The sequence below is a fragment of the Ruegeria sp. CF8 genome, from assembly GCF_056537285.1.
Genome location: NZ_JBQFRG010000007.1, coordinates 54,747 through 110,666, shown reverse-complemented (window position 1 = coordinate 110,666; position 55,920 = coordinate 54,747). Strand labels below are relative to the sequence as shown.

Genomic DNA, 55,920 nt, shown 5'->3' with positions numbered 1-55,920 from the left:
TAATTGCCGCAGCCCACAAACCCGCCCGTACGCGAGGTTTTGAGATGCAGTTGGCCGGTGCCGCATTTCGGGCAGATCCGCGGGTCCGATCCGTCCTCGCGCGGCGGGTACAGCTGCGGCGCGAGCGCTTCGTCCAACTTGTCCAGAACTTCGGAAATCCGCAGCTCGGAGGTCTCTCCAATAGCGGCCGAGAAATCGCGCCAGAACTTGCCAAGCAGGTCTTTGTAATCCCGGTCCCCGGCGCTGACGTCATCCAGCTCTTCTTCCAGATTAGCTGTGAATTCATAGCCCACATATTGCCGGAAGAAATTCAGCAAGAAGATCGTAACGATCCGGCCCTTTTCTTCGGGGATCAGTCGGTTTTTGTCTTTGCGCACATATTCCCGGTCCTGAATCGTCGTCACGATCGAGGCATAGGTCGAGGGCCGACCAATACCAAGTTCTTCCATCCGCTTGACCAAGGTCGCTTCGGTATAGCGAGGCGGAGGCTGTGTGTGGTGTTGCAGGGCCAGAACGGCTTCATTCTCGGACAGGATTGCGGCCTTTTCTTCGGCCTTCGCGAACTGATCTTTCAGTGAGGTTTTGGCAAAGCGCGCCGGATCGCCTTGCATGATCTGTGGCAGGCGCTTTTCGTCGTCATCGGCCACATCGTCGCGACCTTCTTCATAAACGCGCATGAAGCCATCAAACAGAACCACTTGACCGGTGGCACGCAGGCCGACTTGCCCGTCATCGCTGCCAATCTCGACAGTGGTTCGTTCCAGCCGGGCGGCGGCCATTTGGCAGGCAATGGTGCGTTTCCAGATCAGGTCATAAAGCTTGCGCTGATCCTCATCGGTGACCTTCAGAGCCTTGGCGTCGCGTGACATATCCGTTGGGCGGATACATTCGTGCGCTTCCTGTGCGTTCTTGGCCTTGTTCTTATACATGCGCGGGCTGTCCGGCACATATTCGGCACCATACCGGTCCGCAATCGCATCGCGGGTGGCGGCCACGGCCTCGGGGGCCATGTCGATGCCGTCCGTACGCATATAGGTAATGTATCCGGCCTCATAGAGGCGCTGTGCCACCTGCATCGCGTGGCGCGCGCCCATGCCGAATTTGCGGCTGGCTTCCTGCTGCAAGGTTGATGTCATGAACGGCGCGCTGGGGTTGCGGGCTGCCGGTTTCGCTTCAACCGAGGTGACGCTCAGCGCACGGCTGGTGATCGCCTGCACCGCCAGTTCCGCCTGGGTCGCGTTGGACAGATCGTGCTTGTCGAGTTTCTTACCAGCCAGCGTGACCAACCGTGCCTCATAAGTCTGGCCGCGCGGAGTTTCGAAAAGCGCCTTAACCGACCAGTATTCCACTGGCTTGAACGCCTCGATCTCCATCTCGCGTTCGACGATTAGGCGCAGACAGACGGATTGCACGCGCCCGGCGGACTTTGCACCGGGCAGCTTGCGCCACAAAACGGGCGACAGGTTGAAGCCCACCAGATAGTCCAGCGCACGGCGTGCCAGATAGGCCTCGACCAAAGGCATGTCGACCTCACGCGGGTTCTGCATTGCCTGTGTGACAGCTTCTTTGGTGATCGCGTTGAAGGTAACGCGGCTGACCGGCGTATCTTTCTTGATCGAGCGGCGCTTGGTCAGCGCCTCCTGCAAGTGCCAACTGATCGCCTCGCCTTCACGGTCAGGGTCGGTGGCGAGGATCAGCGCGTTGTCTTCTTTCAGCGCATCAGCGATTGCTTTGACATGCTTGCGGCTGTCGTTGCCAACTTCCCATTTCATGGAGAACTCATGCTCGGGATCAACCGATCCATCCTTCGGTGGAAGGTCCCGCACATGGCCGTAAGAGGCCAAAACGGTGTAGTCGGGGCCGAGATATTTATTGATTGTTTTTGCTTTGGCCGGAGATTCTACAACAACTACAGGCATTTAAGGGGAAACCTCGCTCGACGAATTTGGCGCCTTCTATGGTGGAGCAAAATGTGTGGGGCAAGCGGGAATTGTCAATGCGTTCCTTTGGCAAGCTGAAAAGCAACGTGATTTCAGGCAACTACCAAAGGTCCCGAAACACTGAGCTGTGCAATGTCATGGGTCTTCAGAGCGTTGTGATCACCCTGCAAGCGACAACAGACCCCCAGGCTGACGCTGGATTCGCCCTTCCAGTTCCAAATCGACAAGCGCGGGACCAAGCTCACCAGCCGAAGCCGCGATGTCGCGCAGCAATTGGTCTTCTGCGATGGGTGAAGGGCCGAGCCGTTCGAGGATTTGAATGTGTAAGCCTTGGGCCTTGGGTGCGGCGGGGGTAGGGGGCTGATCAGGCTTGCGTGAAAACAGACTGTCTTTTTGCGGCAAGGCTTCAATCACGTCCTCCGCCGACCGCACCAAAGTAGCCCCATCCCGAATCAACAGATTGCACCCGGCGGCCCGCGCGTCAATAGGGTGGCCGGGAACGGCCAGAACCTCGCGCCCTTGATCCAGGGCATCGCGTGCTGTGATCAGACTGCCGGATTTGGCTGCGGCCTCGACCACGACTACGGCCTGCGCAAGGCCTGAGATGATCCGATTGCGCCGGGGGAAGTGTCGGGCCTGTGGTGTCACGCCCATCGGCCGTTCCGACAGACGCAACCCCTTGCAGGCGATGTCATGGGCCAGTTCGGTATTTTCCGCCGGATAGATCGCGTCGACCCCGCCTGCCATGACAGCGATGGTGCCGGATGTCAGGGCTGCAATATGCGCTGCCGTATCTATGCCGCGGGCCAGGCCAGAGACGATCACATGTCCCTTGCCACCTAAGTCGGTCGCCAACCCTCGGGCCATTCGTGCGCCAAGCGAGGAACAATTCCTTGCACCGACCATGGCGATAGCTGGTTTTTGCAACAGCGACACGTTCCCGATCGCCCACAGCATCGGGGGTGCGTCGTTCAAGTCGTTCAGAGCTTTCGGGAAATCAGCGGACCCAAGGCACAAAAGCCGCGCTTTGGCGGCTTTTGCGGCCTTGAGTTCCGCCTCGATCACGCCGGGGGGGCAGACTTCATACCCTTCTATTCCGGCGGCGCGTGCCATTTCGGGCAGCGCGGCCAGCGCATTCTGCGCCGAGCCATGTTCTCGCAAAAGTCGGCGAAACGTCGCCGGACCAACCTTGCGAGAGCGCAAAAGGCGAAGCCACGAAAACCTGTCCTCTTCCGTGGTGGGTGGGAGTGGGGGGTGATTGGAAGAAAGCTGCTCTTCGGTCATCCGTTGCTCCGCCTTGTTGCAAAACTGGTTTACAAGAGGGCGGGTTAACAGCCTGTAAATCGTAGAAAATTAGAGGCGTATTTTTTCGAATGTGCTATCGAAGACTTCCTAAAACATTGGAAAATATGCATTAAAGTAAATTCGGATTCTCCTGCACAGAACGAGGCTTGCGGTCAGAGGGTAAGGCGCACAGGTGCAAGGTTAACCCTGCACCTGTGGTTTTCGTACTTATGCGACTCAGGCCGCCGAGCCGCCTACGGTCAAACCGTCCATCAGGACAGTTGGCTGTCCGACCCCCACCGGTACCCATTGTCCATCCTTGCCGCAGGTGCCCATACCGGGATCCAACGCCATGTCGTTGCCAAGCCCCCGGATCCGTTTCAAAGCGGACGGCCCATCGCCAATCAGAGTTGCCCCTTTCACAGGGGCGCCGATCTTGCCGTTTTCCACCCGATACGCTTCGGTGCAGGAGAAAACGAACTTGCCGTTGGTGATGTCCACCTGTCCACCGCCGAAACCTACGGCCCAGATGCCGTCCTTGATATCCGCGACCAACGCCGCAGGATCAGCCTCACCCCCCAGCATGATCGTATTGGTCATACGCGGCATGGGTTTGTGCGCATAGCTCTGCCGCCGCCCGTTACCAGTAGGTGCAACGCCCATCAGACGCGCGTTCTGACGGTCCTGCATGTAGCCAGTCAAAATGCCATCCTCGATCAGCACTGTGCGCGAGCTGGGTGTGCCCTCATCATCCACGGTGATCGAGCCTCGGCGGTCAGCAATCGTGCCGTCATCGACTACGGTTACACCTTTTGAGGCGATCTGCTGTCCCATGAGACCGGCAAAGGCCGAGCTGCCCTTGCGGTTGAAATCCCCCTCCAGCCCGTGGCCGATGGCCTCGTGCAGCAGAATACCCGGCCAGCCTGGGCCAAGCGCGACTTCCATCACCCCCGCAGGGGCTGGTACCGCATCAAGGTTGACCAGCGCAATGCGCAACGCTTCACGGGCTTTGGCCTGCCAGTCCTTCGGATCGATCAAGCCGCTCAGGCCGATGCGACCACCGCCACCTGCTGAACCACTTTCGCGGCGTCCGTTCTGTTCAACGATCACCGAAACATTCACGCGAGTCATCGGACGCACATCCCGCACCATCACGCCGTCAGGGCGCAGAATCTCGACCTCTTGAACAGCGGCTGAGATCATAGCGCTGACCTGAACAACACGCGGGTCCATGTCGCGTGCAAAGGCATCGATTTCGCGCAGGGTTTCGATTTTGACCGGAAACGCGGCAGAAACGATGGGGTCTTCGTCGGTGTAGAGCCGCGTGTTGGTGGACCGGGGTGCTTCGGCCAGCGTCCCACCGCCATCCCCAACGGCCAGCCGCGCGGTCTCGGCCGCACGTTTCAGAGCGGGAATAGACACATCTGTGGAATGTGCGTAACCGGCCACTTCGCCTTGAACTGCGCGCAGGCCGAATCCCTCGGAGGCATCGTAAGACGCGGTGCGCAGACGTCCGTCGTCAAATACCAAAGACTCGGATTTGCGGCGCTCGACAAACAGTTCTCCGTCTTCGGCCCCGGCGGTCGCCGATTGCAGAATAGACAACGCCTCATCGTGCGGAAGAGCGCTTTCAAACGGGCGAAAAGGGGCGTCGGACATGGGTTGTGACCTTTCGGGTTTGATCCAGATCAAAAATAGCGTCTGTTTGACGCAAGCATTTTGCTTTATCTACCCGACGGAATATGGTTTTTAACGCGGCCAAAGACAACGGGAGAGGTGCGACCGATTCACACCTTTTCGCCAGGGACGCAAAGATCAAACGATCAGGACAGAACATGAAGAATGCTTTGATGCTTTCAGGGTTTATGACAGCCCTCTCCAGCCTTCCCGCCATGGCTCAGGAGCTTGAGATTATTGGCAAGCCGGTCGATGGCGGTATGGGCTTCCAGCCTGCGGCCACAAGCTTGGCCGATGGTATCCACCGGCTGGACACAATGATTCTGGTGATCATCACCGTGATCTGTCTGTTTGTTGCGGGTCTGCTGCTTTACTGCATCGTGCGTTACAACCAGCGCGCAAACCCGACCCCAGCGCGCTTTTCGCACTACACTCCGGTTGAAATCGCCTGGACCCTGGGGCCGATCCTGATTCTGGTCTTCATTGGTGCGTTCTCGCTGCCGGTTCTGTTCAAGCAACAGGAAATCCCTGAAGGCGACATCACCATCAAAGTTGTGGGCAACCAGTGGTACTGGACTTACGAATATGTCGATCACGATTTTGCGTTCGACAGCTACTTGCTGGGCCACCCGGCCACATTGGACGAAGGTGCGCGCCCGGCCGATGCGGACGTGACCCCGTTTGTTCTGGATGATGCCATGCGCGCGAAACTGGCGGATGCGGGCTACAGCGACGACGAATGGCTGCTGGCCACCGACACCGCCGTGGTCGTGCCGGTTGGCAAGGTCATCGTAATGCAGGTGACCGCATCCGACGTGATCCATTCGTGGACCATCCCGTCCTTTGGCGTGAAACAGGACGGTGTGCCCGGACGTTTGGCTGAACTGTGGTTCGAAGCCGAGAAAGAAGGCGTCTACTTCGGTCAGTGTTCCGAACTCTGCGGCAAGGACCACGCCTATATGCCGATCACCGTCAAAGTGGTCAGCGAGGAAGCGTACGAAGCATGGCTTCAGGGCGCGATCGACGAATATGCGGGTCTGCCGCAAAGCTATCAGGTCGCCTCGAACTAATTGAGCGACAGGGGCGGGGATAACCCCTCCTTGGACATGACGCTGGCTGCGCGGGTGATCGCGCAGCTTTCGCCCCAGAAGGACCGGAAATGACCGACGCAAGCATCAATGCCAGCACTGCGACCGCCCAGGCGGACGAGGCCAGCTTTGGCGATTACTTCGCTCTGCTGAAGCCGCGTGTGATGTCTCTGGTTGTCTTCACGGCGCTGGTCGGACTGCTGGCGGCACCCGTTTCTGTGCATCCTTTTGTTGGCTTTTGCGCCATTTTATTCATCGCGATTGGCGGTGGCGCGTCTGGTGCTTTGAACATGTGGTGGGACGCGGATATTGACCGCGTGATGAAACGCACCAAGGGTCGTCCGATCCCTTCCGGCAAGGTGGAAGAGGGCGAGGCGCTGGCGCTTGGGCTGGCTCTTTCGGGCCTGTCCGTGATCATGCTGGGTCTTGCAACAAACTGGTTTGCAGGCGCGTTTCTGGGCTTCACGATCTTTTTCTACGTTGTTGTCTACACGATGTGGCTCAAGCGTTCGACGCCGCAGAACATCGTCATCGGCGGTGCCGCTGGTGCGTTCCCGCCCGTGATCGGCTGGGTTGCTGCCACCGGCTCGATGTCGGTTGAACCTTGGCTGATGTTCGCCCTGACCTTCATGTGGACTCCACCACATTTCTGGGCGTTGGCTCTGTTCATGCGCTCGGATTATGATGACGCGGGTGTTCCGATGCTGACCGTTACACATGGCCGCCGCGCCACACGGTTTCATATTCTGGTCTACACGGCGCTGCTTGCAGTGCTGGCTGTCGGCACGGCGTTCTCGAATATCGGTGGCCCGGTTTATCTGGCGGTTGCGTTGGTGCTGAACGCCTTGTTCCTGCGCGGAGCTTGGCAAATCTCGCGACGGACCGAAGAGGATTCCGAAGCCGACAATTTCAAGGTTGAGCGCAGCTTTTTCAAACTTTCGCTGCTCTACCTCTTCCTGCATTTCGGTGCCATTCTGGTTGAGGCTTTGCTGAAACCCTATGGTCTGGGAGGCTGGTGATGAGCCTACGCAAGAACCATGAGCTGCATCAGCGACGCTTCAGCCGTAATCTGGGTGTTGGTCTGACACTGGCCGCATTTATCGTAATCATTTTTGGGCTGACGGTCGTAAAGGTCTCGGGCACGGATTTCGGTATGGCAACACAGGAGGTTCAGAACTGATGGCTTTGACAGGTCCGCAGAAAACGGTTGTACAGACTGTTGGCGTGGTCATCCTTATGGGCAGTCTGGCTTGGGCAGCTGTGCCATTTTATGACTGGTTCTGCCGGGTAACTGGGTTTGGCGGCACCACGGGCGTAGCTGAATCAGCGCCCGAAGACATTTTGGACCGCACCATCACCGTCCGGTTTGACGCCTCCAAGGCCAAGGGTATGGCTTGGGAGTTCAAACCGATTGAACGTGAGATGGAAGTGCGCATCGGCGAAACCGGGCTTGCCTTCTACGAAGCTTACAACCCAACCGACCGGCCCATTGCGGGTCAAGCCTCTTACAACGTGGCCCCTTATTCGGCGGGTGGCTACTTCCAGAAAATTGCCTGTTTCTGCTTTGAAGAGCAGGTGCTGCAACCCGGCGAACGTGTAGAGATGCCGGTGACCTTCTTCGTCGACCCGGAACTGGTCGAAGATCTTGAAGCAAAGTATGTTCATACGATCACGCTGTCGTATACATTCTACGAAATTGACCTGCCCGAGGGCTATGCTGCCCTTGAAACGCAGGCAGATACAAACACGAACTAACGCCTGTAGGTGAGGGACGCTGATGGCACACGCTAAAAACCACGATTATCACATTCTGGCCCCATCGGTCTGGCCGCTCCTCAGCGCGCTCGCGGCATTTTTCATGCTGTTTGGCGCCGTGCTTTGGATGCATGGCGTCACATCGTTCATGTTCTGGGGCGGATTTGTCGCCGTCCTGTACTGCATGTTTGCATGGTGGTCGGACGTTGTTGTCGAAAGCCGTCAGGGCGATCATACACCGGTCGTCCGCATCGGTCTGCGTTATGGCTTTATCCTGTTCGTGATGTCCGAGGTGATGTTCTTCTTCGCCTGGTTCTGGTCGTTCTTCAAACATCGCATGTATCCGATGTACGACTATGCCGGCACCGAATACATCCAACCGGACATCCATGCGGTTGATCCGTTCCACCTGCCGCTGATCAACACCCTGGTGTTGCTGCTGTCGGGCTGTGCGATCACCTGGGCGCACCACGCGCTTGTGCATGACAATGATCGCAAGGCACTGATCAACGGTCTGGCCATCGGTATCGTGTTGGGTTTGCTGTTCACGCTGCTGCAGGCTTACGAATACTACGAGCTGCTGGCGCATGAAGGCTGGGTGTTTGGTGGCGACCAGTTCTATTCGAACTTCTTCATGGCGACCGGCTTCCATGGCGCACATGTGATCATCGGGACAATCTTCCTAACGGTTTGTCTGATCCGGGCGCTGCGCGGTGATTTTACTCCCGAGAAACACGTCGGGTTTGAGGCGGCAGCCTGGTACTGGCACTTCGTTGACGTTGTTTGGCTGTTCCTGTTCTTCGCCGTCTACATCTGGGGTCAGGCACCGTTCCTGTAAGACCTGCGGGTGAATCCAATTGCAAAAGCCGCCCTTTTGGGGGCGGCTTTTTCTTTGTTCCGGGCACAAGATTGCGCCCGATACAATTGCGTGGTTGCATTTTTGTCTGCTCCGCCCTTAACAAGACGCCGGTTCCTGCAACGAGGTCTGATCCCGCCATGCACCGCATTTTGTTCCTGCTGATCTTCGGTCTCGCCGGTCTGGGCGTGTTGCTGTCGCTCGGCATTTGGCAAGTGCAGCGTCTGGGATGGAAACAAGAGGTTCTCGCCGAGATTGAGGATCGAATATCAGCGGCTCCTGTGGACCTGCCAGCGCAGGTATCAGAGGATGCGGACAAGTATCTGCCGGTGATCGTGTCAGGTGAGATGATCCCCGGGGAAATCCACGTGCTGGTCTCTGTGAAACAGGTAGGGGCGGGTTATCGCATCATCCAGTCTTTCAGCACAGGCGATCGTACGATCCTTGTGGATCGGGGTTTTGTTCCAACGACGGCCAAAGACACCAAGCGATTGACCGGCCCGATGGAAATTTCCGGGAACCTACACTGGCCGGACGAGATCGACAGTTACACGCCAGAGGCGGATATCGACGCCAATATCTGGTTCGCCCGTGACGTACAGAACTTGGCCGCTGCTTTGGGGGCCGAACCAGTTCTGTTGATCGCCCGGTCACAAACCGACCCGAATGTGACGCCCTTACCGGTCGATACGGCGGGCATCCCGAATGATCACCTGCAATATGCAATCACCTGGTTTGGTCTGGCTCTGGTCTGGGCCGCGATGACCGGATACTTCCTGTGGCGCAGCCGCGCCAATTCTGAGAGTGACGCGACATGAAATACATCTCGACCCGTGGCCAAGCGCCCGAACTGACATTTGAAGAGGCGATGCTGACCGGTCTGGCCCGCGACGGCGGCCTTTACCTGCCCGCTGAGATCCCGGTGATGACGCAAAGCGAAATCGCTGCCTTGGCCGGACTGTCTTATGAAGAAATCGCATTCCGCGTGATGTGGCCTTACGTCAGCGGCTCGTTTGCTGAGGATGAATTCAAAGCGATCATCGCCCGCGCGTACGAAGGCTTTGGTCATGACGCACGTGCACCTCTCAAGCAGTTGAATGAGAACCACTTCCTGTTGGAGCTGTTTCACGGCCCCACGCTGGCCTTCAAAGATTTTGCAATGCAGCTGATTGGTCAGTTATTTCAGGTGGCGCTAAAGCGCCGTAGCGACCGTGTGACCATCGTGGGGGCGACCAGTGGCGACACAGGATCGGCCGCGATTGAGGCGTTCCGGGGCCTAGACGCGGTGGACGTGTTCATCCTGTTCCCACATGGCCGGGTGTCCGAGGTGCAACGGCGACAGATGACCACACCTGCGGACAGAAATGTGCACGCTCTGGCAGTCGACGGAGACTTCGACGATTGCCAGGCCGCTCTGAAGGACATGTTCAACGACTTCGATTTCCGTGACAGCGTGAAACTGGCCGGTGTGAACTCGATCAACTTTGCCCGCGTGCTGGCGCAGATCGTGTATTATTTTTCCGCTGCCGTCAGCCTTGGCGCGCCACATCGCAAGGTCAGCTTCACCGTGCCGACCGGCAATTTCGGGGATATTTTTGCAGGCTATCTGGCCAAACGGATGGGCCTGCCCATTGATCGGTTGGTGGTTGCGACAAACCAGAACGATATCCTGCACCGCTGCCTGAGCGGCGAGGGGTATTTCAAAGGAGACACCATCCCCTCGATCAGCCCCTCGATGGACATTCAGGTTAGTTCGAACTTTGAACGGGCGCTGTATTACGCGTATGGCGAGGATGGCAGCGCGGTCGCTCAGTTGATGGACGAGCTAAAGAATGGCGGCTTCAACGTCAGCCAAGGCGCGATGGAAGCGCTGCGCGAAAGTTTCGACTCGGGCCGCGTATCCGAAGACCAGACGCTGGAGACGATCAAGCACACGCTGGAACATAGCGCGGAACTGGTTTGCCCGCACACCGCCATTGGTATCAAGGTTGCGGAAGAGCACCGAGCGCCTGAAGTGCCGATGATCACGCTGGCCACTGCGCACCCTGCAAAATTCCCAGCTGCGGTCGAGAAGGCGAGCGACGTACATCCGCCCCTTCCATCCCGCATGTCTGATCTGTATGAACGTCCGGAACGGGTAACCCGCATTGCAAACGATCTGGGTTCCCTCGAGGATCATATCAAAGGGCATATCGCCGAGTGACTGTCAGACAAGACCAACTGAAGAACGGCTTTCGTATCGTCAGTGAACATATGCCGGGGCTGCAATCGGCGGCCATCGGCATCTGGGTGACCGCCGGTGGGCGGCATGAGCGGATCGAGCAAAACGGCATCGCGCATTTCCTTGAACACATGGCGTTCAAGGGAACCGAGCGTCGTTCTGCGCTGCAAATCGCCGAAGCGATCGAGGATGTGGGAGGCTATATCAACGCCTATACCTCGCGCGAGGTGACAGCCTACTACGCGCGTGTTCTGAAGGACGACGTCGCGCTTGCGATGGATGTGATCGGTGACATTGTTCTGAACCCGGTCTTCGACCCGCGTGAGATCGAGGTCGAGCGTGGGGTGATCCTGCAAGAAATCGGTCAGGCCTATGACACGCCGGACGATGTGATCTTTGACTGGCTGCAAGAGCAGAGCTATCATGACCAACCCTTGGGTCGCACTATTCTGGGGCCAACCGAAAAGGTCAGTGCATTCTCGCGCGAGGATTTGTCTGGCTTTGTAGCCGAGCATTACGGCCCCGAGCAGATGATCCTGTCGGCTGCCGGTGCTGTGGATCACGATGCGCTGATGAAAATGGCCGAAGAGATGTTTGGCCATCTGCAACCGCGCAAGGGCCTGATCCCGGACGCTGCACGGTTCACCGGGGGTGAGGCACGGCAAGAGAAAGAGTTGGAGCAGGCGCATTTTGCGCTGGCGCTGGAAAGCCCCGGGTATCGCGATGATGCGATTTATACCGCGCAGATTTACTCGACGGCTTTGGGCGGAGGTATGTCCTCGCGTTTGTTCCAGGAAGTACGGGAAACGCGCGGGCTGTGCTACACAATCTTTGCTCAGACCGGTGCCTATGCTGATACGGGTACAACCACGATCTATGCAGGAACCTCTGCGGATCAGGTTGGTGAGTTGGCGGCAATCACCATTGATGAGATGAAGCGCGCGGCCGAGGACATGAGCGCAGAAGAGGTCGCTCGTGCCCGTGCCCAGATGAAGGCCGGGATGTTAATGGGATTGGAAAGCCCGTCAAACCGGGCCGAACGTTTGGCGCGGTTGGTGCAGATTTGGGGCAGGGTGCCCTCGCTTGAAGATACCGTTGCCAAGATCGATGCGGTCGGCACAGAAGATGTGAGAGCATTTGCAGAAACCATGGCTGTACAGGCTCCGGCAGCTCTGGCGCTTTATGGGCCCGTGTCTGGTGCGCCAAGCTTGGCCGAACTGCAGGAGAGGCGGGCGGCGTGATGCTGTTGGGCAGACGCAAGCTGAAACTCGAAACCGCGCGGCTCAGCATGCGCCCGCCTGTACATTCCGATTTCAATAACTGGTCCGCGTTGCGGCGGTCCTCAAAAGACTATCTGACGCCGTGGGAGCCTGTCTGGGCCAGCGATCATCTAAGTCGCAAGTCTTTTACCAATCGGGTGTATTGGGCACAGCGCTCGGTCGCCAGTGGCACTGCGATACCGCTGTTCCTGTTTCGTCGCGAGGATGACGTTCTGGTGGGGGCTATCACGCTGGACAATGTAAGGCGCGGTCCGGCCCAAGCGGGTACTCTGGGATATTGGACCGGTCAGGCATTTGCCCGGCAGGGATACATGCGTGAAGCAATTGGCGCCATGGTTCATCACGCATTTACCCGACTGGACCTGAGCCGGATCGAAGCCGCCTGCTTGCCGGAAAACCGGGCGTCGCGCGGGTTGCTGGAAAGCTCGGGCTTCAAATACGAAGGTGTGGCGCAGTCTTACCTGCAAATCAACGGGCGGTGGCGGACGCATGTTCTGTATGCCAGCCTGCGATCCGACCGGCGCGGGAAGACCGACGCGGGATAGGGGGCGCTGCCCCCGTCGCGGCATGCCGCGACTCCCCCGAGGTATTTTGGGCCAGATGAACAAGTTGGGCATGACTCGGGCGGGTTCTGCGCTACACTTGAGTTATGCGCTGGTTGGTTGCGGCATTGATGGTAATTTCGGGCGGGGCTGCGGCGCAGGAGCGGCGGCCGAGCCATTGCATTGCCATCGCCGATGCCGCGCCGGGAATTGAGTATCTTCATAAAGCGGCTTGGCAGGATCCCGTGCCGGAATTCTCGGTGCGGATCAGCTATATCGCGCACGCGTCGTTTCTGATCCAGACGCGGGGCGGGTTGAATGCCGTGACCGATTTTACAGGGTTCATCGGCAGTGCAGATTTGATCCCCGATGTTGTGACGATGAACCATGCCCACAGCACACATTGGACCGCCCATCCCGACCCGGCGATCCCGCATGTTCTGCCGGGATGGGGAGAGTTCGGGCAGGGCATTGAGCATCATCTTGATCTTGGTGAGATGCTTGTGCGCAACGTATCGACCGATATCCGGTCAGCCTATGGCGGGGTCGAGGAGCGCGGGAACTCGATCTTTGTGTTCGAGGTCGAGGGTCTGTGTATTGGTCATCTGGGTCATCTGCATCATGTGCCATCAGACGAACAGTTTGCCGCTTTGGGGCGGTTGGATGTGGTCATGGCTGCGGTTGATGGGGGGACCACGATGCCCTTGCCGGACATGATCTCGGTTTTGAAGCGGCTGAAGAGTTCGGTGATTATTCCAATGCACTGGTTTTCAGGGTTCTCGCTGGATCGGTTTCTGGTCGATATTCGTGATACATTTCCAGTCGAGCGCGACGGGGTGTCAGAACTCACCGTGTCTCTGCGAGATCTTCCGGACCGCCCAACAGTGATCGTGCTGGAACCGCAGTATCTGATTGATCTGGAATAGGACTTGCCGCAGCCGCGTTGCTTGGGCATTGAAAACGTATGAGTTTGAACCCCGCCGATGCCCGTTTTGCTGCACTGATCCATTCGACATTAGGCGATGATATCCTGCGCCCCGTTGAAGACCGGTATCTGGAAGAACCGCGCGGGCGGTTCGCTGGCCAGATCGGTGTGCTGGCTGTTCCCCGAAGCACCGAAGAGGTTGCCACACTGGTGCGGTTGGCAGCAGACGAGCGGGTTCCAGTTGTGCCTTATGGCGGTGGCACGGGGCTGGTCGGTGGGCAGGTGATGTCGGAAGGTCCAGCGCCTTTGATGATCTCTTTGGAGCGCATGACATCCATTCGGTCTGTATTCCCGACTGAAAACATCTTGATCGCTGAAGCCGGAGCCATATTGCATGACGTTCAGGCTGCGGCAGGCGAGGCTGATCGGTTGTTTCCACTGTCATTGGCGGCGCAGGGGTCCTGTCGGATCGGGGGCAACCTGTCGACCAATGCCGGGGGCGTCAATGTACTCCGCTATGGCAACGCGCGCGATCTTTGTCTGGGGCTTGAGGCTGTGCTGCCCAACGGTGAGATCTGGCATGGACTCAGCCGCTTGCGAAAGGACAACACCGGCTACGACCTGCGTGATCTTCTGATCGGGGCCGAGGGCACATTGGGCATCATTACGGCCGCGTCCCTCAAACTGTTTCCAAAGCCTGCTGTTCAGGGCACGGCCATGTTTCAGGTGGCTTCACCCGAGGCGGCCATTGACCTGCTGGCGCTGGCACGGGATCAGGTGGGCGAAACTGTCAGCACTTTTGAACTGATCCACCGGCAAGGGTTTGATTTTCTGTCAGAGGTTCTTCCAGACGTCCGCCAACCGTTTAGCACTCGGCCAGAGTGGAGCGTATTGATCGAACTGGGTCTGGCTTCTGGTCAATCGTCTTCAGATGCGTTGGAGAGTCTTTTTGTTACCGCCGAAGATCGCGGGCAGGTTCAGGACGGCGTGATTGCACAAAGTGAAACCCAGCGTTCTGAACTTTGGGCGGTACGCGAACGCATCCCCGAGGCCAATCGTTTGGTCGGTTCGGTTTCGAGCCATGATATATCGATTCCAATTTCCAGAATTCCCGATTTCATTCGCGAAGGTGGAAAGATGATCGCTGAACTTGGCCCGTACCGGATCAATTGCTTTGGGCACCTTGGGGATGGCAATCTGCATTACAATGTGTTTCCACCTAAAGGTCACAGCCGATCAGAATTTGATGATCAACGCGGTGCGATCAAACAAGCCGTGCATGATCTGGTTGACGCCTATGACGGCTCGGTCAGTGCTGAACATGGGGTGGGGCGTTTGAAGACCGACGATCTGGAGCGTTACGGCGATCCGGTCAAGCTGAGCGCGATGCGGGCCATCAAGGTAGCTTTGGACCCGCAGGGCATCATGAACCCCGGAGCGGTCCTGAAAGTGTGAACACGGCCCACGTCGCGGGCCGTGTCCGGTAGTTCCCTTACGACGCAGGCAGGATCACCTTGTCGATCACATGGATCACGCCGTTCTTTGTCTCGATGTCGGCCTGAACCACGTTGGCATCGTTGACCATCACACCAGAATCCAGATCGATTGTAATGTCGCCGCCCTGAACAGTTGCGGCGGTCATGTCGTCGCTCAGATCACCTGACATGACCTTACCTGGCACAACATGGTAGGTCAGAATGGCAACCAGCTGATCCTTGTTTTCTGGCTTCAGCAGGTCTTCAACAGTACCTTCAGGCAAAGCCGCAAACGCATCATCGGTTGGGGCAAACACTGTGAACGGACCTTCGCCTTTCAGCGTGTCCACCAGTTCTGCGGCCTGCACTGCAGCAACAAGTGTTTCAAAGCTTCCTGCGGCAACAGCTGTGTCGACAATGTCTTTGCCGTGACCATCGGCCAAAGCGGTTGTGCTGAGCAGGATAGAGGCGACACCAGCGGCGGCGAATTTGCGGAACATATGCTAAACTCCCTAGGTTAGAATGCTTCAAGCAGCATCACCCGGGGTACGCGGTGACCTCACGGCAAGATCACTTGTTTTGTACCGATTTGCGACTTGATGAACAGAAAAGCCGCGCTAAGCCAGCGCGGCTTTGAGTTTCCAGTCACGTTTTTGTGAAGTTTTTTGGTCAGAGCCCTTCAAACTCGCACAGCACGTGCACATCCATGCCCATCTCTTCCAGAACTTTCCGGCCCCCCAGCTCGGGCAGATCGATGATGAACGCGCATGAGATGATTTCGCCCCCCAGCCGTTCGATCAGCTTAATTCCTGCCGCCGCCGTGCCGCCTGTGGCCAGCAGATCATCGACCACCAGTATCTTTTCGCCGGGTTGGATGGCGTCGTCGTGGATTTCGACAATCGCCTCACCGTATTCAAGCTTGTAGTCTTGGCTGATTGTGGTTCCGGGCAGTTTGCCCTTTTTGCGGATCGGCACAAAACCAACACTCAGCTGATGCGCAATCGCACCGCCCAGAATAAAGCCACGCGCTTCAAGCCCAACCACCTTGTCGATCCTTTCACCGGCGTAAGGGTGTAGCATCTGGTCGATCGCCATCCGAAACCCTCGCGGGTCGGCAAACAGGGTTGTCACATCGCGAAACATGATCCCTTCGTGGGGAAAATCGACGATGGTTCGGATGTAATCTTTGACAGATTTATTTCTGGACATGGGCCAACCCTTTTAGCGTCAAAACACGCAAGGGTGTTTGGCCCATCATACGGCACCATGCAAGGTGCCATTCCGGCGCACTGTCAGGAGCGGCGGCTCATGATAGCCTTGGGCAGGCTTTTGTAGCGGTACAGCGTGGCGGGCAACCAAGAGAGGTGCGGTTTGCGCCAATTGCGTTGATCTCGCAATAGAAATGCCTGAGCAGCATGAAGGTTCATTGCCATATTCCTTTTATTGTTGTTAAGTGCCCGATAACGACAATCACTATGCTATGTATATACAATGCATCGACTAAAATTGCAAGATGATGTTGGGGACAGCGCGCGTGGCTAAGAAAGACGGCAAGGGATCGACCAAGAAAAACAGTCAGCTGGTCCTGCGCTTGGACAAGGATGAGCGCGACGCTTTTGTCGAGCTGTGCAAAGAGCTGGATACGTCAGCCGCGCGCGAAATCCGCCGGTTTATCCGGGGTTTCATGAAGGAACACGTTGAGGACTAAACGCGCCTCAGGCTGGGCGGCGCAGAACAGCCGTCGCGACGCCCATTCCGATCAAAGTCAGCCCACCAAACCGCGTCAATGAAGTGATAACGCTGGCACGGCCAATCACGCGCCGCAGCCGGTCAGCCAGCAGCGCATAGGCCAATGCGTTCAACCAGGCCAGACCAACAAATGTCGCGATCAGGATGACGAATTGCGGACCCAGCGGATCGGCTGGACGCAGGAATTGCGGAACAAAGGCGATGAAAAAGGCGATGGATTTCGGGTTCAGTGCGGTCACGGCAGCGGCGTGCCCAAACACATTGCGCGCCGTTACATCGCGGCCTGTATCGACCGCGTTCAGCCCAGCGGACGGTGCGCTTCGCAGTAGTTTGATCCCAAGCCAGACCAGATAGGCTGCTCCGATCCATTTGAGCACTGAAAACAAGGTGGCTGAGGCCAGCACCAGCGCGCCCAACCCCAACAGAGAGGCGGTCATCGCAATAAGATCCCCCAACGCGACCCCGGTTGCCGAGGCCACAGCGACGCTGCGGCCTTTGGACAGCGCATAGCTAAGCACCAGCAACACAGTCGGGCCGGGGATCAGCAGCAAAGCGGTGGAAGCGGCGACAAAAGCCAGCCAGAGTTCAAGCGACATGGGGTCTCCTGTAAAGGTGTCGTCACACCAAGCCCTTGTATACTGCCAACGTCAAGCCTCTGCCTTGATCGTTTGGCTGTTTTTGAAGCGACAAGATCTAGCACCTGTGCGTTTCCTGCCTCTGAATCGCAAAGCTCATGGCTTTAGGCAGTGTGACAACGGCTTGAAGTTTGGATGAAGCTTTGCTCATTCATCTTGAAACGGTTCAGAACCTGCCCAGACTAAGGGGCGTAACTTCGCAGGAGGCAAAGGTGCAGATCCAAAGTACAGATGCCAATACGTTGAGGCGGATAGATCGTATCAAACGGTTGCTGCTTGGCCTCTTGCTGGCCGGGGTCGTCGTATATTGCCTCATCGTTGGATATATGTACTTCAACCAACAGTCGTTGCTTTACAAGCCAGACGGTGAATTGCCGGATCCAGCCTCGGTTTCTTTGGCGGATATCGATGTGCTTTCGCTGCCTATGTCCGACGGAACTGTTCTGACAGCTTGGGCCGCGCCGGCAGCCGCCGAAGGTGCCCCGACCGTATTGTTCTTTCATGGCCAGAGCGGCAATCTGAGCGACCGCGCGGACCGGTTCCGAGAGATACTGAACAGTGGCTACGGGCTGCTGGCACCCAGCTATCGCGGGTTTCCGGGCAGCGCAGGCACGCCATCCCAAGCGGATTTGATCTCGGACGGATTAGAGTTGTTTGACCAATTGCACAGCACCGGAGAGCCAGTTGTTCTACATGGCCAAAGCCTTGGTACAGCAGTGGCTGCGGCGGTGGCAGCGCAACGGCCCGAGGCCGAGATGCTGGTGCTGGAAGCGCCGTTTACAGCGACCGTGGATGTGGCAGCTGAACGCTACCCTTGGTTGCCCGTAGCAGCCCTGATGCGTGACCAGTTCGCCACCCGAGACATTATCGACACAATCGGGGTGCCGACGTTGATCTTCCACGGTACCGACGATCAGACCGTTCCCGTGCATCACGGAGAACGCCTTGCCGACATGGGCGGCGAAGGGGTGGAGTTCTTCTCGATTCCCGACGGAACCCACAACGACTTGTGGTCACATGGTCTGTGGCAAACCGTTCAGGACCGCTTGCCACAAAGGTAACGTCAGAGAATGCGTCCTGCCACTGCGTCCAGCTTGGCCAAAAGCGCAGGGTCGCGTTTGTCAGGGGCAGTCAGGATCGCGTATTCCAAGGCCCTGTCACAGCCATGCGGGCAAGGTTCACGTTCAGCCCCCAGCAACGCAGGCAGACCTTTGACCAATGCACGGCCCTTGTCAGCGTTGCCGGTCAGCGTGGCGATGATGGCGGTCACGTCAACCTCACCATGGTCCGGGTGCCAGCTGTCATAATCCGTGACCATCGCGACCGAGGCGTAACAAAGCTCGGCTTCTCGGGCGAGCTTGGCTTCGGGCATGTTGGTCATGCCAATCACATCACAGCCCCATTGCTCGCGGTACATCTTGGATTCTGCGAGGGATGAGAATTGAGGCCCCTCCATAGCCAGATATGTGCCGCCACGATGGATGTTGATGCCTGCGGCTTTCCCCGCTGTTTCGCAGGCGTCCGACAGGCGCGGACAAGTCGGATGTGCAACGCTGACATGAGCCACACACCCACTTCCGAAAAAGCTCTTATCCCGCGCAAAAGTCCGGTCAATGAACTGATCGACAATCACGAAGTCGCCGGGTGCCATATGCTCGCGAAACGATCCGCAGGCTGAAACCGAGATCACGTCCGTCACGCCCAGCCGCTTCAACGCGTCGATATTGGCGCGGTAAGGCACATCGGTTGGCGAATGCACGTGGCCGCGCCCGTGTCGCGGCAAAAAGGCCATTTCAACCCCGCCCAATGATCCGGTCAGGATTTGGTCCGATGGCGTTCCCCATGGAGTCTCAACCTCGACCCATTCCGCGTTTTCCAGCCCGTCGATCTCATAGATGCCTGATCCGCCAATAACGGCAATCTTGGTTTGGGTCACAGTCCAGCTCCACGTATTGAATTGCTGTCGGATTTGTGCGGGTTGGGGGTGCATTTTACAAGGGGTCTAATCCTGGTTCGGCAGCAGGTTACGCAGGCGAGACTGTGCCCTGAAATCAGCCCAGGCTGAGCCGAATGCATCCAGTGACCAGGTTAGGTCCTGCGATTGCCCATGCCTGTCACGAAATTCAAAGCGATACGCGTCCCCGGCCAGCATGGCATCTAACAGGTCTTCGGCACGCTGATCTTCGAAGGTGCAGCCAAGCCCGGTCAGGCAACCGGGACGCCGCGTGCGCCAGATGGTTTCATTACCCTTGTCGATGCGAAACCCGGACGGATTGAAAAGGGTGCCGGGTTCCATTCCGAATTCCACCTTGAAATCTTGGGCCTCTGGAGTAATGAAAACGAACTGTGCCGCAAATTTCGGTCTGGGCGAAAACACCTCTGCCCGTCGGATGTAGCACCGCTGCTTCAACGCGCCGTGTTCTTCGCGCTCGTCGCAGAGCGAACTCCATATCCCGAAAATCTCATGGTGGGTGACCCGCCAGTTCCCGGCCGTGTCGTTACCTTCCAGATCCTGGGCCAGACCGGGAAGGGCTGAGACGAGTAGAAGGATGATCCAACGCATGATCACACAGTTGGTTGCTGAACCGTAGACCCGCAAGTCACGTTGCCGCGAGGCCAAGGTATGCACGGGACGCATAGCCGCTTCCCGCCTGCTGCGGTGGCTCAAAAGGTGTGCGGCCGCTACAAGGTCGCCTTCGCGCGAACATAAAACCCTATAGGACTAACCAATGCCCCGAGCCTTGCTGGCAAGTTTTGCCAACCGCGTCGCCATACCTGATCTGCGCTGGGTGCCAGATGAGGGGCTGACCTTCTCTCGCTTGCGGATCGAGCTTTTGTCCGGCCTGACCGTAGCTCTTGCGCTAGTGCCCGAGGCTGTGGCCTTTGCCTTTGTGGCTGGCGTGCACCCGCTGGTTGGTCTGTATGCGGCGTTCCTGGTTGGCCTGATCACGGCACTGATCGGTGGGCGGCCCGGCATGATCTCGGGCGCAACCGGCGCTTTGGCCGTGGTTATGGTGGCGCTGGTGGCCGAGCATGGGGTCGAATACCTGTTCGCGACTGTTGTTCTTATGGGAATTCTGCAGGTTATCGCCGGAGCTATGCATTGGGGGCGTTTCATCCGCTTGGTGCCCCACCCGGTGATGCTGGGCTTTGTGAACGGTCTGGCCATTGTGATCTTTCTGGCCCAGATGGGGCAGTTCAAAGTACCCGGAACCATGGAAAACACCGGCCATGGCATGAGTGGTGGTGAATGGCTGTCGGGGATGCAGCTATTTACCATGCTGGGTCTTGTGGCGCTGACCATGGCAGTGATCTGGGTCATGCCGCGCATCACGCGCATCATTCCTGCACCTCTGGCCGGTATTTTGGTGGTCGCGGCACTGGTGATCGGCCTGGGACTGGACGTGCCGCGCGTTGGTGATCTGGCGTCAATTGAGGGCGGTCTTCCCACCTTCCACATCCCGATGGTGCCGCTGAACTGGGAAACTTTTGAGATCATACTGCCTTATGCGGTCATTCTGGCGGCCATTGGTCTGATCGAATCCCTGCTGACCCTGAACCTTGTGGGTGAGATCACCGGAAAACGCGGCGGGGCCTCGCAAGAGTGTATCGCGCAGGGTGCGTCGAATATCGTAACCGGGTTCTTTGGAGGCATGGGCGGCTGCGCGATGATTGGTCAGTCGATGATCAACGTGAAATCCGGCGGACGTACCCGAATCGCAGGTATCGCTGCGGCGCTGTTCCTGTTGGTCTTTATCCTGTTTGCCTCACCCCTGATCGAACAAATCCCGCTTGCTGCTCTGGTCGGTGTGATGTTCATGGTGGTGATCGGGACCTTTGCCTGGAACTCGTTCAAGATCATGCGCAAGGTTCCCATGACGGATGCGTTCGTGATCGTGCTTGTGACTGTCGTGACCGTTATGGAGGACCTTGCGGTTGCCGTTGTGGTCGGCGTCATCGTCTCGGCCCTAGCCTATGCCTGGAACAACGCCAAACGCATTCACGCCGTTACCCGCGACTCTGAGACCGAAAAGGGCGCGAAGGTCTACGAAATTCAAGGACCGCTGTTCTTTGGGTCTTCTGATGGTTTCATCGAACTGTTCGACGTCCCGAACGACCCTGCAACCGTGATTGTTGATTTTGCTGAAAGCCGCGTTGTGGATCAATCAGCCTTACAGGCCATCGAAAACATCGCTGCGAAATACGAGACCGCAGGCAAACGCGTTATGCTACGTCACCTGAGCCGCGATTGTCATAAGCTGTTGAACAAGGCAGGACACCTGATGGTCGACAGTGACGACGACCCGGATTACGAACTGGCGGTCGATTATTCCGTCCGTACCGGAATTCTGGGCGGGCACTGACTTCAAAAGGCGGCTTTAAAGGCCGCCTTTTTTTCACGAAGCCAATTGTTCCAGCACCTCGATATCGCCCGACAATAGTGCGTCCTCGGCCTCAGATATCCTTTCGGCAGGCCAAACCCACCATTTCAAGGCGAGCAATCGATCAATGGTGTCTTGCTCAAACCTGAATCGACGCACCTCGGCTGGATTACCGGTAACGACCGCATAAGGTGGGATCGTTCCGCGCACGACAGAGCCTGCTCCGATTATTGCGCCGTCGCCAATTTTCGCCCCCGGCATGATCAAAGCACCATAGGCGATCCAAACGTCGTTTCCGATCACGGTGTCACGCGTGTCTGGCTGATATTCCAACAGCTTTGCAGGATCGAAAACCGGGAACGGGTAGCACGTCGCTCCATCCATTGCGTGGTTGGCCGATGACGTGATGAACCGAACGCCGTGGGCGATTTGACAGAACTTTCCAATCACAAGACGTTCGCGCGAAGATGGAAAAAGAAATGGGGCAAGGCGAGAGGCCCAATCCGTTGGCGCTTCGAAATCAGACGCATAGCTGTATTCACCCACCTGAAAGCGAGGGTGATCGATGGCTTGATTGAGGAACACCGTCCCCAAGTGTTCGGTTCCGTCAGGCAGGGTCACCGGGTAGCGATGAGAGGCGTTGGGTAGGGGCATTAATCATCTGGCCTTGATAGGCTGAACAACTCGGTCACAACGGCATAGTCCCGGTATCCAAGCCGTGCCAGCGGTTGAAACGATGTCACATCGAATTTTCCGTCTTGAATGTGATCGTCATGCAGGTGAATTCCTGTCACTTCACCAAACACCACCCGATTCGCTTCGCCGGGCAAGGTGACGATCTGGATGAGCTTGCATTCCAGTGCAGCGGGCGCTCCCTCAATCCGGGCGCAGGGGATGGTATTGCACTCAACAGGGGACAGCCCTGCGTGGGCAAACTCATCAATTTCTTTTGGCAGGCCTGCTGAACTTGCGTTCATCGCGTCCCGATGCGCATGAGCCACCACGTTGACGCAAAAAACGCCCGTTGCTTCGATATTGGCGATGCTGTCTTTGCCGCCATTTTGGTCGTGTTTGGTGCCGGTTGTGGCAAACATAACCTGCGGTGGCGTGTAGGCGACGCCATTGAAAAAGGAATAAGGCGCCAGATTGTTGATCCCATCTGCATCCCGAGTTGAAATCCAGCCGATCGGGCGCGGTGTGATTATGGCGTTGAATGGGTTGTGCGGCAGGCCGTGGCCGTCTTCGGGGCGATAGAACATCTGATCTCCAAGCGTTTGCCCAAGGCGTAGCGAAGTGCTAGGGCGATTTCCAGCAAGGAAAAGAGGGCAGGGTGCAGCAATTCGGGATCAGGCCGGAAGAGCCGGACGATTGGTGGGAGGTCGAAGCTCTCTATGACCTGTGCTTTGCGCCGGGTCGCGAGGCTTTGTCGTCTTATCGATTGCGCGATGACGTGCCTCCGGTTGAAGGGCTGTCTCTGGTCGCGCGGGATGGTCAGGGCATTTTGGCCGGTGCGATCCGGTTCTGGCCCGTTCATGTAGGCGATCACGATGCCTTACTGCTGGGGCCAGTTGCCGTACACCCTACTCATCAGGGCGAGGGGCTGGGCGGGTATCTGATCCACGCAGGTGTTGAGGCAGGGCGCACGCGCGGTTGGCAGCGGGTCATGCTGGTGGGTGATGAACCGTATTACAAACGGTTCGGATTCGCGCGTTTGAGTGGGGTCGAGATGCCGCCGCCCACCAATCCTGACAGGGTTTTGGGATTGGAATTGAAACCCGGCGTCTGGTCCGGGGTAGAGGGTGCAGTGACCCGTTGGAGCCGCTGACCTATTGAATCCACGCTGCGCAACGCCGATGTTGGTAGGCAGGAGGTCGTAGATGCAGAACGTGGTTCTTATCGAAAACGTGGATGCCGAGGCCGAACTGGATCGTCTGGCGGATTACTACCGATCTGCCGCTGGTGCTGGCGTCAAACTTTTGAACAAGCTGGGTGGATCAGCCGAATCCTTGCTTGAACAGTTGCCGGAGCCGGTGCGGCATGGCTTGACCGGAGCAACCGAGCAGGCTTTGTGGCTTGCGATGCACGCCGCGCAAGGTTCACGGCGCGCCGTTCCCGATCAGAAACCCTGGGTGAATACCGCTGTCACGACAGCCATGGGTGCGGCTGGCGGGCTGGGTGGGGTTTCAACAGCTTTGATGGAATTGCCTGCAACAACAGCTATGCTGCTGCGCGCCATTCAAGGGGCTGCGGCGCGCGAAGGATTTGACCCTACAGCAGAGAATGTGAAATTCGACTGTGTGCGGGTTCTGTCCGCTTCGGGGCCGCTTTCTCATGATGATGGCGCAGATCTTGGCTTTTTCTCGGTTCGCTTGACCCTTACAGGGCCCGCTATGCAGCGCCTGATAGCAGCGGTTGCACCGCGTTTTTCGATTGTGCTGGGGCAAAAACTGGCGGCCCAGTCTGTACCCGTACTTGGAGCCTTAGCCGGCGGTGGGACGAACTATGTCTACACGCGGTACTATCAGCAGATCGCACGCGTACATTTTGGATTGCGACGGCTGGCAATCGACGCCGATATTCCCCATGACAAACTGGTGCGGCAACTCGCGGCCCGAATGTAAATTTGCGCATCAAACCTGCGTCTGACTTGGCGATAAACACATTATATGGTATTTTGTTGTATGCCTTGTACCAAATGGGTTCGCTTTGATCCTGTGTGCGAAGGGCGGGATTTTGGCCGAAGGGACCGCCAGGCAATGAAACAAAGGCTGCTGCGTCCTGAAGATCTGAACGCTGCGGAACAGCCCGTTTTGCAGCAGGCTGCGGCATTGTGTTACCGGATCAAAGGCAACCGGCCCGAGGTGTTGCTGATCACGACACGCAAAGCGCAACGTTGGATTATTCCCAAAGGCTGGCTCATACCGGGTTTATCCCCAGTTGAAACGGCGTTGCAGGAGGCGTGGGAAGAGGCGGGTGTTTCTGGTCAAAGCAGCGGGGTTCGTCAGGGTCAGTTTCTTCATCACAAGCATCAACTGAATCGTCCACCCGTGTTGATTCTGGTGGATGTGTTCCCGGTTCACGTGCGATCCATTTCACAGGAATTCCCGGAACAGGGAATACGCAAACGCAAGTGGTATCCGCTCAAAAAGGCGGCTCTTAAGGTACATTCACCCGGGCTGTCCAATCTGTTACGAGACTTTAAGCCATACGCACATTAAGATCAGGCCAGAGAGGCTTGATATTGTCATTCTGGTCGGTATCTATTCGCCAATCGATTTTTTGGACTGAACATGATTCAATACGCGTTGAAATGCAGTGAAGGCCACACGTTCGACAGTTGGTTCCAATCCGCCGAAGCCTACGACAAACTGGCCGCGGCCGGGATGGTAACCTGCGCGGTCTGCGGTTGTGAGCAGGTTGAAAAGGCGATCATGACGCCGCGCGTGCGTCCGGCACGAGACGCGCAACCGAAACTTCAACCAGCGCCTGCTGCAGAAGAGAAAATCGATGTTGCCACCCCGTCGCCGGAAATTGAGAAGGTCTTGGCCGAGATGCGGCGGCATGTCGAAGAAAACTCGGATTATGTCGGCAAGGATTTTGCCAGTGAGGCGCGCAAGATCCATCTGGGCGAGGCCCCGGACCGCGCCATTTATGGAGAGGCCAAGCCAGATGAGGCAAAATCGCTGATCGAAGATGGCGTGCCGGTCGCTCCGCTGCCCTTTGTCCCCAGTAGAAAGACGAACTGACATATGCATGTCGTGATCACCGGCGCCAATCGCGGGATCGGACGCGCTCTGTCCCAGCGCTACAGCGACAGGGGCGAAGCTGTTACCGGAACGTCGCGCGATGACAGCGCGCAATTGTGTCTGGACGTAACGGATCCGGCGCAGCAAGCGGCAATGGCTGAACGGTTGAAGGATCAGCCCGTCGATCTTCTGATCTGCAATGCAGGTGTGTACCTGGACAAGGGCCACACGATCAACGACTACCCGGCCGAGATATGGGCGCAGAGCTTTGCGACCAACGTTACCGGCGTGTTCCTGACCATTCAGGCCTTATTGCCCAATCTTCGCGCGTCAGGCGGTAAGGTGGCGATCCTGTCGTCGCAAATGGCGTCGCATACCCGCGCGCCGGGTGGCAGCTATATCTACCGCGCGTCCAAAGCGGCGGTGTTGAACTTGGGTCGCAACCTGGCGACCGACCTCAAGCAAGACGGAATTGCCGTTGGTATCTATCACCCTGGCTGGGTTCAAACCGATATGGGGGGTGTCGCGGCTGACATTCATGTCGACCAGGCCGTGTCCGGCCTGATGGACCGTTTTGATGCGTTGTCGCTGGCCACCACAGGGTGTTTTGAAACCTATGACGGGCAGCCGCACGCTTATTGAGCAGCCAGTGCGGCCTTGGGGATCTCGTAGACCTCGCCGGGATCAATATAGACCACCATCAAATCGCCACGCGTTTCATACGACATCTTCGAGGTCGAGCTGCTGGATTCCGGCACGCCATCCTTGAAATAGATGTTGCGTACTTGTCCGCCGCCCAGCGCAACGGCAAGCGTTGTTGTGCCGTCATCATGGCGGCGCAGCTCTGCATTGCAGCTTTGCAGCGGATCACCTGCATTGGCGGCGCAGGGCACAGTTCCCAATGCGTTTTGGCCATCAGTCCCAGCGACACTTGCGACTTGGGCCAGGGCTGGCGATGACATTAGAGCAACGGCAAGGGCTAGGCGAAACATAAAGAACCTCTTGAATTGGTTGTTGTCCGCAGGCTGACACCGAGCTCTTGCAATGTAAAGCGGCCCTGCGCCGCAGGCAGACGCCTTTTGCGCCCTTGCTCTTGGGATGCCCCTCGCATATGAGGCACGGAACCTCTAATCCACGGCGCGGAGACTTTTGCCCCCATGCCCTTACTCGTAATGAAATTCGGCGGTACGTCTGTCGCCAATCTGGACCGCATCCGCCGTGCTGCCAAGCGCATTGGAGTTGAAGTTGCCAAAGGTTATGACGTAATCGTCATCGTCTCGGCCATGTCCGGCAAAACCAACGAGCTGGTGGGCTGGGTGAATGAGACGTCGCCGCTGTTTGATGCGCGTGAATACGATGCTGTTGTGTCCTCGGGTGAAAACGTGACCGCTGGTCTGATGGCCCTGACCTTGCAGGAAATGGATATTCCCGCCCGCAGTTGGCAGGGCTGGCAGGTGCCGCTGCTGACCACCAGCGCTCACAGCCAGGCCCGGATTGAGGAGATTCCGACCGAGAATCTGAACCAGAAATTCGGTGAAGGCATGAAAGTGGCTGTTGTTGCAGGTTTTCAGGGCCTTAGCCCTGAGGGCCGGATCACAACGCTGGGTCGCGGCGGATCGGACACCACGGCTGTGGCCTTTGCCGCAGCGTTCGGTGCCGAGCGGTGTGACATCTACACAGATGTGGATGGCGTCTATACCACTGACCCACGCATTTGCGAAAAGGCACGCAAACTAGACCGTATTTCGTTCGAAGAAATGCTGGAACTGGCATCGCTGGGTGCGAAAGTGCTGCAAACCCGCTCGGTCGAGCTGGCGATGCGCTATAAAGTGAAACTGCGCGTTCTCTCAAGTTTCGAAGAACAATCCGACGAGGCCGGTACTTTGGTCTGCGACGAGGAGGATATCATGGAATCCAATGTTGTGGCCGGTGTGGCCTATTCCCGTGACGAAGCCAAGATGACCGTCGTATCGGTGGCCGACCGCCCTGGTATCGCCTCGATCATCTTCACCGCACTCAGCGATGAGGGTGTGAATGTGGACATGATCGTTCAGAACATCTCGGACGAGGGTCGCACGGATATGACATTCTCCTGCCCGACCGATCAGGTGGCCCGCGCTGAAAAAGCGCTGACGGCGATCAAAGAGGCCGGCGAGTTGAACTATGCTGAGCTGGTTGCCGACAATGACGTCTGCAAGGTCTCGGTTGTGGGAATCGGTATGCGCTCGCAGTCGGGTGTTGCGGCTAAAATGTTCAAGGTGCTCTCGGATGAGGGGATCAACATCAAGGTCATTACAACCTCCGAGATCAAAATTTCCGTTCTGGTCGACAGGAAATACATGGAACTTGCTGTTCAGGCACTGCATGATGCCTTTGAACTGGACAAGGCGGCCTGAGCTTTTCAGCCAAGGGTCTCGCCTGACACACTAAACTGGGTGGGCCATGGCGGACGGCACCGAAACAGAATCTCGCAAGCTGCTGCGGCGGTTGCGCGAAGAAATGGCGAGCGAAGCCGCCGGTCAGGAGCGACTTGACCGGATTACCCACCTGATTGCCGACAGCATCCGGGCCGAGGTGTGCTCGATCTACCTGTTCCGCGATGAAGAGACGCTGGAGCTGTGCGCGACCGAAGGTCTCTCTCCTGAATCGGTCCATAAGACACGGATGCGTATGGGCGAAGGTCTTGTGGGGCGCGTCGCCAAGTTCGGCAAGGTCGTAAATACCGCGGACGCGCCGGCCGAAAAAGGGTTCCGCTACATGCCGGAAACCGGTGAGGAACGGTATTCGTCCTTTCTGGGTGTTCCGGTTCAGCGCCTTGGGGAAAAGCTGGGCGTTTTGGTTGTCCAGTCGCGTGAGGCGCGCGAATTTTCTGCGGATGAGGTTTATGCGCTGGAAGTGGTCGCGATGGTTCTGGCCGAGATGGCCGAACTTGGCGCTTTTGTTGGTGAAGGCGCTGCGTTGTCGCCCTTGCACCAGCAATCTGTTCAGCTAACCGGTGGTCAAGCGCAGGAAGGGTCTGCCGAAGGCCATGTCTGGCTGCACGAACCCCGCGTGGTCGTTACCAACCCGATCGCCGAAGACCCGCACCGAGAGCGTGAGCGACTGGTCGAAGCGGTCGACGAACTGCGCGTCGGTGTCGATAAGATGCTGGAAATCTCGCAGGACGGCGACACGGAACAGCTCAAGGTGCTGGAAGCGTACCGGATGTTTGCCAATTCCAAAGGCTGGATGCGGCGGATGGAAGAAGACATTGCCCTTGGCCTCAGCGCTGAAGCCGCAGTTGAGAAGGAACAATCTCAGGCCCGCGCGCGGATGGGGCAGGTCACAGACCCCTATCTGCGCGAGCGCCTTGCGGATCTGGATGATCTCAGCAACCGCTTGCTGCGCATTCTGACCGGTCAGGGCAAAACCGACAGTGCCGATTTGCCACCTGATCCAATACTGGTCGCGCGCAACATCGGTCCCGGAGATCTGCTGGAATATGGGCGGGCGCTGAAAGGGATCATACTCGAAGAGGGCTCGGTAGGCAGCCATGCCACTATCGTCGCACGTGCATTGGCAATCCCGCTTGTGGTGCATGTGGGACGGATCACGACCGAAGCGTTGAACGGCGATCATGTACTGGTCGATGGCGATCAGGGCGTCGTGCACTTGCGCCCCGAAGATACCGTGGTCAGCGCATTTCGCGACAAAATCGCAATGCAGGCCAAGGCGCAGGAGCGCTATGCGTCGATCCGTGAAACGCCCTGCGTCACGCGGGACGGGTCGCGCATCAATCTGGTTATGAACGCGGGCCTGATGGCTGATTTGCCGTCGTTGGGGACCTCAGGCGCCGAAGGTGTGGGGCTATTCCGCACCGAACTGCAATTTCTGATCCGAAATCAGATGCCGAAACGGTCGGAACTTGTCACGCAATATCAACGTGTTCTGGATGCGGCGGGGGACAAACGAGTTGTGTTCCGCACCCTTGATATCGGGTCAGACAAGGTTTTGCCCTATATGAAACATGTGGCAGAACCAAACCCGGCGCTGGGTTGGCGCGCCATTCGGGTTGGGCTGGACAAACGCGGCGTCATGCGGATGCAATTGCAAGCGCTTCTGAGGGCAGCCAATGGTCGGCCGCTGACAATCATGTTCCCATTTGTGGCCCAAGCCGATGAATTCCGTGAAGCCCGCTGGGAAGTGAACAAGACCATCGAGCGCGAGAAACGTTTGGGTCACGTTCTGCCTGAAATGCTTGAGGTTGGTGCGATGCTGGAGACACCATCGCTGGCCTTTGCCCCACAAAAGTTCTTTGACGAGGTGGACTTTATCTCGATCGGCGGTAACGACCTCAAACAGTTTTTCTTTGCCGCCGACCGCGAAAACGAGCTGGTGCGCCGGCGCTACGACACACTGAACGTCAGTTTTCTGAGCTTGATGGAGCGGATCGTCGAACGCTGTGATATATCGGATACCCCGCTTAGTTTCTGCGGCGAGGATGCGGGCCGCCCGGTCGAGGCACTGTGTCTGGCGGCTATGGGGATACGGACATTGTCGATGCGCCCGGCCTCGATCGGGCCGGTCAAAAGCCTGCTGTTGCGCTGCGATTTGACGGAAGTGCGCAAAATCATTGCCGATGCCCGCCATCGTGGCGAACAAAGCGTACGATCAGCCGTGATGGAATGGCTGCGCAATCAAGGATAACGAGCAATTTGCCCGGTTTTTCGTAAACTCCGCTTGATTTTTTCATGGGGTCTTTCTAATACGCAGGCAATGTTAGCGATAACAATTCCTGTATTGCGCGGTTCCGCGTCATGCTAGGTTGATATCGGCACACTCAAAAGGAGCCTGTGATGGTTTCACGCGTCATTCCGGTAGAACCATTTGATCTGGTGCTATTTGGGGCCACCGGTGATCTGGCACAACGCAAGATCCTGCCGGGCCTGTGCCATCGTTTCGCGATTGGTCAAATGCCCGACGGTGCGCGGATCATCGGCACGGCGCGATCAGAAATTGATAGCAATGGTTTCCGTGATCAGGTCCGCAAGTCGATGCAGCAATTTGCACCAGACTTTTCGTCCGAGACGCTGGACCGATTCTTGGCACATGTCGAATATGTACCCGTGGATGCTTTGGGTGAGGCCGGGTGGTCTGATCTAAAAAAACTGGTGCGCGATGATGTTGTGCGGGCCTTTTATCTTTCCGTAGGGCCAAGCCTGTTTGCTGGCATTGCCCAGCGGTTGCATGACACCGGCTTGGCGACACCCGACAGTCGCATCGTTGTTGAAAAGCCGTTTGGTCATGATCTGGCCTCGGCCAAGGCACTCAACGAAGGTTTGCGCGCCTGTTTTGAAGAGCATCAGATTTATCGGATCGACCATTACCTGGGCAAGGAAACCGTGCAGAACCTGATGGCGCTGCGCTTTGCGAACTCGCTGTTCGAGCCGCTTTGGAATTCCACCCATGTGGATCACGTTCAGATCACCGTGGCCGAAACCGTGGGCGTCGAAGGGCGCGGGGCCTATTACGATCAATCCGGTGCAATGCGGGACATGATCCAGAACCATCTGGTGCAATTGCTGTGCCTTACAGCGATGGAGCCGCCTTCGAAATACGCACCAAACGCCGTGCGCGATGAAAAGGTCAAAGTCATCGAAGCGTTGGAGCCGGTCGAACCCAAGGATATCGCACGTGGCCAATATCGGGCGGACAAGGGCGAGGGCGGCTATGTCGATCATGTTGGCAACCCCGCCAGCCGAACCGAAAGCTTCATTGCCCTCAAGGTTCATATCGGCAACTGGCGCTGGGCGGGTGTGCCTTTCTATCTGCGTACCGGTAAACGTCTGCGTGCGCGCGAATCCGAGATTGCGGTGTTCTTTCGCGATCCGCCTCACACGATTTTCCCCAATGTCGGTCCGCTGCATGGCAACGTGCTGGTGATCCGTCTGCAACCCGACGAAGGCATTACCCTACGCACCACGATCAAGGATCCGGGGCCGGGCGGGTTCCGCCTGTCGGATGTGGCGCTGGATATGAGCTTTGCCGATGCGCTTGGGGCAGAAGCGCAAGCCCCGGACGCCTATGAACGGCTGATCATGGATGTCATCCGAGGCGATCAGACGCTATTCATGCGCGGCGACGAAGCCGAGGCCGCCTGGGCCTGGGTCGATCCCATCATTCAGGGCTGGGAACAGCGCGGAGACCGCCCGTCCCGTTACGATCAGGGCAGTTCCGGCCCCGAAGAAGCACTGATGCTGATGCATCGCGATGGACGCCGCTGGCGTCAGATCGGAGGGTAATCAATGGTACATTCAGTCATTGCCGACGTCACCAAACGGATCGTAGACCGCAGCGCCGATCTGCGCGGTCCGCATCTGGAACGCATGGAGCAGGCAAAGTCCAAAGGCCCCGCCCGTGCGCATCTGTCTTGCAGTGGTCAGGCCCACGCCTATGCGGGTGCGGGTGAAGATCAGCAGTCCATGGCCACCGGCACCGCAGGCAATCTGGGAATTGTCACCGCCTATAACGACATGCTGTCAGCGCATCAGCCGTTTGAGCGTTATCCCGAACTGATCCGTCAGGCGATCCGCGTCGCCGGGGGCACCGCGCAGGTCGCGGGTGGGGTTCCGGCGATGTGCGACGGCGTCACGCAAGGTGAGGCGGGGATGGAACTGTCGCTGTTCTCGCGCGACGTGATCGCATTGGCGACCGGAGTTGCCCTAAGCCACAACACATATGACGGCGCGGTGTTCCTTGGGGTTTGCGACAAGATCGTACCCGGGCTGGTCATCGGCGCGCAGGCGTTTGGCCACCTGCCAGCCGTTTTCCTGCCTGCAGGTCCGATGACCAGCGGGTTACCGAACGACGAAAAAGCCAAGGTCCGCCAACAATTCGCGGCCGGAGAGGTGGGCCGCGATGCGCTCATGAAGGCGGAAATGGCTGCTTATCATGGCCCCGGCACCTGCACCTTTTATGGCACCGCCAACACAAACCAAATGTTGATGGAGTTCATGGGCCTGCATCTGCCGGGCTCCAGTTTTGTCAATCCTAACACGCCCTTGCGTGATGCCTTGACCGAGGAAGGCGCGCGCCGCGCCCTGTCGCTCAGCGCGTTGGGCAACCATTACACACCTGTGTGCCAGATCCTTGACGAACGAGCTTTTGTAAACGGCATCGTGGGTCTGATGGCAACGGGTGGATCGACCAACCTGCTGATCCACCTGATCGCTATGGCGCGGGCAGGTGGTATCGTTCTGGATTGGGAAGATTTTTCCGACATCTCTGCTGTGGTGCCGCTGGTTGCGCGGGTCTATCCCAACGGTCTGGCGGATGTGAACCACTATCATGCCGCCGGTGGGCTTGGGTATACCATCGGCACGCTGCTTGAGAACGGTCTACTACACCCTGACACCCTGACCGTGGCAGGGCAGGGCCTGCACAATTACACCAAGGAACCCAAACTGATGGACGGAGACCTTGTGTGGCAGGACGGCACCGACCACAGCCTGAACGAAAAGATCCTGCGCCCGGCCAATGATCCGTTCCAACCTACCGGCGGTCTGTCGCGCCTGACGGGCAACCTGGGCACCGGGGTTATGAAGGTTTCAGCCGTTGCCCCCGAACATCAGGTGGTCGAAGCACCTGTACGTGTGTTCCATGATCAGGATGACGTCAAAGCGGCCTTCAAGGCCGGAGAGTTCACGGATGACGTCATCGTTGTCGTGCGATTCCAAGGCCCCAAAGCGAATGGGATGCCTGAATTGCATTCGCTGACCCCTATTCTATCGATCCTGCAGGGTCGTGGACAAAAAGTGGCGCTTGTCACAGATGGCCGTATGTCCGGTGCGTCGGGCAAAGTTCCCGCAGCAATCCATGTCTGTCCCGAGGCGCTGGACGGCGGCGCCATAGCGCGTTTGCAGGATGGCGACATCCTGCGTGTTGATGCGGTGCAAGGTCAGTTGGAAATCCTGACCGAAGGCGTGCTGGACCGCCCAGTTGCCACCGCCGACCTATCAGCTAATCAGCACGGTGTCGGGCGTGACCTTTTTGGTGCGTTCCGGCGGAATGTCGGATCTGCCGACACAGGCGCCAGCATTTTCGGAGCATAAGAGATGACGAAATCCCAACGCACCCGCGAAATCTGCGCACTTGCGCCCATTGTTCCTGTGCTGGTCGTCGAAGACGCAGCAAATGCACGCCCTTTGGCCGAAGCGCTGGTCGCCGGAGGCTTACCCGCGCTTGAAGTCACATTGCGCACACCTGCCGCATTGGATGCAATCCGGGCCATGGCGGAGGTGCCCGGTGGCGTGGTCGGTGCAGGTACACTGGTGACACCCGAAGACGTTCGCGCCGCCAAGGAAGCAGGTGCCATGTTCGGTGTGTCTCCGGGGGCCACGGAAGCATTGATTGCCGCGTGCGAGGCAGAAGACCTGCCGCTTTTGCCGGGCGCCGCCACCGCAAGCGAAGCGATGGAGTTGTTGGGAAAAGGCTATGACATGCTGAAATTCTTCCCGGCCGAAGCTTCGGGTGGTGCTCCGGCATTGAAAGCAATCGGTGCGCCTCTGCCACAGATCAGCTTCTGCCCAACAGGTGGCGTGTCCCCTTCTAACGCCCTTGATTACCTGTCTTTGTCCAACGTGGTCTGCGCTGGCGGCAGCTGGGTCGCGCCGAAGCATCTGGTCAATGCCGGGGATTGGGCGGGTATTGAAGCGCTTGCGAGCGAAGCCTCGAAGCTGATGGATTGACGCCGCCAAAACCCTTGCTAGGGTGTGCATCAATTCAGACAGGTTGATCTTATGACAAACCAAATTTCGCTCGTGCAGGGGCGCGAGTATTTGGCCATTCCCGGCCCGTCGGTTATGCCCGACGCTGTATTACAAGCCATGCACCGCCCGTCGCCAAACATTTATGACGGTGAACTGGTCGAGATGATGCCGGCGCTGATCGCTGACCTAAAGCGCGTCGCACGGACACGACATGATGTGGCAATCTACATTGCCAATGGCCACGGCACCTGGGAAGCAGCGCTGTCCAATGTGATCGCGCCGGGTGAAACTGTGCTTGCTCCGGCATCCGGTCGTTTCACTCACGGATGGGCCGAAATGGCTGAAGGGGTGGGGGCCAAGGTTCAACTGATCGACTTTGGAACCGCCTCAGCGTGGGACTTTGACCAAATCGCCGATGCGTTGCGCGCGGATAAAGACCACCAGATCAAAGCCGTGCTGGCGGTTCATGTGGACACGTCCAGCTCGATCCGCAACGACATCCCCACGCTTCGCCGACTTCTGGATGATCTCGGTCACCCGGCATTGCTGATGGCTGATTGTATTGCCTCTTTGGGATGCGACCGGTTTGAGATGGATGACTGGGGCGTAGACGTAACGGTCAGTGCCTGCCAAAAGGGTCTGATGACCCCAGCCGGGTTGGGGTTTGTTTTCTTTAACGAAAAAGCTCAGGCCAAGCGGGCCACGATGCCGCGCGTGTCGCAGTATTGGGATTGGCAGCCGCGCGCAAATCCAGAGCTGTTTTACCAGTATTTCAACGGCACAGCGCCGACGCATCATCTCTACGGTCTGCGCGCCGCGCTGGATCTGATTCATGCCGAGGGGATCGAAAACGTTTGGGCCAGGCACGAACATCTGGCCAAAGCGATCTGGGCCGCGTGCGAAACCTGGGCGCAAGGCGGGGCCTTGCATCTCAACGTCACCGACCGTGCCCACCGCAGCCGTGCAGTTACGTCGTTGCGCCTGAGTGATGGCCGGGGTACCCCTTTGCGCGCCTTCACCGAAAACCAACTGGGTTTGACGCTGGGTATCGGTCTGGGGATGGAGGACTATGACGGCTGTTTCCGTCTCGGCCATATGGGGCATGTGAACGGGCAAATGATCATGGCGATGCTGGGGGGCATGGAAACCGCAATGGCTGCGCTGGACATCCCCCGAGGCGCAGGAGCGCTTGAGGCCGCCGCAACGACGCTTGCGACATAAACTGAGCCAAGCAATTTAATTTCAGCCGGCGCGTTCCTGCGCGTCGGCAAGCGCTTTTGGCAGGGCTGCGGCAAACGCGTCCAGATCCGCGGCCTCTCCACAACTGACCCGTATGCACCTGTTTTGAGGTGCAGCAAACGGCATCCGCACAAAAATCCCCTGTGCAACCAAAGAGTCCAAAACCGCTTTCGCAAAGTCTCCATCCTGACCGCAGTCAATTGCGACAAAGTTGGTCGCCGAAGGCAGGGGGTCCAACCCGTTCTCGCGCGCTATTGCAGCGATACGACCTCGTGCATCGGTGATCCGGGCCTGAACGTGCGACAACCAGGCTTGATCCTGCAGCGCCGCCAAGGCACCGGCTTGCGCCGCGCGGTTCATACCGAAATGGTTGCGCACCTTGTTGAAGGCTGCGATCAGATCCGGCGCACCCAAAGCATAGCCAACCCGTGCGCCTGCCAAGCCGTAAACTTTTGAAAAAGTTCGCATCCTGATCACTCGGGGATCATCTATATCAACAGGCGCAGCAGTCCCATCGGGCGCGCATTCCACGTAGGCCTCATCCAGCACCAACAGGCAGTCTTCTGGCATGGCATCCAATGCGGTCACAATATCTGCGCCCGAGTGCCAACTGCCCATCGGATTGTCAGGGTTGGCCAGATAAACCAGTTTGGCGCCCACCTCAGTTGCTTTGGCAAACAGAGCACCCGGGTCCTCATGATCACCGGTATATGGAACCTTGTGCAGAAGGCCGCCGAACCCGGCCACGTGATAGTTGAAGGTCGGGTAGGCACCGTCCGAAGTTACCACCGTGTCTCCGGGACCTATGATCAGACGCACCAGATACCCCAAAAGCCCGTCAATCCCTTCGCCCACAACGATATTCTCTGGCATCACGCCATGATGATCAGCCAGTGCATTGCGCAGATCATGGTTTTCGGGATCGCCATACATCCAGATTTCAGATGCGGCCTGCGCCATGGCCTTGATAGCCTTTGGCGAAGGGCCAAACACGCTTTCATTTGCCCCAAGACGTGCCGCGAACGGCGCCCCCCGTTGCCGCTCTTGCGTTTCAGGGCCGACAAAGGGCACGGTGGCGGGCAGGGATTGGGCAAGCGGTGTGTATCGAGGTCCGGTCATTTGGGCAGATAACCTCAAGCCCGCTCATTGAGCAAGCTTACAACGCGTTTGATCGCGCGGGATTGGATTGAAACAAGGGATCGCAAATGCGCATTTTGATCGCCGTCATTCTTTTGGGTGTTGCCTATCTTCTGTTTTGGCCTGTATCCGTTGCTCCTGTCGCCGTTGAGTTTCCGGAAGACGCTGGATTTACTGGGGACTTCGCGGAAAACACAGCGCTGGACGCCGCACAGCTGGTCCGCCTGCCCGGGGAAGAGGTTGGCCCCGAAGACATCGCTGTAATGGCTGATGGTACGGTGTATACGACAAGCCTGTCAGGCATACTTTACCGCGTTGACGGGGCTGAGCCTGTCGAGGTTGATCGCCTGGGTGTGCGACCTCTCGGTCTCAAGGCCGGGCCGGATGGCGCACTTTACATTGCGGACAGTTTTCGCGGTGTGATGCGATGGACCGGGCCGGGTACGTTGGAAACTGTGGTTGCTGACGTCAACGGTGCCCCAGTGATCTATGCTAACCAACTGGACGTGGCGCAGGATGGCACGATCTATTTCTCAAATTCAACAGACCGCTTCGACCCGGAAACCATGGGGGGGACCAAACCTACCTCGGTCCTGACCATCTGGGAACAGTCCGACACAGGCTATGTCGCGCGTCGAACGCCGGATGGTACGACCGAGAAGATCGCCGAGGGGTTCGTCTATACCAATGGTGTCGCCCTTTCACCTGATGAGGACTTTCTGCTGATTGCAGAAACGGGCCGTGCACGGGTGCACAAGCTTTGGCTGACTGGTCCCAAGTCCGGACAACAAGAAATTCTGATGGATAACCTGCCCGGATATCCCGACAATATTGAAGCGCAGGAAGACGGCACTTATTGGTTGGCCTTCGCCAGCCCGCGTGTACCGTCCGAAGCGCTGATGCCTTACCCGTTCCTGCGCAAGGTGATCTGGCGGCTGGGTCCGGCGGTGCGTCCGGCACCAATTCATCGAGGCATGGTGGTGCAATTCGATGGCGAGGGCACAATCCTGCGCACGTTACAGGACCCGCAGGGCCGCTTGGGCATCACAACCGGGGGCAAGATCGTGGACGATCAGTTCTATGTCATGACCCTCGATTCCCCATGGTTTGGGCGGATGCCTATCAGCGATCTGCCCTGACGTCGTAGTGGTATTCGGCCGCCGGGCCGGGCATGTTTGCAACACTGGAATTTCGAGAGGCCGCTTATGTCACGTGTATCCGTCACCTACCAAGATCATGTTGCCCATGTCACGCTGACACGGGGCGATAAGATGAACGCGCTGGATGACGCGATGATCAAGGCGCTGTTGTCCGCCGGACAAGAGGTTGCGGCCTCTGACGCCCGCGCTGTGGTTTTGTCCGGTGAAGGAAAAAGCTTTTGCGCGGGGCTGGACATGGCAAGCTTTGCGAAGATGGCGCATATGGATCCCACCGAATGGCTGATGACGCGCAGCCACGAAGATGCCAACGAGATGCAGGAACTGGCCCTTATCTGGCGCCGTGTCCCGGTGCCGGTGATCTGCGCCTTGCAAGGTGTGGCTTATGGGGGTGGCCTTCAAATCGCGCTGGGTGCGGACATTCGGATTGCGCATCCCGAAACCAAACTGGCCGTGATGGAGATGAAATGGGGTATCATTCCGGATATGGGTGGTATGGTTTTGTTGCCGCGCTTGGTCCGTTCAGATGTGCTTCGGCTGCTGACCTACACCGCGCGTCCCATAGGAGCGCAGCAAGCGGCGGATCGGGGTCTGGTCACGCAGCTTTCCGACGATCCGCTGACGGATGCTCTGGCCTTGGCCGAGGATATCGCCGGTCAAAGCCCTTCGGCCATCCGCGCTGCGAAGCGTTTGATCGAAGTCGCCGAAACGCAGGGGCGCACTGACGTTCTGATGGCGGAATCAGCTGAGCAGGTGGAACTGATTGGCAAGCCCGACCAGATGGAGGTTGTGATGGCGCAGATGCAGGGCCGCAAGCCCGAGTTCAAATGACCGCTTTTCCCGCGATCAGCCGGTTGGTGCTGTACACCAAACGAATGGACCAAATGGTAGACCTTCTACGAAACCCACTTTGGGTATGTTGTTCAACGGACCCCGGGTGATCGAATTGTTGAACTGGTCCCAAAATCAGGTGGCGTACATCTTCTTCTGCATCCGGCGGCCAAAGGTGCCCGAGAGGGGCAAGCCGCTGTGAAACTGGTTTTTGACGTACCGGATGTTGCAGGGTTTTGCGCCCAGGCAGCTGAGCGCGGCTTGGTATTCGGGCCGATTCATCAGGCTGACGGGTATCAGTTTGCAAATACCAAAGACCCATCCAAAAACTCTGTTTCCGTCTCGAGCCGCGCTTTCCTGAACAAGGGCTAACGCATAAAGGCCCGGCGTGCGTCGCGGGCCATATTGTAGCGCATTTCCAAATCGGCAATTTTGGCCATCGCGGCTTTGCGCTTGGCCGGGTCAGTCAGGTCGGCATAGGTCTGCCGTGCTGTTTCGAGCTGCTTCTTGATGTGGAACTCTTCCGGCATAACACCGGCTTGCGCCATGATCCAGTGACCTGCGGCGATGGCCGGATCTGTCATCGCTTCTAATGAACGGTCAGGCAGTGGTTGGCCTTCACCCTCCAATCCCTGCAATTGGCCCTCAGCCTGAGCTTTCTTGATCTGGCGTTCGACCAGTTTTGCCAACGATCCAAACATGGGTTTAGTTTAAGCGATCTGTAGCTTCACACAAACCATCTATCTGATGCGTTGCGAGATCAGATAAGCGACCCCGCCTGCCAGCAGCCCCCAGACGGCCGCGCCCAGACCAAACGCTGTGATGCCCGAGGCTGTGATTGCAAGGGTCAGAATGGCTGCTTCGCGTTCTGCCGGAACTTCCAGCGCGGCGAAGGTGGCGTTGGCCATCACGCCGATCAAAGCGACACCAGTCAGTGTTCCCATCAGTAGCGGGTCGGCATGGGCGGCAAATCCGGTTATCGCTACGGCGAAGATACCAAACAGGCAATAAAACACCCCAGCCATGATCGCTGACCAATAACGTAAGGTGCGATCCGGGTGGCTGTCTTCGTTGGAACACATAGCGGCTGTGATGGCAGCAAGGCAGGTGGCGGGTGCCCCGAATGGGGCGGACAACAAGCTGGCCCCGCCAACCGATGAGAACAGCTTGCCCGGGGCAGGCGTGTATCCAAAACTGCGCATGACCGCGATGCCTGGAATATTCTGTGTGGCCATTGTCACGACAAATAGGGGCAAGCCAATGCCGATGGCCGAAGCCAGCGAGAATGTGGGCATAGTCCAGACCGGAGCAGCCAAGTAACTCTCGGGTCGTACAGATGCCCCTTCAGCGCTGAACACGACGACCAGTGCCGCGGCCACAACGGCCGCGGGCACGGCGAATAGCTTGTTGAAGCGCCCGGCAATAAACCATGTCAGGATCACAGGCAGGGCTTGCCAAGGCAGTTCGACCGCGGCCTTGAAGGGGACGATACACAGCGGTAGTAGAACGCCCCCCAACATGGCTTGGGCCAGCGTCGTCGGGATTGCAGCAGCCAAACGGCCGAGCGGTTTCCAGAGTCCGGCCAAGACCGTCAGCGCACCGGCGCAAAGAAAAGCGCCGATTGCGCCCGAGAAGCCCTCGAACGGGGTGGCGGAAACGGCCAGCAGCGCCGCGCCAGGGGTGGACCAGGCCACGCTGATCGGCTGCTTGTATCTTAAGCTGAGAAAGATCGCGGCTAGCCCCATGGCGATGGCGGCGCTCATCAGGCCCGAGGCGGCCTCGGCCTTGGATGCGCCCATGGCGGCGAGCCCTTGCAGGACGATGGGGAACGAACTGAAGAACCCGACGACGGCCACGACCAGTCCGGTCGAGACGGTTTGCATCGGGGGAAAGGGCTGCGCCATCGGGGCCTCGGGCGTTGATTTGCTTGATTGCTAACAACTGGCAGGTGGGGCGAACAAGGGGAAAGCTTTGAGGGTAAAGAAAAACCCCTGCGTCAGTATGGGCGCAGGGGTTGGGATTTGAGTATTTGTGAAAAGGTGAAGATCAGGCAATCTCAGCGAGGCGGGCGAGCGCCTCGTTCAGCTTCGCCTCTTCTTCTTCGCGGGCGGCGAGGTTGGCTTTGGCTTCCTCCACCACCTCTTCCGGAGCCGAGGCCACGAATTTGGGGTTGTTCAAGCGCCCGCGTAGGCCGCCCAGCTCTTTGGCCAGTTTGCCTTTGGCCTTTTCCAGCCGTTCTTTTTCTGCGCCGATGTCGATGATATCTGCCAGCGGCAGACCGAAGGAGGCTCCGGGCGCGGCGATGGAGATAGTGCCTTTGGGCAGTTCGTCTGCATTGGTCAGGCTGTCGATCCGTGCCAGGCGTTTGATCAACGCCTCGTTACGGTCCCATGCGGTCTGGCCGTTGGCGTCGATCTCGGTCACCAGCATTGGCACATAGAGGCCAGCCGGCACCCGCATCTGCGCGCGGGCCGAGCGGGTGTTTTCGATCACCGAGATCACCCAGTTCATCTCGCGATCCGCGTCTGCGTCGATCAGATCGGCGGCGGTATAGGTCGGCCAGTCGGCGTGGACGACCATTTTTGCGCGGTCGCCGGTCAGGCCCCAAAGCTCTTCGGTAATGAAGGGCATGATCGGATGTAGCAAGACCATGCATTGATCCAGAACCCAACGCATGGTGGCGCGGGTTTCGGCCTGTGCCTCGGCGTCGTCGCCTTGCAGCAGGGGTTTCGACAGTTCCACGTACCAATCGCAGACCTTACCCCAGACAAAGGCATAAAGCCCGTTGGCTGCGTCGTTGAAGCGATAGCTTTCCAGGGCCGCATCGACCTCTTCGCGCACGCGCGCGGTTTCGCCGATGATCCAGCGGTTCACAGCGGCTTTGGGTTTCAGGTCGACCACGTCCAGTTGCGGCACGGCGTCGGTGAAGACTTCGTTCATCTCTGCGAAGCGGACGGCGTTCCACAATTTGGTGCCGAAGTTGCGATAGCCGGTGATGCGCTCGCGCGACAGTTTCAGAACGCCACCAATCGCCGCCATCGAGGCATTGGTAAAGCGCAGCGCGTCGGCGCCAAACTCGTCCACGATTTCCAGCGGGTCGATGACGTTGCCGGTGGTCTTGGACATCTTCTTGCCCTTCTCATCGCGGACGAGCTGGTGCAGGTAGACGGTGTGAAACGGGATCTGATCGACCACGGCCAGTTGCATCATCATCATCCGGGCGACCCAGAAGAACAGGATGTCGAAGCCGGTGATCAGAACGTCCGTGGGGAAGTAGCGTTCCAGTTCCTCGGTTTGCTCGGGCCAGCCCAGCGTGCCGATGGGCCAGAGGCCGGAGGAGAACCATGTGTCGAGGACGTCGGGGTCGCGCCAAACCGGGTAGACCAGCTTGGTTGGATCCTGTTCGACGGCATATTGAGCCAGGCTTTCCGCAAACTGATGGATGGCTTCCTGCTTGTCGGCGACTTCGATGACCGTCGCGTGGCTCAGTGGGCTGGGAATGTTTGCGTTGTCGTCGAGGAATTTCTCCGTCACAGCCTCAAGGCTCGCAGCACATTCCATGACGTTGCCACGGTGCAGCATTCCACCTTCGTTGAGCAAACGGCCCAGTTCGACCAGATCAAGGTCGCCGTCGTTTTCGTCGTCCTTGAAGTTCTCAGCCGAGAGATCAAGGCCATACCAAACCGGGATCTGATGTCCCCACCACAGCTGGCGCGAGATGCACCAGGGCTCGATGTTCTCCAACCAGTGGTAATAGGTCTTCTCGCCCGACTCGGGGATGATCTTGACCGTGCCGTCCTTGACCGCATCCAACGCAGGGCCGACGACTTTTTCGGCGTCGACGAACCACTGGTCGGTGAACATCGGCTCGATAACGACTTTTGAGCGGTCGCCGAAGGGTTGCATGATTGGCTTGCTCTCGACCAGCGGCACCATCTTGTCGGCACCTTCGTGATCGGGCTTCAAAGCAGTCGAACCCAGACGTGGATCATCCGCGCGGGTCATGACGGCAAGACCGTCAGCAGTAATCTCTTCAACCACCTTCTTACGCGCTTCGAACCGGTCGAGGCCACGCAGGTGATCGGGGATCAGGTTGATCGCGTCGATCTCGTTCTCGGTGAAGGATTTGCCGCGCGCGTATTCCTGCGCTTTGTCGGCCTCTTCGGCGTAAGGCGCGCCATCGGCCCGCATCGCGCCCTTGGTGTCCATCAGGCGGTACATCGGAATGCCGCCGCGCTTGGCGACCATGTTGTCGTTGAAGTCATGCGCACCGGTGATCTTCACCGCGCCCGAGCCGAAATCCGGATCGGGGTAGTCATCTGTGATGATCGGAATCTGACGGCGATGTTCTTTCGGACCAACCGGGATTTCGCAGAGCTTGCCCACAATGGGCGCATAGCGCTCATCCGACGGATGAACCGCGACCGCGCCGTCGCCCAGCATGGTTTCGGGGCGGGTCGTGGCGATTGATATGTAATCCCGCTCCTCGCGGAAGATCACATTCCCATCTTCATCTTTTTCCAAATACTCATATGTCTCACCACCGGCCAAGGGGTACTTGAAGTGCCACATATGCCCGGCGACCTCAATATTCTCGACCTCAAGGTCCGAGATTGCGGTCTCGAAATGCGGGTCCCAGTTGACCAGACGCTTGCCACGATAGATCAGGCCCTTTTCGTACATATCGACGAAGACCTTAATGACGGCGTCGTGGAAGTTGGCCGAGTTCTCATGCCCCGTGCGAGGATCACCTGCCGCACCGGCCATGGTGAAGGCGTTCCGCGACCAGTCGCACGATGACCCCAGACGCTTCAGTTGTTCGATGATCGTACCGCCATATTCGCCTTTCCATTCCCAGACTTTCTCCAGAAATTTCTCGCGGCCCAGTTCTCTACGACCAGGCTGCTGCGTGTTGGCCAGCATCTTCTCGACCTGCATCTGTGTGGCAATGCCCGCGTGGTCTTGGCCGGGTTGCCAGAGCGTGTCGAACCCGCGCATCCGGTGCCAGCGGATCAGGATGTCCTGCAACGTGTTGTTGAACGCGTGCCCCACATGCAAAGCACCCGTTACGTTGGGCGGCGGGATCATGATGGTAAAGCTCTCGTCGCGCGAGCGGTTCGCGCCTGCCTTGAAGGCTCCGGCCTGCTCCCAGGCTTCATAGATGCGGGCCTCGGCCTCGGCCGCGTTAAATGTCTTTTCCATCGCCATGGGATGCGTCCTGCGTCAACAAATTCGGGTCAGCGCCTGCAATAGCGAATGGAGGCAGGAAGGGGAAGGCCCTGCGCGCTTAGCTGATGCCAAAGCGGGCTTTGAAATAGGCGTCCACGCGCTGATAGGCAGGTTCGTGGAAATCCAGCGTCAGAAGGGAGTGATCCTTGCCGGGGTATTCAACAGTCTCCAACAGATCGCCGAAAGCCTGTTCCAACGCTTGCATCAGTTTTTTCGGGGCCAATTTGTCATCGGAATACCGCATTGCCAGCCCTGGGCCCTTCGCGGCCATACCCGCCGACGCTGCGCCGATATCCTGCGTGCTCATGTGAAGATGCTTGCCACCAAAAATAGGCAAAGCAGGTTGACTGGCAACCCCACCGACAATGGCGTCTTCGGCCATCAAAGTCAGGGCAAAACTGCCTGTCAGGCACATGCCGATGACACCTACACCGGTGCTACCTTCGCGCTGTTTGATCTCGTGGGTTAGGGCGCGCATCCATCCCGCGATAGGACTCTGTTTGCCTCTGGCAAAAATATTGAATTCTTTTCGCACGCAAAACAGCCGAGCTGTGTTTTTGGCAATTTCAGTTTTGCCATATGTTCCAAAAAGATGCGGAAGATAAACGCGAAATCCAGAAGCGTTCAGCTTTGCCGCCAGTTTCAGAGTCTCGGGTCCGATCCCGGGCAACTCCTGCAAGATCAGGATCGGCGGGCCTTCCCCACCGACGTAGATGTCATGTGTCACCGTCTGACCGGTGGTCAGTGGCGCGGTGTAGGGGAAAACAGTTTCATGGGACCAGTTCATGAACAAATCTTACTCCAACACCCTGTAGGCGCAAGCAAACTTCTGCGAGCTGCGCTGGACATCGTCCAAGCACGGGCTAGGCTCGCCCCAAGACCCGACAGGAGGAAAGTCCATGGAAAAATTTGGCAAGAGCCAGCCCGTAAAGCGGACCGAGGATCAGAGGTTCCTGACCGGGCAGGGGCGTTACATGGACGATGCGGTGCCCGAGAACGCGCTGTTTGCCGCTTTCTTTCGCAGCCCGATGGCCCATGGGGATATTGCTAATTTGGATCTTAAAGATGCACGCACTGCCGAGGGTGTGCGCCTCGTGATGTCGTTGGATGATCTGGAAGCTGCGGGCATCGACACGGTGCTCAACGCGGCTGTTTTGCAGAACCGTGATGGGTCCAAGGCGGCGGCTCCGGATCGGCATATGCTGGCCAAGGATCGTGTTCGCTTCGTGGGTGAGCCTGTTGCGGTTGTCATCGCGGATACGCTTGTTCAGGCGCAGGACGCGGTCGAGTTGATCTGGATGGATACAGAAGAACGCCCCGCCAAGCTGGATGTAGAGGCGGGTGGTGAGGCCCTTCACCCTGAAGCCCCAGACAACCGGGCTTTTGACTGGGGATTGGGTGACGAAACTGCGACCGAGGCGGCCTTTCAAGCCGCTGCACATTCGGTTTCACTGAACGTTTTGGACAACCGGGTCATCATCAGTTCGCTAGAACCGCGCGGCTGTCAGGCTGAATGGTCCGACGGTCGCCTGCATTTTTCATATGGCGGGCAAGGCGTCTGGGCGATGAAGGCGCAATTGGCGCAAAAGCTGAAACTCGACGCTGAAGATATCCGTGTCACCACGCCGGATGTGGGCGGCGGTTTTGGGATGAAGGTGATGCCCTATCCTGAGTATTTCTGCGTCGCTGTCGCTGCGATGAAGCTGGGCCAACCGGTGCACTGGATGTCGGATCGGTCCGAGGCGATGCTGTCCGATCACCATGGCCGCGACCTGCACTCGCTGGCCGAACTGGCCTTTGACGCTGATCACAGGATCACCGCCTACCGTGTCCACAGCAAGGTCAATCTTGGCGCTTACAACAGCCATTTTGGGCAGGCGATTCAGACAAGCCTGTTCAGCAAGGTGCTGATGGGCGTTTATGACGTGCAAACCACCTATCTGCGGGTCGAGGGTTTCTACACCAACACAACACAGGTCGATGCATACCGCGGTGCCGGGCGCCCCGAGGCGATCTATGTGCTGGAACGCGTTATGGACCGTGCAGCGCGCGAGTTGGGCGTTGATCCGTGGGAGCTTCGGCGCAAGAACTTTATACGCCCCAACGATTTTCCTTATACCTCCGCCACTGGCGAAACCTACGATGTCGGCGATTTCAACATGATCCTTAGCCGTGCAGCCAGCCAGACCATCGGCTTTGAGACCCGCAAAGCGGCAGATGCCGAGCGCGGCCTGATCCGGGGGCAGGGACTTTGTTACTATATCGAAAGTATTTTGGGTGACCCTTCAGAGAACTCAAAGGTCGAGTTTTGCGAGGACGGCACCGTGAACCTTTACGTTGGCACGCAGTCGAACGGGCAGGGGCATGAAACGGTTTACGCCCATTTCCTGTCGGACCAGACCGGTATTCCCATGGACAAGATCACTGTCATTCAAGGCGATACCGACAGGCTTGGCCACGGTGGCGGCACCGGTGGATCGCGCTCGGTCACGGTGCAAAGCACAGCGACGCTCGCCACGATTGACAAGATGATCGCCGCATTCACGCCTTATCTGGCCGATAAGATGGGGGTCGAGGAAAGCGATGTGAGTTTTGACCACGAGACATTCCGCGCGCCGGGGTCCAACCTGACGCCGACCCTGACCGAGGCGGCCGAGATGGCGCGTATCGATGGGCGCATGGATCTGCTAGAGCATGAGGCGCGTGCCAACCTGGATGCTCGCAGCTATCCAAACGGCGCGCATGTTGCCGAAGTCGTGATCGATTCTTACACTGGGGAAACGTGGGTTGATCGCTATGCGGTCGTCGATGATTTTGGTAACCTTATCAACCCGATGCTGGCCGAAGGGCAGGTACACGGCGGGGTGGTGCAGGGCATCGGACAGGCGTTGAACGAGCGCGTTGTGCACGATGCACACGGGCAACTGCTCACGGCTTCGTTTATGGATTACGCCTTGCCCCGCGCCTCTGACATACCCATGATTAAGTTTACCTCGGCTCCGGTCCCGTCAACCTCGAACCCTATGGGCATGAAAGGGTGCGGCGAGGCCGGTACAGTGGGCGCGCTGGCCGCAGTGGCAAACGCGGTTCAGGATGCGCTCTGGGATCACGGGGTGCGGCAGGCGGATATGCCTTTCACGCCTCAAAGAGTATGGGAATTGCTGACGCATGAATCTGTCGCGGCTGAGTAGAAAGGTTCTTGGATGGCTCGGGCGGCCTTTGCGGTCCGAACATTCTGCCGAGGTGCCGCACCGCGAACCGCTCAGCCATGTCATCATCCTTGACGGTACCATGTCGACGCTCGAACCAGGGTTCGAGACCCACGCCGGGCAAACCCTGCGCCTGTGTTGCGAGATGGGCAGCAAGATTTCGGTCTTCTATGAAGCAGGCGTGCAGTGGGAAAGCTGGAAATCCTCGCTGGATGTGATGATGGGGCGGGGTATCAACCGTCAGATCCGCCGCGCCTATGGTTATCTTGCCTCACGCTACAAGCCGGGGGACCGGATCTATTTCATCGGCTATTCGCGTGGAGCTTATGGCGTACGCAGTCTGGCCGGAGTGATCGACATGATTGGTCTGCTCAAGGCCGAACACGCGACCGAGCGCAACATCCAGCAGGCCTATCGCCACTATGAATGCAATCCCAGCGGCACCGCAGCGCGCGATTTTCGCCGCAAGTTCTGCCACGACGGGGTTGAGATCGAGATGATCGGGGTCTGGGACACCGTCAAGGCGTTGGGCCTGCGGCTGCCGCTGCTGTGGCGCTGGGCCGAGGAACGCCACGCGTTTCACAACCATCAGTTGGGCCCCTCGACCCGCCACGGCTATCACGCCATGGCATTGGACGAAACGCGCGAGGTTTTCGACCCGGTGCTGTGGAAATGCACGCCCGAATTCAAAGGCCATGTGGAACAAGTCTGGTTCCGGGGCACACATGGTGACATCGGCGGGCAGTTGAACGGGTATGAAGAGGCACGACCGCTCAGCAACATTTCCTTGATCTGGATGCTGGACAAGGCCGAGATGCACGGATTGCCGTTACCTGAAGGCTGGCGTGACCGCTTCCCCACCGATCCGCACGCGCGTTCGGTTGGGACATGGCGCGGCTGGGGCAAGATTTTCCTGCTGCGCAAACACCGCAAAGTAGGCCGCGATCAATCCGAGCGTCTGCACGTCTCGGTTTCACCTGACGAATTGCCCGGTTGGGTGGCGATGCCGAACCTGCCGTCACATCCCGCGCAGTAGAGATCAGTCAAACAGCGCTGTTGCCGAGGACGTAGATTGCGCATCAAACGCTTCTACAATGTCCCGCTTAATGTTTCGAGCAAGCGACAAGTCAGGCAGCTTTGCCATTGGGAAGAAACCAACATCGCTGGTTTCGCTTCCCGCTCTGGGGTCATCCTGCCCAACTTCGTCACATAAAAAGAACAGCTTATAGAAATCCCTTGCATCCGCCGGGTAAGGGTGCCGCGCTTTGTGGCGTAGGGCGTACAAACGCTGCGCCCGAACGCGCAGCCCGGCCTCTTCCCAGACCTCACGCTCGATATTTTCTGCCGGAGAGCTGCCGATATCGGCAAAGCCGCCGGGCATCGACCAACACCCGTCACTGCGTTCGCGCACCAGAAGGATGCGGTCGTCCCGGATCACCGCACCGCGAATATCGATACTGGGCGTGGCGTAGCCACCCGCATGGTCTGTGATCAGCCCTTCAATCCGCGAAATCGGCACCCGCCCAAGATCAGCCAGCATGGCGCGGGCCATGGCAGCGATCTCGTCGTAACGTTCCCGGTCAAAAGGGTCTTTGGTGAAATGCTGGCCGGTTTCAGACAGGGCCAGCAGGCGCTTTGCACGGGCTAGCCAGGTATCCTCCATTGCTGTCGGATCCTGGCGCATCTGTGTTACCGGCGTCGATCGCGGCGCGCGCTCATGGGTTGGAAGGCCACGCCCACATGCGCTTCGCAATAGGGTTTGCCTGCTTCAACGGGCAGACCGCAAAACCAGAAATCTTCTGTCGCCGGATCGCCGACCGGCCATTTGCAGGTTTTCTCGGTCAGTTCCATAAGCGTCAGCTTCTTGGCCTTCTTTTCGACCTCATTGACCTTTGCCAGCGCCTCGGGGCTGATCTCGTTAGCCGACGGCTGTGGAGGCAACGGTTGACCGGCAGGGATGATCTGACGGCGGGCGGGCACTGCGGGTTTCGCCTCGGCCGCGGGGGCAGGGGCCGGACGCGCCGGTTCGGTCTTGGGCGCAGGTTTTGGTTTGGCCTCGGCCTTGGGCGCCGGAGCTGGTTTTTCCTTGGGCTCGGACTTGGCCGGAGAAGCGCCCGCTGCCCGGTTGGACAGGCCCAGGCGATGCACTTTACCGATCACCGCGTTGCGGGTCACGCCGCCCAGTTCCTTGGCAATCTGGCTGGCCGACTGGCCTTCGCCCCACATCTTCTTCAGCAGTTCTACGCGCTCGTCGGTCCAGGACATCTTAAGCCTTTCAAAAGCGGAAAGCGGCCCCGGATTCGGGCCGCCTTGGGAAATCGTCTCAGCCCCCTATTCTAAACACTGCAGCCCGAGTTACAAGCAGTCTTCGAATCAGGTTGAGGGTAAACCATGCAGAATTCCGCAGATCAGACCGCGCACCGCTTTGGAGCAGTCAACTGGATGGGCCTTTACACACTGGCGCAGCGCGAAACTCTGCGCTTTCTGGCAGTCTGGACGCAAACTCTTCTTGCGCCGCTGGTTACGGCGGGCCTGTTTCTACTGATCTTTAACATCGCGATCGGACCCAGCCGCCCGGATGTCATGGGGGTGCCGTTTCTGGTGTTTCTGGCACCGGGAATCATGATGATGACAGTGATCCAGAACGCTTTTGCCAACACATCGTCTTCAATGGTCATTTCCAAAGTACAGGGCAATATCGTGGATACCCTGATGCCACCGCTGTCGCCGCTTGAAATCCTGCTTGGCTATCTGGCGGGGGGAATCGCCCGAGGCATCCTGATTGCGTGCGTCGTCGCTGTTGCGCTGGCCTTGGTTCTTGGCATCGTGCCACAAAACTTCATTATCGCGACGATCTTCGTCGTTTTGGGCGGCGCTTTTATGGGAGCATTGGGTCTGTTTGCCGGAATTTTTGCCAATAAGTTTGACCAAATGGCAGCCATTACCAATTTCATCGTCACACCGCTGGCCTTCCTGTCGGGCACGTTCTACTCGGTTCAGGCGCTCCCCCCGGTTTTGAACCGTCTGACTCACCTGAATCCGGTGTTCTATCTGATCGACGGTTTGCGCTACGGCATGATCGGTGTCTCGGACAGTTCGCCTTGGGTGGGTATGGCCGTCTGTTCCTTTGCTACGGTGGTGATCGGTCTCATCACCTGGCAGATGTTGCGCACAGGGTATCGCCTCAAGGCGTAGTGCCGCGCAGGCGACGTAACGTAAAGTTGATGCGTTTTCCGACTGTTATGTTGGCGGCAAGGCCCGAGTAGGATACTTGGTTGTTGAATAACGACAGGCGATTTTCTTATGGCACTTACAGAACTTATTGTCGGTGGGGATTTTCAGACACCCGGCATTTCAGGTCCGTTTCAGACCTTCAGCACCTATGGAGCGTGGTTCGGCACTGAAATCGAGATAGGCCAGGAATCGCTGTTCTTCAGCGGTGGAGATCCATCAGATCTTGTCCTTGAGCTTGATGGCAACAGTGGCGTGACTTCGGTTGTTCAACAAAGTTTTGTGGTGACAGGCGACAACAGGGGGGCAACGCTAAGTTTCGACATCGGTGCCCGAAATACAGGCGGGGTGTTTGCGGACCCTGTTCTTGTTGAGGTCGTGGATTCCAGCAACAATGTGGTGTTTCAGCAAGTCGTGACGCCGACCACTGCGGGAAGCTTTACGAACGTTTCTCTGAACTTCAATTTCGGGGCCGAAGGGACGTACACGCTTCGCTTTACCGAGCAGGGTCCAAACAACAGTCTCGGGACGATCCTCGACAATGTCTCTTTGATGGTTTGCTTCACGTCAGGTACCCGGATTTTGACACCGGATGGTGAAGTGGACATTAGTGATCTTTCAGTGGGCGACCTCGTTACAACTCTGGATAGTGAGCCGCGGGCCATCCGCTGGATCGGGTCCAAGAAACTCAGCCGTCTGGACTTGATCGCCAATCCCAAAATGCGACCGATACGCATTCGGAAAGGTGCAATAGGTCTGGGCATGCCGGCAACAGATCTGACGGTTTCTCCTCAACACCGTCTGTTGGTGCGTTCAAAAGTGGCGCAACGGGTTCTGGGAGAGGCTGAAATACTTGTTCCCGCCAAGAAACTTACCGCGTTGCAGGGGATTGAGAGAGTCGAAACCTGTGAAGAGGTTGAGTATTTCCATTTCGCACTCGAAGACCACTCAATTGTGGTCGCGGACGGTGCCTATGCCGAATCTCTCTATATTGGCCCCGAAGCAATGAAAATGCTGAGCGCCGAAGCAATTGAAGAGCTGAAATGCCTGTTTCCTGATCTGCTCGATGAAGCAACCAGCCCTGCACCTGCGCGACCGTTTCATGCCCACGGCAAGCACATTAACCGATTGTGCAAACGCCTGATCCAGAACAAAAAGCCCGTGGTGGAAGCGTCTGCATGAACGATGAAACATTTCTGGACCTACCTGAAGGGCTGAACCTGAAAGGTGAGCGAAACTTGCTCGTCTTGGCAAACGTCCTGACTCGGCAACAGCAGATCCCACGGGAAACCGCATTGCGGGAAATCGAAGCGGCCTATGTTCGTGCTGCCGAGGCGGAGTATGGGGCCGAGTATGAATTCTGGGCCAAGGTTGAGAAAGACGGGTCAATCGAATTGGTTCAGGTTCTTAAAGTCGTTGACGCAATGCTGAACGAGTACCGTGAAGTCGCGCTCACCGATCTTAGAAACACGCAACCGGATGCCGAGCTTGGGCATTACGTCGTAAACCCCGTGGCCCCCATTCATCCGCACAAAATTTCAGAGTGGTTGCAATCAGGCGAGACACAAATTCGGAATCTATCTATCACTGCGCGCTGAAGACGGTTTACTCACCCGCGCTTCACGCCAGACCAAAATCAGCCCTCCGGCCAGAATAATGGCGGACCCAATCAGGCTTGTCCGATCCGGGATCACATCGAACACGACGAAATCGTAAAACGCAGCAAAGATCAGTGTTGCATAGCTGATCGGTGCTACAAAAGAAGCATCCGCCCGCGCCATGCCATTGACGAAACAAGCTTGCGCACAGGCCATCAAAACACCGATTCCAGCCAACGCTGCCCATTGTACCGAAGTTGGCGTCTGCCAAACCGCGATCACTGCAACAGTGGCGATTGCCAATCCCATGGAGTTGTTCACAAGTAAAATCTGGATCGGAATTTCGCGACCCGACAGCTTTTTGATAAAAATTAACTCCATTCCAATGACCGCGGCTGCGGTCAAAGCCAGCAAAGCCGCGGGTTGAAAGCTGGCCGGGGTAGGGCGCAACAAAATCAATGCGCCGACAAGGGCAACTGCCGCCGCCAACCAGCGCCAGGGCCCAACCCCTTCCTTCAATAGTGGGATCGCCAGAACCATGGCGAAAACCGGGTTTAGGAATGAAATCGCAGTTGCATCTGCCATCGGAATATAAGCGACTGAAGCAAACATCAGTGTGATACCCAACCACCCAAAGCTGGTACGCCCAATATGTAATCTCCAATGCGGGCGTCTAAGGGTCGGGAGCAATACAGCAACAGCTGAAATGATCACAAGAAACGCGAATAGAAACCGACCATGGCTAATCTGCATCGGATGCAGTGGCGGACCCAGCGTATCCGTGCCAAGCGCCTTGGCCAGCAAGGTCGTGCCAGCCAGAAGAGCGCTGGCGGCAAAGATCAACAAGGCCGCGAGGGCTGGATTCTGGCGTGCGGGTGTCATGCCCCAGCGGTGCGGCACGCGGGCGCGAATGACAAGCAAGAAATCTCGTAGCAAGCACGCGCGAGTGAATTTTCGAAGCATCGTAAATAAAGGGTTTCCAGATCGAAGCAGCCTCGTTATACGGGCCGCCATGATCAAAACCGCACATATCCTGCGACTCCGACGCCGACGCCTGACCGCGTAACCGGCCTGTTTGATCTATTGCGCGTTCAAAATCTGCGCAAACCCCACCAAATCTGTTGACGACCAAGGCTCTCGTGTATCACTCACAGGGCTTAAGCTACTCGAAAAGGATGATCCAATGATCCCGTCCGTTCTGCCGACCTATAATCGCGCGCCCCTGACATTTGTGAAGGGCGAAGGCGCCTGGCTGACCGAGGCGGATGGCCGTCGTTTCTTGGACCTCGGGGCGGGGATCGCGGTGAATGCGCTGGGTCACGCGCATCCAGCACTTGTGGCAGCGCTGACCGAACAGGCGCATGCCGTTTGGCATGTCTCGAACTTGTACAACATCCCACAGCAGCAGGCGCTGGCCGACAAACTGGTGGAACACACCTTTGCCGATACGGTGTTCTTTACGAACTCCGGCACTGAATCCTGCGAGTTAGCCGTAAAAATGGCTCGCAAGTATTTCTATGACAAAGGTCATCCCGAGCGGGTCGAGATCATAACCTTTGACGGCTCATTCCATGGCCGGTCCTCGGCTGGTATCGCAGCCGCAGGGTCCGAAAAGATGACCAAAGGCTTCGGCCCGTTGCTGCCCGGCTTCGTTCATCTTGCCTTCGGCGATCTTGACGGCGTCACCAACGCTATAACCGATAAAACCGCAGCGATCCTGATCGAGCCGGTTCAGGGTGAAGGCGGCATTCGCCCTGTGCCTGATGCTGAACTCAAAGCTCTGCGCCAGATTTGCGACGACAACGGTCTACTGTTGATCCTCGATGAGGTCCAATGTGGTGTTGGCCGTACCGGCAAGCTCTTTGCGCATGAATGGGCCGGGATCACTCCCGATATCATGATGGTCGCCAAAGGCATCGGCGGTGGTTTCCCTCTTGGTGCGGTGCTGGCGACCGAAGATGCCGCCTCCGGAATGACAGCCGGGACCCATGGCTCGACCTATGGCGGCAACCCGCTGGGCTGCGCCGTGGGCTGCGCCGTGATCGATCAGGTCGCAACGCCTGCCTTCCTTGAAGGCGTAAACCGCAAGGCTGGTCTTCTGCGGCAAAAGCTCGAAGGCCTGATCGCCGACCACCCTGATGTGTTCGAAGAAGTTCGCGGCTCTGGCCTGATGCTTGGCCTCAAGTGCAAGACACCCAATATCGATGTAGTGAATGCGGGGTATGACAACGAAGTCATTACTGTCCCTGCCGCCGACAACGTAATCCGTCTCTTGCCGCCACTGACATTGACCGAGGATGATATCGCACAGGCTATGATCCGCCTCGATAAAGCCGCGAAACAAATCGAAACCCAGCTTGCAACGGCTTAAGCTTCATCTTTTCCCAAATACTCCGGGGGTGTGGGGGCTGGCCCCCACCCGCCACCAGCCAAAAGCGAAATAAAATGAACCACTTTCTCGATATCCATAAAACCGACGCAATCGACCTGCGGGCCATGATTGATCAGGCAGCTGCAATGAAGCAGGCGCGTCTGGGTCAACCCAAGGCCGCACTAGATCAGGAACAACCGCTGAAAGACCGGATGGTCGCGCTGATCTTTGAAAAGCCTTCGACCCGGACACGCGTATCCTTTGACGTGGGTGTCCGGCAAATGGGTGGGCAAACCATGGTGCTTTCGGGCAAGGATATGCAATTGGGGCACGGCGAAACGATCGCCGACACGGCCCGCGTTCTGTCGCGCTACGTTGACATGATCATGATCCGGACATTTGACGAAACCATCCTGACAGAGATGGCGGAATACTCGGATGTACCAGTGATCAATGGTCTGACCGACCGCACGCATCCCTGCCAGATCATGGCCGACGTGCTCACGTTCGAAGAGCACCGTGGCCCGATTGCAGGCAAAAAGGTGGTCTGGACCGGCGATGGGAATAACGTCTGTGCCTCATTCCTGCACGCTGCAGGCCAGTTCGGATTCGATCTGACATTTACAGGTCCGGCGCAATTTGATCCTGAGGAGGAATTCATGGGCTTTGCGCGCCAGAAAGGTTCGCAAATCGTGGTGGAGCGCGACCCGTTCAAAGCCGTTGAAGGGGCTGATCTTGTGGTCGCGGACACCTGGGTTTCCATGCATGATTCCCAATCGGCCAAAGAACGCCGCCACAACCTGCTGCGCCCCTATCAAGTCAACACGGAACTTATGTCACACGCCAAACCGGATGCGTTGTTCATGCACTGCCTGCCCGCGCACCGAGAAGAAGAAGCCACGTCCGAGGTGATGGACGGCCCGAACTCTGTCATCTTCGATGAGGCCGAAAACCGTCTGCACGCGCAAAAAGCGGTCATGCGCTGGTGCCTGGGTGTTTAAGCGCGTCGGCGGATGTCCCAAACCTTTTGCTTGGCGAGTGTCCGTGCGCTCGCCAAGAGGACCAGAACGCATAACGTAGTCTTGGTCATGATTTCCATCGTTCCCTCGATCAGCATCGCGTGAACAACGCTTCCGATAATCGTTACCATTGCCAGACCAGTATGGCTAAGCCGCCAAAGGCGAAACCGCAGGTTCAAGCGTTGGCGCATGACACCCAACAGAGCTGTCGCAAAAGCTGACCACATCGCTATAACACCCCAATTCGAAAACGGGGTGGCTGAAACAAAAAGCAGGGCGTCGACAACATCTGGAGGGCTGGTGATCCATAGACCTCCTACATGGATCAATATGGCCACGATCAGGGCCAACCCACACCGCCTGTGCCAATGGCGGCTGGACACCGGGGAAAGTCCTGGCAACCAGCGCCCGGCCAGCAGCGGTTGCAGCAGCAAAAGACACATTCCCGCTATACCCGCGAATCCGGCAAGAATATAAACCGGATCACGCCACGCCAGATAAGGGCTATAGGTCGCTGCGATGATCGGGATTGCAAGGGCGGTACTCAACAGCACCCAGATAAAACTGCTCTTCAACACCTCTCAGAGAGGCTGCAAA

Annotated in this window: 55 protein-coding genes (2 of these 55 running past the window's edge); 34 read left to right on the top strand and 21 right to left on the bottom strand. The window is 57.8% G+C overall.

Going from position 1 to position 55,920, the window contains the following annotated elements:
• From topA to tldD, 3 genes are all read right to left on the bottom strand, one after another.
• Positions 1-1,919, bottom strand: the 5' portion of a protein-coding gene (gene topA / locus ACR0EV_RS16455) for a type I DNA topoisomerase (protein WP_480801071.1). The gene continues 700 nt to the left of window position 1, outside the view; the window shows 1,919 of its 2,619 coding nt (coding positions 1-1,919); its start codon is at positions 1,917-1,919; its stop codon lies off the left edge, out of view.
• A gap of 180 nt (positions 1,920-2,099) precedes the next feature.
• Positions 2,100-3,224 (bottom strand): DNA-processing protein DprA, encoded by a 1,125-nt coding sequence (gene dprA, locus ACR0EV_RS16450; protein WP_480801070.1) that lies wholly within the window; start codon positions 3,222-3,224, stop codon positions 2,100-2,102.
• Between the two features lie 237 nt (positions 3,225-3,461).
• The gene (gene tldD, locus ACR0EV_RS16445) at positions 3,462-4,883 is read right to left on the bottom strand and encodes a metalloprotease TldD (RefSeq protein ID WP_480801069.1); all 1,422 of its coding nucleotides are present in this window, start codon (positions 4,881-4,883) and stop codon (positions 3,462-3,464) included.
• A gap of 176 nt (positions 4,884-5,059) precedes the next feature.
• Between tldD and coxB the strand changes: the two genes are divergently transcribed.
• The 11 genes from coxB (at position 5,060) to ACR0EV_RS16390 (ending at position 15,023) form a co-directional block, all read left to right on the top strand.
• Positions 5,060-5,971: a cytochrome c oxidase subunit II gene (gene coxB / locus ACR0EV_RS16440; protein ID WP_480801068.1), complete on the top strand. Its 912-nt coding sequence runs from the start codon at positions 5,060-5,062 to the stop codon at positions 5,969-5,971.
• A gap of 89 nt (positions 5,972-6,060) precedes the next feature.
• Positions 6,061-7,008: a heme o synthase gene (cyoE, locus tag ACR0EV_RS16435; RefSeq protein WP_480801067.1), complete on the top strand. Its 948-nt coding sequence runs from the start codon at positions 6,061-6,063 to the stop codon at positions 7,006-7,008.
• Entirely contained in the window at positions 7,008-7,169 is a 162-nt protein-coding gene (locus tag ACR0EV_RS16430; RefSeq protein WP_171177886.1) for a hypothetical protein, read from the top strand. Before cyoE ends, ACR0EV_RS16430 begins: the two co-directional genes overlap by 1 nt.
• Positions 7,169-7,744: a cytochrome c oxidase assembly protein gene (locus ACR0EV_RS16425; protein WP_480801066.1), complete on the top strand. Its 576-nt coding sequence runs from the start codon at positions 7,169-7,171 to the stop codon at positions 7,742-7,744. Before ACR0EV_RS16430 ends, ACR0EV_RS16425 begins: the two co-directional genes overlap by 1 nt.
• A gap of 22 nt (positions 7,745-7,766) precedes the next feature.
• Positions 7,767-8,582: a cytochrome c oxidase subunit 3 gene (locus ACR0EV_RS16420; RefSeq protein WP_480801065.1), complete on the top strand. Its 816-nt coding sequence runs from the start codon at positions 7,767-7,769 to the stop codon at positions 8,580-8,582.
• A gap of 158 nt (positions 8,583-8,740) precedes the next feature.
• Complete coding sequence (locus tag ACR0EV_RS16415; protein WP_480801064.1) at positions 8,741-9,418, top strand: SURF1 family protein; 678 nt, start codon at positions 8,741-8,743, stop codon at positions 9,416-9,418.
• A complete protein-coding gene (thrC, locus tag ACR0EV_RS16410) occupies positions 9,415-10,803 on the top strand; it encodes a threonine synthase (protein ID WP_480801063.1) in 1,389 nt (462 codons plus the stop codon). The genes ACR0EV_RS16415 and thrC overlap by 4 nt, the downstream gene beginning before the upstream one ends.
• Positions 10,800-12,062, top strand: coding sequence for a M16 family metallopeptidase (locus ACR0EV_RS16405; RefSeq protein ID WP_480801062.1), 1,263 nt, complete (start codon positions 10,800-10,802; stop codon positions 12,060-12,062). Before thrC ends, ACR0EV_RS16405 begins: the two co-directional genes overlap by 4 nt.
• Positions 12,062-12,646, top strand: coding sequence for a GNAT family N-acetyltransferase (locus tag ACR0EV_RS16400; protein ID WP_480801061.1), 585 nt, complete (start codon positions 12,062-12,064; stop codon positions 12,644-12,646). Before ACR0EV_RS16405 ends, ACR0EV_RS16400 begins: the two co-directional genes overlap by 1 nt.
• 104 nt (positions 12,647-12,750) lie before the next feature.
• A complete protein-coding gene (locus tag ACR0EV_RS16395; RefSeq protein ID WP_480801060.1) occupies positions 12,751-13,569 on the top strand; it encodes an MBL fold metallo-hydrolase in 819 nt (272 codons plus the stop codon).
• 38 nt (positions 13,570-13,607) lie between these two features.
• A complete protein-coding gene (locus tag ACR0EV_RS16390) occupies positions 13,608-15,023 on the top strand; it encodes an FAD-binding oxidoreductase (protein WP_480801059.1) in 1,416 nt (471 codons plus the stop codon).
• Between the two features lie 37 nt (positions 15,024-15,060).
• Here the strand turns inward: ACR0EV_RS16390 and ACR0EV_RS16385 are convergent, their stop codons facing one another.
• Both ACR0EV_RS16385 and ACR0EV_RS16380 read right to left on the bottom strand, forming a co-directional pair.
• Complete coding sequence (locus ACR0EV_RS16385) at positions 15,061-15,543, bottom strand: fasciclin domain-containing protein (RefSeq protein WP_480801058.1); 483 nt, start codon at positions 15,541-15,543, stop codon at positions 15,061-15,063.
• 169 nt (positions 15,544-15,712) lie between these two features.
• Positions 15,713-16,252 (bottom strand): adenine phosphoribosyltransferase, encoded by a 540-nt coding sequence (locus tag ACR0EV_RS16380; protein ID WP_480801057.1) that lies wholly within the window; start codon positions 16,250-16,252, stop codon positions 15,713-15,715.
• 325 nt (positions 16,253-16,577) lie between these two features.
• Here ACR0EV_RS16380 and ACR0EV_RS16375 point away from each other — a divergent pair, with 325 nt between their 5' ends.
• Positions 16,578-16,751, top strand: coding sequence for a hypothetical protein (locus tag ACR0EV_RS16375; RefSeq protein WP_480801056.1), 174 nt, complete (start codon positions 16,578-16,580; stop codon positions 16,749-16,751).
• A gap of 7 nt (positions 16,752-16,758) precedes the next feature.
• Here ACR0EV_RS16375 and ACR0EV_RS16370 read toward each other — a convergent pair whose 3' ends face one another.
• Positions 16,759-17,388 (bottom strand): LysE family translocator, encoded by a 630-nt coding sequence (locus tag ACR0EV_RS16370; protein WP_480801055.1) that lies wholly within the window; start codon positions 17,386-17,388, stop codon positions 16,759-16,761.
• A 251-nt stretch (positions 17,389-17,639) separates the two neighbouring features.
• Between ACR0EV_RS16370 and ACR0EV_RS16365 the strand changes: the two genes are divergently transcribed.
• Positions 17,640-18,488 carry an alpha/beta hydrolase gene (locus tag ACR0EV_RS16365; RefSeq protein WP_480801054.1) on the top strand — a complete coding sequence of 283 codons (849 nt, stop codon included), beginning with the start codon at positions 17,640-17,642 and terminating at the stop codon, positions 18,486-18,488.
• A 2-nt stretch (positions 18,489-18,490) separates the two neighbouring features.
• Here the strand turns inward: ACR0EV_RS16365 and ACR0EV_RS16360 are convergent, their stop codons facing one another.
• The gene (locus tag ACR0EV_RS16360; RefSeq protein WP_480801053.1) at positions 18,491-19,363 is read right to left on the bottom strand and encodes an S-methyl-5'-thioadenosine phosphorylase; all 873 of its coding nucleotides are present in this window, start codon (positions 19,361-19,363) and stop codon (positions 18,491-18,493) included.
• 66 nt (positions 19,364-19,429) lie between these two features.
• Positions 19,430-20,065 carry a hypothetical protein gene (locus ACR0EV_RS16355; protein ID WP_480801052.1) on the bottom strand — a complete coding sequence of 212 codons (636 nt, stop codon included), beginning with the start codon at positions 20,063-20,065 and terminating at the stop codon, positions 19,430-19,432.
• A 91-nt stretch (positions 20,066-20,156) separates the two neighbouring features.
• On the opposite strand from ACR0EV_RS16355, the gene ACR0EV_RS16350 reads away from it, so the two are divergent.
• Positions 20,157-21,791, top strand: coding sequence for a SulP family inorganic anion transporter (locus tag ACR0EV_RS16350; RefSeq protein WP_480801051.1), 1,635 nt, complete (start codon positions 20,157-20,159; stop codon positions 21,789-21,791).
• Between the two features lie 33 nt (positions 21,792-21,824).
• Here ACR0EV_RS16350 and ACR0EV_RS16345 read toward each other — a convergent pair whose 3' ends face one another.
• A complete protein-coding gene (locus ACR0EV_RS16345; protein ID WP_480801050.1) occupies positions 21,825-22,463 on the bottom strand; it encodes a CatB-related O-acetyltransferase in 639 nt (212 codons plus the stop codon).
• Positions 22,463-23,068 carry a flavin reductase family protein gene (locus ACR0EV_RS16340; RefSeq protein ID WP_480801049.1) on the bottom strand — a complete coding sequence of 202 codons (606 nt, stop codon included), beginning with the start codon at positions 23,066-23,068 and terminating at the stop codon, positions 22,463-22,465. Before ACR0EV_RS16340 ends, ACR0EV_RS16345 begins: the two co-directional genes overlap by 1 nt.
• 71 nt (positions 23,069-23,139) lie before the next feature.
• On the opposite strand from ACR0EV_RS16340, the gene ACR0EV_RS16335 reads away from it, so the two are divergent.
• From ACR0EV_RS16335 to ACR0EV_RS16315, 5 genes are all read left to right on the top strand, one after another.
• Positions 23,140-23,634, top strand: coding sequence for a GNAT family N-acetyltransferase (locus tag ACR0EV_RS16335; protein ID WP_480801048.1), 495 nt, complete (start codon positions 23,140-23,142; stop codon positions 23,632-23,634).
• A 52-nt stretch (positions 23,635-23,686) separates the two neighbouring features.
• A complete protein-coding gene (locus ACR0EV_RS16330) occupies positions 23,687-24,430 on the top strand; it encodes an EcsC family protein (RefSeq protein ID WP_480801047.1) in 744 nt (247 codons plus the stop codon).
• Positions 24,431-24,565: 135 nt separating this feature from the next.
• The gene (locus tag ACR0EV_RS16325; protein WP_480801046.1) at positions 24,566-25,027 is read left to right on the top strand and encodes an NUDIX hydrolase; all 462 of its coding nucleotides are present in this window, start codon (positions 24,566-24,568) and stop codon (positions 25,025-25,027) included.
• Between the two features lie 72 nt (positions 25,028-25,099).
• A complete protein-coding gene (locus ACR0EV_RS16320) occupies positions 25,100-25,555 on the top strand; it encodes a DUF1178 family protein (RefSeq protein ID WP_480801045.1) in 456 nt (151 codons plus the stop codon).
• A 3-nt stretch (positions 25,556-25,558) separates the two neighbouring features.
• Positions 25,559-26,197 (top strand): SDR family NAD(P)-dependent oxidoreductase, encoded by a 639-nt coding sequence (locus ACR0EV_RS16315; RefSeq protein ID WP_480801044.1) that lies wholly within the window; start codon positions 25,559-25,561, stop codon positions 26,195-26,197.
• Here ACR0EV_RS16315 and ACR0EV_RS16310 read toward each other — a convergent pair.
• The gene (locus ACR0EV_RS16310) at positions 26,191-26,547 is read right to left on the bottom strand and encodes a hypothetical protein (RefSeq protein ID WP_480801043.1); all 357 of its coding nucleotides are present in this window, start codon (positions 26,545-26,547) and stop codon (positions 26,191-26,193) included. The genes ACR0EV_RS16315 and ACR0EV_RS16310 overlap by 7 nt on opposite strands.
• A 165-nt stretch (positions 26,548-26,712) precedes the next feature.
• Here ACR0EV_RS16310 and ACR0EV_RS16305 point away from each other — a divergent pair, with 165 nt between their 5' ends.
• The 6 genes from ACR0EV_RS16305 (at position 26,713) to ACR0EV_RS16280 (ending at position 35,523) form a co-directional block, all read left to right on the top strand.
• Entirely contained in the window at positions 26,713-27,951 is a 1,239-nt protein-coding gene (locus tag ACR0EV_RS16305) for an aspartate kinase (protein WP_480801042.1), read from the top strand.
• 46 nt (positions 27,952-27,997) lie between these two features.
• Positions 27,998-30,241, top strand: a complete 2,244-nt coding sequence (ptsP, locus tag ACR0EV_RS16300) for a phosphoenolpyruvate--protein phosphotransferase (protein WP_480801041.1) — start codon at positions 27,998-28,000, stop codon at positions 30,239-30,241.
• Positions 30,242-30,390: 149 nt separating this feature from the next.
• Positions 30,391-31,836 (top strand): glucose-6-phosphate dehydrogenase, encoded by a 1,446-nt coding sequence (gene zwf / locus ACR0EV_RS16295; RefSeq protein ID WP_480801040.1) that lies wholly within the window; start codon positions 30,391-30,393, stop codon positions 31,834-31,836.
• 3 nt (positions 31,837-31,839) lie between these two features.
• Positions 31,840-33,645: a phosphogluconate dehydratase gene (gene edd, locus ACR0EV_RS16290; protein WP_480801039.1), complete on the top strand. Its 1,806-nt coding sequence runs from the start codon at positions 31,840-31,842 to the stop codon at positions 33,643-33,645.
• 3 nt (positions 33,646-33,648) lie between these two features.
• Entirely contained in the window at positions 33,649-34,281 is a 633-nt protein-coding gene (eda, locus tag ACR0EV_RS16285) for a bifunctional 4-hydroxy-2-oxoglutarate aldolase/2-dehydro-3-deoxy-phosphogluconate aldolase (RefSeq protein ID WP_480801038.1), read from the top strand.
• A gap of 51 nt (positions 34,282-34,332) precedes the next feature.
• Positions 34,333-35,523, top strand: a complete 1,191-nt coding sequence (locus ACR0EV_RS16280; RefSeq protein WP_480801037.1) for a pyridoxal-phosphate-dependent aminotransferase family protein — start codon at positions 34,333-34,335, stop codon at positions 35,521-35,523.
• A gap of 21 nt (positions 35,524-35,544) precedes the next feature.
• On the opposite strand, the gene ACR0EV_RS16275 is transcribed toward ACR0EV_RS16280, so the two are convergent.
• Entirely contained in the window at positions 35,545-36,660 is a 1,116-nt protein-coding gene (locus ACR0EV_RS16275) for a pyridoxal phosphate-dependent aminotransferase (RefSeq protein ID WP_480801036.1), read from the bottom strand.
• Between the two features lie 86 nt (positions 36,661-36,746).
• Between ACR0EV_RS16275 and ACR0EV_RS16270 the strand changes: the two genes are divergently transcribed.
• Positions 36,747-37,817, top strand: coding sequence for an SMP-30/gluconolactonase/LRE family protein (locus tag ACR0EV_RS16270; protein WP_480801035.1), 1,071 nt, complete (start codon positions 36,747-36,749; stop codon positions 37,815-37,817).
• 66 nt (positions 37,818-37,883) lie between these two features.
• Complete coding sequence (locus ACR0EV_RS16265) at positions 37,884-38,666, top strand: crotonase/enoyl-CoA hydratase family protein (RefSeq protein WP_480801034.1); 783 nt, start codon at positions 37,884-37,886, stop codon at positions 38,664-38,666.
• Positions 38,667-39,034: 368 nt separating this feature from the next.
• On the opposite strand, the gene ACR0EV_RS16260 is transcribed toward ACR0EV_RS16265, so the two are convergent.
• The 4 genes from ACR0EV_RS16260 to ACR0EV_RS16245 form a co-directional block, all read right to left on the bottom strand.
• Positions 39,035-39,367 (bottom strand): DnaJ family domain-containing protein, encoded by a 333-nt coding sequence (locus tag ACR0EV_RS16260; RefSeq protein WP_480801033.1) that lies wholly within the window; start codon positions 39,365-39,367, stop codon positions 39,035-39,037.
• Between the two features lie 39 nt (positions 39,368-39,406).
• Positions 39,407-40,570, bottom strand: coding sequence for a benzoate/H(+) symporter BenE family transporter (locus tag ACR0EV_RS16255; protein WP_480801032.1), 1,164 nt, complete (start codon positions 40,568-40,570; stop codon positions 39,407-39,409).
• A 142-nt stretch (positions 40,571-40,712) separates the two neighbouring features.
• On the bottom strand, positions 40,713-43,874 hold the full coding sequence (locus ACR0EV_RS16250; RefSeq protein ID WP_480801031.1) for a valine--tRNA ligase: 3,162 nt from the start codon (positions 43,872-43,874) through the stop codon (positions 40,713-40,715).
• Between the two features lie 79 nt (positions 43,875-43,953).
• The gene (locus ACR0EV_RS16245; protein ID WP_480801030.1) at positions 43,954-44,682 is read right to left on the bottom strand and encodes a dienelactone hydrolase family protein; all 729 of its coding nucleotides are present in this window, start codon (positions 44,680-44,682) and stop codon (positions 43,954-43,956) included.
• A gap of 112 nt (positions 44,683-44,794) precedes the next feature.
• On the opposite strand from ACR0EV_RS16245, the gene ACR0EV_RS16240 reads away from it, so the two are divergent.
• Both ACR0EV_RS16240 and ACR0EV_RS16235 read left to right on the top strand, forming a co-directional pair.
• Positions 44,795-47,086, top strand: a complete 2,292-nt coding sequence (locus ACR0EV_RS16240; RefSeq protein WP_480801029.1) for a xanthine dehydrogenase family protein molybdopterin-binding subunit — start codon at positions 44,795-44,797, stop codon at positions 47,084-47,086.
• Positions 47,064-48,140 (top strand): DUF2235 domain-containing protein, encoded by a 1,077-nt coding sequence (locus tag ACR0EV_RS16235; protein ID WP_480801028.1) that lies wholly within the window; start codon positions 47,064-47,066, stop codon positions 48,138-48,140. The genes ACR0EV_RS16240 and ACR0EV_RS16235 overlap by 23 nt, the downstream gene beginning before the upstream one ends.
• A gap of 3 nt (positions 48,141-48,143) precedes the next feature.
• On the opposite strand, the gene ACR0EV_RS16230 is transcribed toward ACR0EV_RS16235, so the two are convergent.
• Together ACR0EV_RS16230 and ACR0EV_RS16225 are read right to left on the bottom strand one after the other, a co-directional pair.
• Positions 48,144-48,767 carry an NUDIX hydrolase gene (locus ACR0EV_RS16230; protein ID WP_480801027.1) on the bottom strand — a complete coding sequence of 208 codons (624 nt, stop codon included), beginning with the start codon at positions 48,765-48,767 and terminating at the stop codon, positions 48,144-48,146.
• A gap of 26 nt (positions 48,768-48,793) precedes the next feature.
• Positions 48,794-49,369: a GcrA family cell cycle regulator gene (locus ACR0EV_RS16225; protein ID WP_171235262.1), complete on the bottom strand. Its 576-nt coding sequence runs from the start codon at positions 49,367-49,369 to the stop codon at positions 48,794-48,796.
• 126 nt (positions 49,370-49,495) lie between these two features.
• Between ACR0EV_RS16225 and ACR0EV_RS16220 the strand changes: the two genes are divergently transcribed.
• From ACR0EV_RS16220 to ACR0EV_RS16210, 3 genes are all read left to right on the top strand, one after another.
• Positions 49,496-50,299, top strand: a complete 804-nt coding sequence (locus tag ACR0EV_RS16220; RefSeq protein WP_480801026.1) for an ABC transporter permease — start codon at positions 49,496-49,498, stop codon at positions 50,297-50,299.
• Between the two features lie 108 nt (positions 50,300-50,407).
• Positions 50,408-51,517 (top strand): Hint domain-containing protein, encoded by a 1,110-nt coding sequence (locus ACR0EV_RS16215; RefSeq protein ID WP_480801025.1) that lies wholly within the window; start codon positions 50,408-50,410, stop codon positions 51,515-51,517.
• Positions 51,514-51,933 (top strand): NusA N-terminal domain-containing protein, encoded by a 420-nt coding sequence (locus ACR0EV_RS16210; RefSeq protein WP_480801024.1) that lies wholly within the window; start codon positions 51,514-51,516, stop codon positions 51,931-51,933. Before ACR0EV_RS16215 ends, ACR0EV_RS16210 begins: the two co-directional genes overlap by 4 nt.
• Here ACR0EV_RS16210 and ACR0EV_RS16205 read toward each other — a convergent pair.
• Complete coding sequence (locus ACR0EV_RS16205; protein WP_480801227.1) at positions 51,913-52,815, bottom strand: DMT family transporter; 903 nt, start codon at positions 52,813-52,815, stop codon at positions 51,913-51,915. The genes ACR0EV_RS16210 and ACR0EV_RS16205 overlap by 21 nt on opposite strands.
• A 301-nt stretch (positions 52,816-53,116) precedes the next feature.
• Here ACR0EV_RS16205 and ACR0EV_RS16200 point away from each other — a divergent pair, with 301 nt between their 5' ends.
• On the top strand, positions 53,117-54,304 hold the full coding sequence (locus tag ACR0EV_RS16200; RefSeq protein WP_480801023.1) for an acetylornithine transaminase: 1,188 nt from the start codon (positions 53,117-53,119) through the stop codon (positions 54,302-54,304).
• 74 nt (positions 54,305-54,378) lie between these two features.
• Positions 54,379-55,305: an ornithine carbamoyltransferase gene (argF, locus tag ACR0EV_RS16195; RefSeq protein ID WP_480801022.1), complete on the top strand. Its 927-nt coding sequence runs from the start codon at positions 54,379-54,381 to the stop codon at positions 55,303-55,305.
• Here argF and ACR0EV_RS16190 read toward each other — a convergent pair.
• Entirely contained in the window at positions 55,302-55,898 is a 597-nt protein-coding gene (locus tag ACR0EV_RS16190) for a ferric reductase-like transmembrane domain-containing protein (RefSeq protein WP_480801021.1), read from the bottom strand. The genes argF and ACR0EV_RS16190 overlap by 4 nt on opposite strands.
• Before the next feature lie 6 nt (positions 55,899-55,904).
• Positions 55,905-55,920: the 3' end of a twin-arginine translocation pathway signal gene (locus ACR0EV_RS16185; protein ID WP_480801020.1), read on the bottom strand. 473 nt of this gene lie beyond the right edge of the window; only the last 16 of its 489 coding nucleotides appear in the window; its start codon lies beyond the right edge, outside the window; the stop codon is at positions 55,905-55,907.

What these genes read in the sequence shown, in the direction of transcription:
- ACR0EV_RS16220 (WP_480801026.1), top strand. Translation starts at nt 49,496, where the DNA reads ATGCAGAATTCCGCAGATCAGACCGCGCACCGCTTTGGAGCAGTCAAC.
- ACR0EV_RS16260 (WP_480801033.1), bottom strand. Translation starts at nt 39,367, where the DNA reads ATGTTTGGATCGTTGGCAAAACTGGTCGAACGCCAGATCAAGAAAGCT.
- ACR0EV_RS16250 (WP_480801031.1), bottom strand. Translation starts at nt 43,874, where the DNA reads ATGGCGATGGAAAAGACATTTAACGCGGCCGAGGCCGAGGCCCGCATC.
- ACR0EV_RS16315 (WP_480801044.1), top strand. Translation starts at nt 25,559, where the DNA reads ATGCATGTCGTGATCACCGGCGCCAATCGCGGGATCGGACGCGCTCTG.
- ACR0EV_RS16385 (WP_480801058.1), bottom strand. Translation starts at nt 15,543, where the DNA reads ATGTTCCGCAAATTCGCCGCCGCTGGTGTCGCCTCTATCCTGCTCAGC.
- ACR0EV_RS16320 (WP_480801045.1), top strand. Translation starts at nt 25,100, where the DNA reads ATGATTCAATACGCGTTGAAATGCAGTGAAGGCCACACGTTCGACAGT.
- ACR0EV_RS16330 (WP_480801047.1), top strand. Translation starts at nt 23,687, where the DNA reads ATGCAGAACGTGGTTCTTATCGAAAACGTGGATGCCGAGGCCGAACTG.
- ACR0EV_RS16235 (WP_480801028.1), top strand. Translation starts at nt 47,064, where the DNA reads ATGAATCTGTCGCGGCTGAGTAGAAAGGTTCTTGGATGGCTCGGGCGG.
- ACR0EV_RS16240 (WP_480801029.1), top strand. Translation starts at nt 44,795, where the DNA reads ATGGAAAAATTTGGCAAGAGCCAGCCCGTAAAGCGGACCGAGGATCAG.
- ptsP (WP_480801041.1), top strand. Translation starts at nt 27,998, where the DNA reads ATGGCGGACGGCACCGAAACAGAATCTCGCAAGCTGCTGCGGCGGTTG.
- ACR0EV_RS16345 (WP_480801050.1), bottom strand. Translation starts at nt 22,463, where the DNA reads ATGCCCCTACCCAACGCCTCTCATCGCTACCCGGTGACCCTGCCTGAC.
- ACR0EV_RS16395 (WP_480801060.1), top strand. Translation starts at nt 12,751, where the DNA reads ATGCGCTGGTTGGTTGCGGCATTGATGGTAATTTCGGGCGGGGCTGCG.
- ACR0EV_RS16415 (WP_480801064.1), top strand. Translation starts at nt 8,741, where the DNA reads ATGCACCGCATTTTGTTCCTGCTGATCTTCGGTCTCGCCGGTCTGGGC.
- eda (WP_480801038.1), top strand. Translation starts at nt 33,649, where the DNA reads ATGACGAAATCCCAACGCACCCGCGAAATCTGCGCACTTGCGCCCATT.
- cyoE (WP_480801067.1), top strand. Translation starts at nt 6,061, where the DNA reads ATGACCGACGCAAGCATCAATGCCAGCACTGCGACCGCCCAGGCGGAC.
- zwf (WP_480801040.1), top strand. Translation starts at nt 30,391, where the DNA reads ATGGTTTCACGCGTCATTCCGGTAGAACCATTTGATCTGGTGCTATTT.
- edd (WP_480801039.1), top strand. Translation starts at nt 31,840, where the DNA reads ATGGTACATTCAGTCATTGCCGACGTCACCAAACGGATCGTAGACCGC.
- coxB (WP_480801068.1), top strand. Translation starts at nt 5,060, where the DNA reads ATGAAGAATGCTTTGATGCTTTCAGGGTTTATGACAGCCCTCTCCAGC.
- ACR0EV_RS16205 (WP_480801227.1), bottom strand. Translation starts at nt 52,815, where the DNA reads ATGACACCCGCACGCCAGAATCCAGCCCTCGCGGCCTTGTTGATCTTT.
- ACR0EV_RS16225 (WP_171235262.1), bottom strand. Translation starts at nt 49,369, where the DNA reads ATGTCCTGGACCGACGAGCGCGTAGAACTGCTGAAGAAGATGTGGGGC.
- ACR0EV_RS16200 (WP_480801023.1), top strand. Translation starts at nt 53,117, where the DNA reads ATGATCCCGTCCGTTCTGCCGACCTATAATCGCGCGCCCCTGACATTT.
- ACR0EV_RS16430 (WP_171177886.1), top strand. Translation starts at nt 7,008, where the DNA reads ATGAGCCTACGCAAGAACCATGAGCTGCATCAGCGACGCTTCAGCCGT.
- ACR0EV_RS16270 (WP_480801035.1), top strand. Translation starts at nt 36,747, where the DNA reads ATGCGCATTTTGATCGCCGTCATTCTTTTGGGTGTTGCCTATCTTCTG.
- ACR0EV_RS16245 (WP_480801030.1), bottom strand. Translation starts at nt 44,682, where the DNA reads ATGAACTGGTCCCATGAAACTGTTTTCCCCTACACCGCGCCACTGACC.
- ACR0EV_RS16355 (WP_480801052.1), bottom strand. Translation starts at nt 20,065, where the DNA reads ATGCGTCCCGTGCATACCTTGGCCTCGCGGCAACGTGACTTGCGGGTC.
- ACR0EV_RS16325 (WP_480801046.1), top strand. Translation starts at nt 24,566, where the DNA reads ATGAAACAAAGGCTGCTGCGTCCTGAAGATCTGAACGCTGCGGAACAG.
- tldD (WP_480801069.1), bottom strand. Translation starts at nt 4,883, where the DNA reads ATGTCCGACGCCCCTTTTCGCCCGTTTGAAAGCGCTCTTCCGCACGAT.
- ACR0EV_RS16370 (WP_480801055.1), bottom strand. Translation starts at nt 17,388, where the DNA reads ATGTCGCTTGAACTCTGGCTGGCTTTTGTCGCCGCTTCCACCGCTTTG.
- ACR0EV_RS16215 (WP_480801025.1), top strand. Translation starts at nt 50,408, where the DNA reads ATGGCACTTACAGAACTTATTGTCGGTGGGGATTTTCAGACACCCGGC.
- ACR0EV_RS16380 (WP_480801057.1), bottom strand. Translation starts at nt 16,252, where the DNA reads ATGTCCAGAAATAAATCTGTCAAAGATTACATCCGAACCATCGTCGAT.
- ACR0EV_RS16265 (WP_480801034.1), top strand. Translation starts at nt 37,884, where the DNA reads ATGTCACGTGTATCCGTCACCTACCAAGATCATGTTGCCCATGTCACG.
- ACR0EV_RS16350 (WP_480801051.1), top strand. Translation starts at nt 20,157, where the DNA reads ATGCCCCGAGCCTTGCTGGCAAGTTTTGCCAACCGCGTCGCCATACCT.
- ACR0EV_RS16420 (WP_480801065.1), top strand. Translation starts at nt 7,767, where the DNA reads ATGGCACACGCTAAAAACCACGATTATCACATTCTGGCCCCATCGGTC.
- ACR0EV_RS16230 (WP_480801027.1), bottom strand. Translation starts at nt 48,767, where the DNA reads ATGGAGGATACCTGGCTAGCCCGTGCAAAGCGCCTGCTGGCCCTGTCT.
- ACR0EV_RS16275 (WP_480801036.1), bottom strand. Translation starts at nt 36,660, where the DNA reads ATGACCGGACCTCGATACACACCGCTTGCCCAATCCCTGCCCGCCACC.
- ACR0EV_RS16340 (WP_480801049.1), bottom strand. Translation starts at nt 23,068, where the DNA reads ATGTTCTATCGCCCCGAAGACGGCCACGGCCTGCCGCACAACCCATTC.
- thrC (WP_480801063.1), top strand. Translation starts at nt 9,415, where the DNA reads ATGAAATACATCTCGACCCGTGGCCAAGCGCCCGAACTGACATTTGAA.
- ACR0EV_RS16390 (WP_480801059.1), top strand. Translation starts at nt 13,608, where the DNA reads ATGAGTTTGAACCCCGCCGATGCCCGTTTTGCTGCACTGATCCATTCG.
- ACR0EV_RS16425 (WP_480801066.1), top strand. Translation starts at nt 7,169, where the DNA reads ATGGCTTTGACAGGTCCGCAGAAAACGGTTGTACAGACTGTTGGCGTG.
- ACR0EV_RS16305 (WP_480801042.1), top strand. Translation starts at nt 26,713, where the DNA reads ATGCCCTTACTCGTAATGAAATTCGGCGGTACGTCTGTCGCCAATCTG.
- argF (WP_480801022.1), top strand. Translation starts at nt 54,379, where the DNA reads ATGAACCACTTTCTCGATATCCATAAAACCGACGCAATCGACCTGCGG.
- ACR0EV_RS16255 (WP_480801032.1), bottom strand. Translation starts at nt 40,570, where the DNA reads ATGGCGCAGCCCTTTCCCCCGATGCAAACCGTCTCGACCGGACTGGTC.
- ACR0EV_RS16310 (WP_480801043.1), bottom strand. Translation starts at nt 26,547, where the DNA reads ATGTTTCGCCTAGCCCTTGCCGTTGCTCTAATGTCATCGCCAGCCCTG.
- dprA (WP_480801070.1), bottom strand. Translation starts at nt 3,224, where the DNA reads ATGACCGAAGAGCAGCTTTCTTCCAATCACCCCCCACTCCCACCCACC.
- ACR0EV_RS16280 (WP_480801037.1), top strand. Translation starts at nt 34,333, where the DNA reads ATGACAAACCAAATTTCGCTCGTGCAGGGGCGCGAGTATTTGGCCATT.
- ACR0EV_RS16400 (WP_480801061.1), top strand. Translation starts at nt 12,062, where the DNA reads ATGCTGTTGGGCAGACGCAAGCTGAAACTCGAAACCGCGCGGCTCAGC.
- ACR0EV_RS16210 (WP_480801024.1), top strand. Translation starts at nt 51,514, where the DNA reads ATGAACGATGAAACATTTCTGGACCTACCTGAAGGGCTGAACCTGAAA.